Source organism: Nonomuraea sp. NPDC003754, from assembly GCF_053605785.1.
The window spans coordinates 1-55336 of sequence record NZ_JBSGJX010000056.1 but is presented as its reverse complement, the minus strand read 5'-3'; the positions used below and the strand labels follow the sequence as shown (position 1 = coordinate 55336).

Genomic DNA, 55336 nt, shown 5'->3' with positions numbered 1-55336 from the left:
ACGAACTGTCTTCTGGGGCGGTGCCTTGTGCTGACCTCTGGTCGCCTAAGCACACCCCCCCAAACCCCCGCCCCGCCCGCCACCCCCCCCGCCCCCCCCCCCGGCCCCTGGGCGTGCACGCGCCTGCCGTACAGCGCCGCATTATGGGATAATGGCCGCAGTCAGGTCGCTCCACCGTTTCCCCCTTGGTGTACAACGATGGAGAGGGACGGGTATGGAGATCAGGCCGCAGGCGGTCGTCATCCCGAAGGAGACCGACCACCTGGAGCAGGGGAAGTACGGTCCCGTCTACCCGCGGACCCCTGCGTGCTACGGGTTCACCATCATCGCGGACGTCAAGCCCGGCCGAGCTGAGGTCATCCGAGGCTACGGACACACGCTCGCCAAGGCGCTGGAGGACGACCCGGACCTGCTCGCTCCTCTGAAGCTGCACTACCTGCGCTGGGTGCTCTTCGACGACGACACCCGCTTCATGTACCAGGGAATCTTCGACACCGATTTCGACAAGTACACCGAAGACGCCATCGCACTGTTCGCCCGATCAGGGGTGAACACGGTTTTCGAGAACCTCGAGGGCTTCCCCGAGGACTGGAAGACCAACCCGGAGGCGTTCATCAGATTCGTTCGCGAGCACCACTGCCCGAGCTTCATCGAGTACGGCGAGTACCCGTACGTCACCGCCGACGAGATCAAGAAGGCTCTGCTGGTCAAGAGCGCCCTGTCGGAGATGCTCGACCAGATGCAGTGATGCCCGCCGGCGCCATGCGGAGACGAGATGAGCGAGTTGAGAACGGCGCGCACCTACAACCAGAACCACGTGCCGCGCCAGTACACCCCCGGCCGGCGGCGGTTGAGCATCTACGTCGCATGGAGCTATCCAGCCGAGGCCGGCAGGAACACCGCCGAACTGGACAACCGGTTCTCCACGATGACCGAAGTGCGGCGCGTGACGTGGCCTGCCTACGAGGACCCGAAATGGTCGGATCCGCTGCGGTTCCAGCAAGGCATCGCGGGCGGGCTGGAGCTGTTCTTCTGGGGATGGCTGCCCTTCCAGCAGTTCGTCGAGGAGACCAGCGGGCACGTCGTACCCGTGTACCAGCGCGTCGACCAGGCCGGATTCCACACTCCACTGGACGAGCGGGTCCTTGCGGACACCGACACCCTGTTCGTGTGGGGACTGGACCACATGATCACCGGCCAGGACGCCACACCCGCGGAGATCGAGGCGGTGCGTGACTTCCTCTCCCGCGAGGGAACCTGCCTGGCACTGGGACCGCATCACGACGTCGGCGCGTCGAACGACATGGTGGTGCGCGACATGGAGTACCACCACCATGGCGACGCGCTGGTGCCCCGCCAGCAACGCTTCGGCAGGTACACCCGCTCGCTGATGGCAGGGCTGGGGATACCCGTCGAGAACCGGTACGGGCTCCGTCCCGCAGTGACGGACGGGAACAGGAGCGCCCCGTTGTCCATCGTCAGGGACCTGGACACCAAGGGGTGGCTGGAAGGGGTCTCCAGCTTCAACTTCCACAAGCACCTGCCTCATTACGCCGTGACCACCGACGACCCGAGCGCCATCCACGTGCTGGGCAGGCAGCCGATCGACATGTCCAGGCCCCACCCGTTCACCGAGGCCGGGAACACCGAGTTCAACATGTTCCTGTGGATGCCACCCGGCGGTGACCGCGCCGGTGACGTGATCTTCGCCGACACCACGATCTTCAGCTCGCTGTTCGGCGTCGACGAGAGCCTGCGCGCCTTCTGGAACAACATCGTCTCGGCGAAGTAGCGCTACGAGGAGGCGGGTTCCGGTGAGCGAGGACACCCAGGTCAAGCTCGAGCTCGACGACATCCAGCGCGGGGTCCTCAGCCCCCGGCCGACGCCGTACGCGGCGACCTACATCCTGTTCCGCATCGAGGACCGCGACCATGGGCGGGAGCTGATGCGGCGCGTGAGCGCCGTGGTGACCTCGGCCGCCGACACGGTCAGCCCGTTGGGCGAGACCTGGGTCAGCGTCGCGCTCACCTACCACGGTCTCAAGGCGCTCGGTGTCCCTCAGAAGTGGCTGGACACCTTCGCCTGGGAGTTCCGGCAGGGGATGGCCGCACGGGCCACCGTGCTGGGCGACGTCGGCGAGAGCAGCCCCGACAACTGGGAGTCGCCGCTCGGCACACCCGACGTCCACGTGGTGCTGGTGGCGCTCGCGCCCGACAGCGCACGGCTGGAGGCCGCCATCGACCGTGCTCGCCCGGCCTACGAGGCCCTGCCCGGAGTGACGGCGATCTGGCGGCAGAACTGCCACGCGCTGCCCACCGAGACCGAACCTTTCGGCTACCGCGACGGCATCAGCCATCCCGCCGTCGAGGGCAGCGGCATCGCTGGCTCGAACCCGTTGGAAGCGCCGCTCAAGGCGGGGGAGTTCGTGCTCGGCTATCGCGACGAGCTCGGCGGCATCCAGACCCCGCAACCCGATGTCCTCGGACGCAACGGCACCTACGTGGTCTTCCGCAAGCTCCACCAGCGCGTGGCCCTGTTCCGGCGATACCTGAAGGACAACGCCACCGGGCCTGAAGACGAGGAACTGCTGGCCGCGAAGCTCATGGGACGCTGGCGCAGCGGCGCTCCGCTGGCGCTCAGCCCGCGACACGACGACCCCGGCCTCGGCGCCGACCGGACGCGCAACAACATCTTCCTGTTCGAGCAGGACGATCCGGCAGGTTTCACCACTCCCGGCGGCTGCCACATCCGCCGGGGCAATCCTCGTGACGCGAGGGTGGCCGGGGTGCCGAGGCTGCATCGCATGATCAGGCGCGGCACCGCGTACGGGCCGCCGCTGCCCGAGGGCGTCCTGGAGGACGACGGGGCCGACCGCGGGCTGATGTTCGCCTTCGTCGGAGCGCATCTCGGGCGGCAGTTCGAGTTCGTCCAGTCCGAATGGATGAACGACGGCGTCTTCTTCGGCGCGGGTGACGCGAAGGACCCTGTCATCGGCTCCACCGACGGCTCCGGCGACTTCACCATTCCCCGGCGTCCCGTACGGCGGCGGCTGCTCTCCACACCGCGGTTCGTGGTCACGCGAGGCGGCGAATACTGCTTCATGCCAGGGCTGACCGCACTGCGCTGGCTCGGCGACCTCACGGACTGAGCATGGTGACGCCGTTCTGGCCCGACGACCGGGGATCCATATGGACACGCTGCAGCTGCTGTTCAACGCCGTCACCGTCGTCTTCATCGCGGCCACCATGTTCGCCGCCGGTCTCGGGGCGACACTGTCGGCCCTGCGCGCCGTGTTCGCGAATGTCCTGCTGCTGGTGCTGGTCCTCCTGGCCAACCTGGTCGCCGTCCCGCTCCTCGGCTGGGGCCTCGCCGCCCTGTTCGGCCTGCCCACGGCGGCGTACATCGCGCTGCTCCTGATCGCGTCCTCACCGGGTGGGCCGCTCGGCGCGAAACTCGGCATGGTGCAGAAGGGCGACGTGGTCGCAGGTGCGGCGATGCAGGTCCTGCTGGCCGCCGTCGGCAGCATCACCTTCGGTCCCACGGCGAACGTGATGCTCAAGGCGGCCGGCGTGGGCGGTGGAGTCGCACTGGACGTCCCGGCACTGATGCTGACCGTGGCGGTCCTCCAGCTCGTGCCGTTCGCCGTCGGGTTGACGGTGCGCCACTACGCGTCGCCCACAGCCCTGTCATGGCATCCCGTGGCGGTCGGAGCGTCGAACGTGACCTTCCTCGTCGTGCTGGCCGGCATGCTCCTGGGCAACTGGCGGGACGTCGTCGCGCTGATCGGCTCACTCAGCCCGCTCGCGGGCTTCGTCTTCTCCGCCATCGCCTTCGGCCTCGGCACGGCCATGGCCACCGGGCCGCGGGCACTCCGTACCACCATGGGGGGAGTCACCGCGGTGCGCAACGTGGGGCCGGCGCTCGCCGCGGTCGGCCTCGCCTTCGGCGACGAACCGGCCGTCCTTGGAGCGCTCGCGGCCGTCCTGCTGAGCGGCCTGGCCGCCGCCATTCCCATCGCCGCGGTGCTGAGCCGTCGCCGGAGCGGCACCACCGCGGATCACCCGGCTCGACGTCCGCCGGCGTGACCGGTCTCCTCAGGGAGAATTGGCATGCCGCTTGACCTGGACGAATGACGTGGAACGGTCAGGAGTCGTGCGGCTTGGGCTCGTCGGCACCGCGTGCTGCCGCGATCACTCGCATCAACGACTGGTGCAGGTGCTGCAACTCTTCGATGTCCATGCCGAGACGTGCCACGATGGCGGGTGGGATCTTCTCCGCTTCGGCTCGTAGCTCCTTGCCGGCTGGAGTCAGGGTCAGCGCCAGGGCACGCTCATCCTTGCTGTTGCGCTCGCGATGGATGTAGCCGAGGGCCTGAAGCCGCTTGAGCAGCGGAGACAAGGTGCCCGGATCGAGCTGAAGCAGCTCTCCCAGCTCCTTGACCGACAGAGGCTCCTGCTGCCAGAGCGCGAGCATGGCCAGGTACTGCGGATGAGTCAGACCCAGCGGCTGCAGCAGTGGCCGATACAGCCCGATGACGCTGCGCGAGGCGATGCTCAAGGCGAAGCACACCTGCCGATCCAGCGCCAGCAGGTCTGTTACGCCTGTCACAGGCTCCATATGAGGTTTCCTCCTCCATTCCCTGGTAGGTTACTTTGTGTACAAACTAATAGCCCACCAATAACCTGCACGCAAACCTATCGGTCGGCTGACCCCTGGAGGACACCCGTGTTTTACCGCAAGCCTTTGGAGGAGCGCATCGCTGAGCGGCAGGCCAAGCTGCCTCCCCTGAAGGAGGGTAAGCACTTCGAGCACGGCCCGGCCAAGTTCGTGTTCATCTTCCTGATCACCTTCGTGGTGATCATCCACTTCGTGGGGCTCGCCGTCGTCATGCACTTCTACCCATCATGATGCCGCGGCCGAGCCGCTTGTCCTCCTGCACCACCAGGGCGCCCGCGACACGCACCCGGTTCGCCACGTTTCCAGGACGAAAGTAGTGGGTCCGCAGGAGGAGTATCCGCCCGGAACCCGGGGCGAGGGCCGGGGTTGCTCCCGATGCCGCACACACCTCACAAGAGGATCTTTGGCGGCATGCTCACCTTTGTTCGCCGCACGGCGGGCCTGCTGGCCGGCCTGATCGCCGCCCTCCTGGCCGTGGCCGCCGCCGCGTTCTCCTTTCTCGCGCTCGCCTCCGTCACCGCCGTCATCCCCATGCTGTGCGCGGCGGCAGTCCTGGTCTGCCTGCTGGTCGCCTTTCTGCTGGGCCGGCCGTCGATGCGACTGCTGACGCGCTCGGCCGGGCGCGCCGCCGTCTGGTTCGCGGTCACGGTCACCGCACTGGCCGCGGTGAGCGCCTGGCTGCTCGTCTTCCGGCCGTTACCGACGCCGCTCGCCCCGGCCGCTCCCGCGTACGTCAGGTACTGGGACCTGCCCACCGGCTCCCGCATCGCCTACACGCACCGGAAGGGCGGCGCCGAGCCGTACCCCGTGATCTTCCTGCACGGCGGACCGGGCACCGCGGGCGAGGGCCTGCCGGAAGGGGCGGAGGAACTGGCCGCGGACGGCTTCGACGTCTACGCCTACGACCAGGTCGGCGCGGGCCGCTCCAGCCGCCTCGCCGACGTCACCGGCTACACCGTCGCCCGCCAGGTGGCCGATCTCGAGGCGATCAGGCAGGTCATCGGCGCGCCCAAGATGATCCTCGTCGGCAGGTCGTGGGGGGCCACGCTGACCGCCCAGTATAGTATCTGGCCGCCCACCCGGGCCGGGTGGCCAAGGCGGTCTTCGTCTCCCCCGGCGCGCTCTGGGCACCCGGCGCCGGCGACATCGGGGAACCGTGGAACCGCCTCACACCCGACCAGGCCCGCCGCCGCGACGACCTCCTCGGGAGCCCGCGCATGATCGCTCTGTCCCTCCTGCTGGAGAACGGCCCGGCCGCCGCGCACGCTCTCGTCCCCGACCGCGAGGCCGACTGGCGGATGCGCGAACTGCTGCTCATCGGCAAGGACGCCACCACCTGCCCGGACGGCCCGCCCGCCCCGACGCACGGCAACCGCCCCGGCTTCTACGCCAACCAGTTCACCGTCGCCGACGCCATGCGCGTCCCCGACCCTCGCCCCCGACTGCGCCGGCTCCACGTACCCGCGCTCATCATGCGCGGCACCTGCGACTACATCAAACCCCACGTCGCCGCCGAGTACCGCGACACGATCGCCGGCGCCCGCCTCGCCGAGGTCGCGAACGCCGGCCACGGGATCGCCCACGAGCAAACCGCAACCTACCTTCGCCTCCTGCGCGGCTTCCTCCGCGAGCACTGACATGGTCAGGCGCGGCCGTCCCCGACGAGGTCTCCGTCCGCGCACCGACGGCAGCGGCCGATGTGACGGCCCGGGCGCGGGCCTGCCCTGAGAGGGACGATGGCCGCCCCTGCGCGCCCTACCTGCCCCCGGCCGCTGCGGCCCTCTTCCTCAAGGACAGCGGCCTGTCCTCCCGGCAGGTACGGCTGCCGCTCACCCACGCCCGGCTGAGCGCGCCCGTGCGCGGCAGGCGGCTGCCGGTGGTGGTGTTCTCACCCGGCAACGGCGCCAACCGGGCTGACTCCACGGTCGTGGTCGAGGAGCTGGCCAGCCGTGGTTACCGAGCGCGGCCTGGCCGTGCAGCGTGCCTGTCCCGCCGCCTTCTTCGACCGGCACCTGCGTGGGCTGGACAGCCGCCTGCTGCACGGGCCCGCGCCGCGCTTCCCCGAGGTGACCTACGTGCCCTGATCCTTCGCGAACAGGTCAGACAAGACCGTCTTATCGGACAACTTGCTCGGGGATGATTTTGTCTGACTTGGGGGGACACCGCATGCTGAGCAGGCGCAGCATGAGGGTGTGGACGAGGTCGAGCGCGACCGGATCCTCACCGAGATCGCCTACGACACCGCCGGGCTGCTGGCGACCATGCGCCGTGAGCGTGAGCGTCGCGTGCAGGCCGGCGAGGATGTCGTGTGGCTGGATCTGGCGCTCAAGGAGCTGGAGTCGCTGGCCGCGGGAACGGCCGATCTGGTGACCTTCCGGGCGATCCGTTCGTTTGTCGACCGCCACGGCGCCGGGCCGTACCCGGTGGAGGAACTGGCGGCCATCGCGGGCGTGGACGTGGAAGACGTTCGGCGGGTCCTGGCGCGGATGGCCGTCGAAGGGCTTGCCACCCCGGCGGACCGGCCGCCGCCGGACGCACCGCCGGCTGATCGCTGACCTGTAGCCGGTTCCGGGACCGCACAGGGACTCGGAGGGGGTGGAGGCGGTGGCTCTCGCCTATCCGCTGGTGTGGCTGCGGCTGCGCACCGGGAGCATCTGGCCGGTCCTGGTCCTGCACGCCACCCTCAACGCATCGATCTACTTCGTCGCCGGAGCCATGACCGCCGCCACGGAGCACTCCGGCTGGTTCATCGGGGAGGGCGGCGCGCTCACGTCGGGCTTCACGGCGCTCGTCGTGCTCGCCACCTGGCACCTGTGGAGGAGATAGCGGTTCCTCGATGTGGAGAGCGGGGCGATTCAGCCGCTGGTGCCAGATCGGCTTTCGTCCCGTGTGTCGCCCTACAAAACGACAAAACTCAAGCCATGTTTTGACTGTCCCCGGTGGCTCTGCTGTCCCCCTGAAGCCTGGCGCAAACAGGCAGGTCCCTTCGTGTTCAGTTAAGATCTCGGAAATCTGCGGGCAACAGGAAAAACCGTGCTCAGATTGAGGTCAAGTGCCTGGACACGCAGAAAAGCCGAATCCCATGCTGGAGGTAGTGCGTCGCCCCAGCCGGCATGCGATGTCGGAAAACATCGCCAATGGGCGGCGACGAAAATCAGGGGCCACAGCCAGATGTCCTCCGCTGAGAGGCTAAGGAAGCAGAAATTCCCAAGGAAGGTTCGCCTTCACGAGGATCGGCTCTCCCGAGCCATCCCGGCGCCATTTCCCCGGATGAAGTCGCGGTCTTCGAGATGGCTTCATCAGGAAGGAGACGAAGATGCGCGGAAAATGTCTGCTCATCGCCAGTCCGCTGATCCCCGCCCTCGTGTTCGGGACGGTCGCTGTCTCGCAAGCCTCGGTCGTTCCGACGTCCGTGAGCGCTGGCGACAGTCACATCACGGCGACCTTGAAGGTCGCGCCGCCCACGTGCACCCGCAACTTCAACGGCGAGCTCAGGACGTTGTGCTCGCGCGGCTTCAACGAGGGATACACCGAAGGGCAAGCCTCATGCAAGGGCCAACAGCCCCGACAGGGGCTGGCCCCTGAGCTGCAGGACGCGGCATACGATCACGGCTACAACGCCGGGTTCAAGCTGGGCAAGGCTTCGTGTTAGCCGCTGCCCATCGCAGCCGTACAGGGGTTCGTGATCCCGTAAGGGTTCCCGAGCCAGAACCGGGCGGACCTGTCCGAACGTCGGGCAGGCCCGCCTCGGTCAGGGCAAGAAACCGCGCATCGTCTCCCACACCGTGCGCTGGGCGGGTCGATAACCGCGAGAAGTCGTCCACCTTCAAGACCAAGGGCCTGGCCGAGAGCTTCCGGTCCGGGCTTCGTCAGGCCGCGCGCAACGGTGAAGCCTTCGAGCTGGAGTGCGGTCTGCCGGCCTCCATGGCCAGAGCCGAGAGCGCCCGCACGTGGTACTCCTTCGCGGTCGCCTACGTTCACGCCGGTGGCCCCACGCGGCGGCCAAGTCCCGCGAGGGCATGAGAGCGATGCGCCGGCCAACATCACCCCCGTCTTTACGGGCAATCTGAAAGGCCGGCCTGATAGCCAGATCATCAGGCGCGCATAGAGACACGACGTCGGCGGGCAACAACCCCGATTTTCAGCCCGGAACGGGCCGCCCGCCAGGGCGATCGGAGACCCACCCCGTCACCTTCGGGTCAGTCCGATGCGAGAGTGCACCGCCTCAAGCCAGTCAGCGGCCATGTCCGTTTCCGTTATGCGGCCGATCAACGCCAGGGTCGAGCTGATGCTCTCGTCCTCTTCCACGGGTTGTCGTGAATTCTGCATCCTGCGGTGTGGCCGGGCCAATAGAAGGATCCATCGGACCTGAACGCCGGACAACTGATGCGCACGCCGTCGCAGCGGGCGACGAAGGGAAAATCGCCCTTCGGCCGCGAGTCGCACCCGCAGCCGCGCGTTTTGCCGCGTGGTAGATGAGGAACTGAACAAGGCCCAGCGCTTCCCGGCAAGGCCAGTGATCCGGCAGAGGCGCGCGTCTTCGGACACCAAGCATGTGCTCATGGCTTTAGTCTCCAATCTCCCCTGGCGGTGGAGGCCGTTCGGGCCTGAAAATCGGGGTGGTTGTCCGCGGACGTCGTATCTCCTTGGTCGTTGAGGCCGTGCTTTAGTCGGACGCCGGGAGCCGCGCCTGTGGGCCTTTCACTGTTGCTGCGAGCACGCGGATCAGATTCGCTTACCGTCCCCTTGCGGCTCCCGCGGGCAACCACCCCTAGTCGGTTCGGCGGTAAGGAGGCCCGATGCTCGCCCCCACCCATGACACCGAGGAGATCGTCGAAAGGGTCGCCGCGCTGGATGTCGGTAAGGCCAGCCTGGTGTGCTGCGCCCGCGTCCCCGACGACAAGAAGGCCGGCAGGCGGCTGCAGGAGGTGCAGACCTACAACACGATGACGCGGTCGCTGCTGTCGATGGCCGATCGGCTGCGCTGCCTGGGCGTCACCCGCGTGGTGATGGAGGCAACCTCCGACTACTGGAAACCCGTGTTCTACCTGCTGGAAGCACAAGGCTTCGAGGTATGGCTGGTCAACGCCCGCGATGTCAAGCACCTGCCCGGCCGACCCAAGACAGACAAGCTGGACGCGGTCTGGCTGGCCAAGGTCGCCGAGCGCCAGATGCTGCGGGCCAGCTTCGTGCCGCCGCCGGCGGTCCGGCTACTGCGCGACCTGACCCGCTACCGGGTGGACCTGGTGGAGGCCCGCACCGCTGAGAAACAGCGGGTGGAAAAGCTGCTGGAGGACGCGCAGATCAAGCTGAGCGTGGTGGCCTCAGACATCTTCGGCGTCTCCGGACGGGCGATGATGGCCGCCCTCATCCGCGGGGAGCGCAGCCCCAAGACGCTGGCGCAGCTGGCGCGCTCCAGCCTGCGCGGCAAGATCCCCGCGTTGGAGGAGGCCTTCACCGGCCGCTTCTCCGACCATCACGCGTTCCTGCTGGCCACCATGCTGGCCCGGGTGGATGCCATCAACGCCGACATCGCCGCCCTCGATCAGAGGATCACCCAGCAGATCGACCCGTTCGCCGCGGCGGTCGAGCGCCTGGATGAGGTTCCGGGGATCGGCCTGACCGCCGCGCGCGCGATCATCGCCGAGATCGGCCTGGATATGAGCCGCTTTCCCACCGCCGCGCACCTTACCTCCTGGGCGAAGTTCGCGCCAGGAGTCAAGGAGTCGGCCGGCAAGCGCAAGGGGAAGAACGCCACCGGGCACGGCAACCGTTACCTGGCCCGCACTCTCGGAGAAGCCGCGGTCGTCGTCGGCCGCACCGACACCTTCCTCGGCGAGCGCTACCGGCGCATCGTCCGGCGCAAGGGCAAGAAGCGCGCCATCGTCGCGGTCGGCCGCTCCATCCTGGTCATCATCTGGCACCTGCTGTCCGACCCCGACGCGCACTTCATCGATCTTGGTGCCGACTTCTACACCCGGCGCACCAACCCCGACCGCAAGAAGCACGCCCACGTCCGCGAACTGGAAGCCCTCGGCTACCGCGTCACCCTCGAACCCGCCGGCTGACCGCTACCGTCTCCGCGAATCTGCTGCATGCCGCGACGTGAGGTTCGCTGCCGCATGTCCGGTGAATGTCCGATTTTCGGATCAGGAGTGGGTGCTGCCCTCACGGCGAGCATCGCGGCGCTGCTACGGCGAAGGTGATCATTGGCCACTACCCCGGATCGCCGTTGTACGCCGGTGAACGTTCGTGGTAACCGCGCTAGCCTTCCTGGAAGTGCCCGGGCGTGCTGATCTGCCTGGCCAGCGGTCGGAGCAGGTCGGCTGTGAGCTGGTTGACCCGCAGCAGCAGGTCGTCCACGCTCAGGAGTCCGATCACCGTGCCTGCCTCCACCACGGGCAGCCGGCGGAACGCGCTCCGTCGGAACATCTCGACCGCCACGTCCAGGTCGTCGTCAGGTCGCACGGTGGCCGGATCCCTGGTCATGACCTCCCGCACCTGCGCCTGGCCGTCCCCTCCCTGCCCGAGCACCCGCAGCACCAGGTCGCGGTCGGTCACGATGCCGATGACCTCCTGTCCGTCGCTGACGACGACGCTGCCGACTCCGGAATGGTCCATCTGCCGGGCGACATCACACACCGCCGTGTACGGCGGCACCACGACCACCGGCGTGGACATCACGTTCTTGATCTTCATGTCCTCCCCCTAGCCGGACCATCGCCAGGGCGGTGAGCGTCGCCCAGGTGACGCCCATGGCGGCCCCACCGAGCACACCCAGGAAGCCGCGGCCTCCAGCACGAACCGTCGAGACGCAGATCGGGCAGCGGCCTGGGACAGCGCCAACCCCCCTCGCCCCGGGCGCACACTCCCCGCCTCTCCACAGTGACGGTCAGCGGGGACCGTTCGAAGAGCAATTGGTCCCTCACATCCGAGTCGTTCGGCCCACGTCCCGGTGCCGCGGAGCGTCGCATGCTGCTCAGCCGACGCCACCGCGACGAAACCGGTCCTTCGACTACGGTCCCGCCGGGGTTCCGTCGCGGTCCTCCTGGGCACGGCCATGGTCCTGGCGCCGGTGTGACGTTCGCCCCTGGTGGGGAGTGCAGCCACGTTCTGGTACCAGGCAAGCTCCTCGGGACCCCGCGCGGGCCCGGCCCGTCCCGGCGGTCACCGCGATGCGTGTGGACGCCACGGATCCGGACGCCCTCGACCGGGCACGGGAAGGCGTCGACGCCGTGCTCAAGCGCGCCGGGATCGACAACGCCCACGTCGCCGGTGCCTACCTGGAACGCGGCATCGGCCCTGGCCCGGACCGGGTCGGCAGGAGGTGCTCCTCCTCTCCGCTTCGCCAACGCAGCCGATGACGCGGTGGAGAACCACACCGGCGGATGGTTTTACCCGCGCCTGATCGGCTGGAACGGCTACCCGGGTACTTCCAGCGGAGATGTCAGTTTCCGGAACGCGTTCGTGCACCACTCCGCCTTCGGCGACGCCCGCCTCGAGATCGGCGCAGCTTCCATGAAGGCCCAGCTCGAACGAGCCAAGCCCGGCGGCATCCCGTTCGACCCAAGGGCCCCTGGTCCTGGTAAAGATCGCCACCAAGGAGACAGCGATGAGCACCACAGATGTCGGCGTCGGCAGCTTCGACATGAAGATCGAGGTGATCGTCCTGCCCGTCTCTGACGTCGAGCGGGCGACGGAGTTCTACCGCAGGATCGGCTGGAGGCAGGACGTCACGCCGCCCGGGGTCGAGCAGTTCACGCCGCCAGGTTCGCCGGGCTCGGTGCACTTCGGGGAGAACATCACCTCGGCCGCGCCCGGCTCGGCCAGGGCGTACGTGATCGTCTCCGACATCGAGACCGCCAGGCGGGCGCTGGTCGCGGCCGGCGTCGACGTCGGCGAGATCTTCCACCGCACCCCGGACGGGCAGGCCGACGGCCTGGATCCGGAGCGCCGCACCTACAACTCCCTCGCCACCTTCAGCGACCCCGACGGCAACACCTGGGTCATGCAGGAGGTCACGACCCGCCTGCCCGGGCGCGTGGACCCGGCTCCCGCCTCCTACACCTCCGCGGGCGAACTGGCCGAGGCGCTACGGCGGGCCGAGGCCGCCCACGGTGAGCACGAGAAGCGCACCGGCGAACCGGACGCGGACTGGCCCAGCTGGTATGCCGCGTACATGATCGCCGAGCAGGCCGGGACGGAGTTGCCCACCTAGAAACCGTGTGGACATGCCGCCCTGTGCTCAGCCGAGCCGGCTCCGGCCGATCGGGCTCACACCTGCGCCAGGCCGCCGTCGACGAAGAGTTCGATGCCGGTGGGAAGGCTGGTTGGCCGGCCCGGCGGGCGCCTGCGTAGCTACGCCAGTTCAGTCGAGGATCGCGGTGGCTTCTATCTCGACCAGATGGTCGGGGATGTCCAGCGCCGCGACACCCACAAGAGTGGCCGGGGGAACGGGAGTGATCCCGAGCCTTCCGGCCGCCCGGGAGATCCCCTCCAGCAGAGCCGGCATCCTGTCAGGAGTCCAGTCGACGACGTACACGGTCAGTCTCGCCACATCGGCGAAGGAACCGCCGACCTCGGCCAGGGCAGTGCCGATGTTGAGGTAGCACTGCTCGACCTGCGCTGCGAGCTCCGGTTCCGCGTCCCAGGCGACCTGCCCGGCGATGAAGACCAGCTTCGTCCCGGACGCGATCGCCACCTGCCGGTAAACGTCGATCGTGGGCAATCCGTCGGGGTTCACCAGAGTGATGGCCATGACGCCTGCTTTCGTAGTCACTTGTGGTTACTCGGGAACCGTAAGAGAGTGTTCTCTGACATGGAAGAACGCACTTTTCAGTGACTGGGGAACCCGATGGTGACCAAGCAGTACGGAAGCTCACCCGAGGCCGCGGACCTCAGACGCGCGGACTCCCTGGCGCGGGAGATCTTCTCGGATGTCGCCAACAAGTGGGCGCTCCTCATCATCGAGGCCCTCGGCGAGCGCACCCTGCGCTTCGGCGAGCTGCGGCAGGAGATCGAGGGCATCAGCCACAAGATGCTCACCCAGAACCTTCGCATGCTGGAGCGCAACGGCCTGGTCGAGCGCGAGGTGCATCCCACCGTGCCGCCGCGGGTGGAGTACACCCTCACCGAGCCGGGCAGGGCTCTGCGATCGGTGGCTGACGGGATGTGCGGCTGGACCCAGCGGTACCTGGCGCACATCGAGGCTGCCCGCGGGCGCTTTGACGCCTGACGGCCGCCGCGGTCACGGGAGGCTGTGGCGGTACGCGCCCGGCGAACGCCCGACCCAGCGCGTGAAGGTGCGCTCGGCTCGGAGAACCCGAGCCGATGGGAGAGCTCGTCGATGGACTCGCCACCGCGGTCCACGGCGATGTCGCGCAGCAGTTCCTCACGGATCCTGTTGAAGGACGTGCCTGTCGCCAGCCGGCGCATGTGCTGGACGCTGATCGACAGCCGGACGGCCACGTCGTCGGCGTTGCAGGTGCCCAGGAACAGGGTGCTGGTGTGCCGGTCGGTGTAAGGGGTCGGGGCCAGCCGTTCGAAACCGCGGGGTGGTTTCTGGTATCCCTACGCCGCGGGCGCGCGTGGCGTCTGGTGTCGATCCGTAGTGCTCGACTGCGAGTCCCGTCGTCTCCCGCGCCGTGGCCGTCGGGAGACGCTTCTCCCGGCAGGTGTCCCTGCCCGGCCTGCTCCGGACGAAGCCTCGGGGAGAACCCCGCCCGGGGCAGACAGCCGCCGCCTGCCCGCCGCCGGACACCGCAAACATGCGACTCTTGGCTCGTCGTTCAAGCTCCGATCTTCGTCTTCGCGGCATGGTGGACATGTCGGTCTGTCGCTGTCTGCAGCCGGTCAGGGTCTGCGGCGCGGCTTGGTGCCTTGCGGTGGTGAGCTGGGCGCGTGGAGCGCTCGCCGGTGACCGGGAGAGTCCGACGCCGTGGCGGGGGAGCGCGGCGTCCACCGGTCGGCGGCGTGCGGGTCACGCAGGCCGATCAACACCGCCCCGGTCAGCCGGCGGGAGCCTCGGTCGGCACGGGCTTGCCGAACATCGCGCAGGCCACGGCCGTCTGGAGCGCCGGGGCGGCCTCGGCGATCTTCGGGTCGGCCCCGAACTCGGCCTGGACCTCCGTCGACATGAGGACGGTCGCCGAGCGGGTGCCGGTGCGGTCGGTGATACTGATGCTGAGGTAGCCGGGGATGCCGCCTTCGTGACCCCAGAACGTGCCGCACGGGCTCGTACCGGTCTGGATGCCGAGTCCGTAGCCGGGCCCGTCCGGCTGCTGCGGGTCCCTCGGCACAGTGGCGCGCAGCTGTGCCAGCTGGGCGGCGGGCAGCAGCTTGCCGGACATCAACGCGGTGTAGAACCGGGACCAGTCCCGTGTGGTGGACACCAGCGCCCCGGCCGCCCCGCTCCACCCGGGGTCATTGTCGGAGACGTCCACGTGACCGTGGTGGCGCGCCCCGGCGAAGTGCCGGAATTTGGCCGGCACGGTCTGCGGCATGTGGGCGGCATCCGGTTCGTAGCCGTGCGCATGGGAGCCGCGCCAGGTGGAGTCCGTGGCGAAGTAGGTGTGCTTGAGGTCGAGCGGTCGGGCGATCCGATCCCGGACCAGATCGGCCAGGCTCGCCCCGGTGACCCGCTCCAGGACGGCGCCGACCGCGGCGTAGTTGGTGTTGCTGTACGACCACTTCGTGCCCGGCGCGAACAGCGGATCGTGCTTCACCCCCACGGCGAGCAGCTTCGCCGAGGTCCACCGCCGCCGATCCTTGCCGAGGATCGACGGCAGGAGCGCGGCGTCATCGGTGTAGTCGAACAGGCCGCTGGTGTGGTTCAGCAGCATGCGCAACGTGATCGCCTTGCCGCCTGGCACCTTGCCAGGCAGCCACTTCTCCACCGGGTCGGTCAGAGCGAGCTTGCCCTCGGCGACCAGTCGCAGCACGAGCGTGGCCATCACGGTCTGGGTGTGGGACCCCATCCGGAACTCGTCTCCCACCTTGAGCAGGTGATCCCGTCTGGTCCAGGTGGCCTGCTCGGCGATCTCGATCGGCCGGCCGCGGCCGTCGTCGACCCGCACGACCACACCGGGCGCCCCGGCGTCCACCAGGTTCCGTGCCAACTGCTGTAGCTGAGCGCGCTGCGCCGTGGTGCCGCTCCAGTCCGCGTACGGCGTGGCCACGGCGGCAGCGGGGAACGCCGCGGCTACGGTCATACTCACGGCCAGCGCCGAAGCTGTGACCGTACGCAGCCGGCGTGGCCGCGCACGATCCGACGAAAAGACAGGTTGGGACATTGACCCGTTCCTCCGGGTGATAGGTGATAAGGGATAGGTGACGCGGACCGCCTCACCCTCCGACGCGCCCCTCACAAACCGCACGCTGTCGGCAGCGCGACCGGTATCGCCCTGCTTCGGGGCAAGATGTCGACGGGCTGGACCCGCGCAGCCGGCGGGGTGATGGACATCATCGTCTGGCGCACCGGCAAAGACGGCGTTCCCCTCGGGGAGATGCCCGCTGGTCATCGTGCGGGGTGCCCCACCTCGGGTCAGGTGGTCATGTGAAGCCCGATTTCGGAATGGGAGGTAGATCTGGATTTCCACTCCGGCTTTCGCGGTGCGTTCACCCCTGGTTCAGCCTGGCCGCATTTCGTCAGAGCAACGGAATTGGGGTGAGGCGAACCGCGCCCACACCCCAATCCGATGGAACGAGACCGTCTACCAGACGTTTGTGCAGGAGAGCACCGAACCGTCCGCGAACTCCGCCGTCGACCGCACGCACACGATGACATCGGAGAAGTCCGCCGCGGCGTGCGCACTGCTCGCACCCATGAACGTCGCGCCAGCCAGCGCGACTACCGCCAAGACCCTGCTGATCATCTTCTTCATTTCCGCTTCCCCCAGAAGGATTCATTCGCGCTGGATGTTTCGTTCAAGGATGGCGGGGGCGACGGGCAGTTTGAAGATCGACGGGTGGCAGGATGCTGCGGGATCGAAGGCAGCATCATGCAATGGAGGCCGGCCGAACCGGACTTGTCGCAGTGGGCGATGCGGCCGTCCCCGCCACCGGCAGCGTGTCGGTGAGTCACGAATCCTCGGTGGACGGCAGCCGGCTCAGGGCGTCCAGACCGTGCCGCAGATGAAAGAGCGCACCGCGACCTCGGCAAACACGCTCCGCTCGCGTTATCAGTTCCAAGCAGCCTGGCTCATCCCCGAACGCCCGGGCCGAAACTCATCGCAGAAGGACGGTCTTCCCCCGACACGTCACGGGAGTGTCAAAGCGTGCCGAGTGCCTTGCGCAGCACGTGGACAGCCTGGTCGATGGCCGCTGTGGTGGCCTGGGTGGAACGCACCGGGTTCAGCATCATGAAGTCGTGGATGATGCCGTTGTACCGGACGCACGCTGTGGGAACACCGGCCTGAGTGAGTTTGGCGGCGTATGCCTCGCCCTCGTCCCTGAGGACATCGTTCTGGTCGACGATGACCAGCGCCGGCGGGAGGCCCGCGAGTTCCTCCAGGGAGGCGCGCAACGGTGACGCGGTGATCTCTTTGCGCTGCGCTCCATCGCCCGGGATGTACGCGTCCCAGAACCAGGCCATCGCCCTCGCGGTGAGGAACGGCCCGTCGGCGAACTCGCGGTAGCTGTCGGTGTCCTGCGCCGCGTCGGTGACGGGGTAATAGAGCGACTGGTGCACGAACCGCACGTCACCGCGCTGCTTGGCCATGATCGCCACCGCGGCGGTCATGTTGCCGCCGACCGAGTCGCCGGCGACTGCCATGCGGCTGGCGTCGAGCCCTTCGCCGGCGCCGTTCTTGATGATCCACTGCGCGGTCGCGTACGCCTGCTCGATGGCGACGGGATAGCGCGCCTCCGGGGAGCGGTCGTACTCGACGAAGACCAGGGCCGCACGCGCGCCGTTGGCAAGTTCGCGGACAAGCCGGTCGTGCGTGGCCGAGTTGCCGAGGATCCACCCGCCGCCATGGATGTAGAGGATCACCGGCAGGAGGCCGGTCGTCCCTTCAGGCTTGATGATGCGCACCTGGACATCTCCGACCTCCGCCGGAACGGTGATCCACTTGTCGCCGGCGACGGGCTGCTTGTCGATCGGAGCGGACTGAATATCGTCGAGTACCTTGCGGGCACCCTCAGGTCCGAGTTCATAGAGGAAGGGCGGGTCCGCGGTGGCATCCGCGATCTCCTGCGCTTCCGGTTCGAGTACGTGCTTGCTCATGTCTCGAATCCTTTCGGCGATGTGGCGGATCCAACCACTCACGTGGTTAAAGCCCTCTCAAATCCGTTCGATCGCCGCGTTGGAGCCTGCTCCTCACGGGGCCGCGATGCCAGGGAGCGAACCTGGCTCTGCGGCTGCGCCGGGCCTCCACGCCTGCGCCAGGTCCGCGCCTCGCTAGATCGTCGGTTGGACGCCCGCGATCAGGGCCGTGGTCACCCTGTGCATGCGCCGGCGCAGGTCGGGAGTGTGGCTCAGCACGAGATGGTGCGCGGTCCCCACCAGGGCGAGTGCGAGCGAGTCCACGTCGGCTTCGGCCTGGACGCGGCCGTGTTCGCGTTCGGCGCGGAGGTAGGCGGCGAAGGCGCGCTCGCCGGAATCCATGTGCAAGGTGCCGTCGGCGAGTGCGTCGCCCAGCCGGGGAATGAGGGACGGCCTGGCCATGACGAGCCCGGCGAGGGCGAGCAGGTTGCTCGCGAACAACGTCTCGACGGCGTCCAGGAGGTTGTCCACCACGCGGCCCGTGCCCGCCAGCCCAGGCAGGCCGGCCAGGCTCTCGCCCGTCCGGGCCGCGCGATCGAGGAGCAGCGCGGCCAGGAAGCTGTCCAGGTCGGCGAAGTGGTTGTAGAGCAGGCCGGTGGCGCACCCGGCCTCCTTGGTGATGGCGCGTCCAGTCAGGCCGGCCGGGCCCTCGCGCAGCAGTACGCGCTCTGCCGCGTTGAAGAGCTGCTGTCGTACATCAGGGATCGCAACACCACGCGGGGACATGACCAGCCAATCTACCGGAACCGTCTTTACAAAGAATGAGCATGTGCTCATGCTATATGAGCACATGCTCATTCTTGCGAGGAGGCTGAGGAACATGGCAGGAAAGGCCGTCATCGTCGGAGCAGGAATCGCCGGGCTCGCCGCCGCGCTGCGGCTGCACCAGATCGGCTGGGAACCGCTGGTGGTCGAGCGGGCTCCGGCCCGCAGAACAGGCGGGTACGTGGTGGCGTTCTTCGGGCGCGGCTACGACGCCGCCGAGCGCATGGGCGTCCTGCCCGCGCTGCGCGAGCGCTGTTCTGGCGCGGTCGCCATGGCCTACCTCAAGCCTGATGGCCGGCACCGCTTCACCGTCCCGAACCATACGGTGCGGACCCTGCTCGGGGAGCGCGGCCTCACGCTGATGCGCGGCGACATCGAGGCGGCACTGTACGAGCAGGTCGAGGAGAACGTGCCGATCAGGTTCGGGACCACGCTCACCGCGGTGGAGCAGCACGCCGGCGGCGTCCGCGTCGAACTCGACGACGGCACCACGGTCGAGGCCGACCTGCTGGTGGGCGCCGACGGGCTGCACTCGAAGGTGCGCGAGCTGGTCTTCGGCCCGGAGAACCGGTTCCGCCGCGACCTCGGGCACGTCATCGCCGCCACGACGCTGGATCACCTTCCTGACGGCGCGCCCGAACGCGCTTTCACCACCGTCACCCGGATCGGCCACCTGTTCACGATCGCCAACCTCGGCCCCGGCAGGACCGCGGCCTTCTTCACCTACGGCACCCCCGACCCGGCCGCCGAACTGGCCAAGGATCCGCTGCGGGCCCTGGCGGAGGTCTTCCATGACATCCCATGGACCGCGCCGGACGTGATCCGGAAACTGACCGCCGACCGGCTCTACTTCGACAGCGTCAGCCAGATCGTCGCCGGCCGGTGGAGCGACGGGCGGGTGGTGCTTCTCGGGGACGCCGCCTGGTGTGTCACCCTCTTCGCGGGCTACGGCTCCTCGCTGGCTGTCGCGGGAGCCTACGAACTCGGGACGGCCCTCCAGCGGCAGCCCGGCGACCTGCCCACCGCCCTGCGCGACTGGGAGGCCCGGCTGCGTCCGGAGGTGGAGGAACGCCAGGCGATGGGCCGCCGCAACAGCGGAACCCACGCCCCCGCCAGCCGGCTCGACCTGCTGAAGCGAGACCTACCCCTGCGCCTGAGCACCCTGCCGCCGGTCACCCGCTGGCTGGGGAACCGGCTCCGCATTCACCACAAGTGAGAGGCCGGCCGACCCGGGGTTCTGCTGGGCGTCGAGGATCATGCGAACCCGGCCCGGACGAGTTCCCGGTCGTCGGCGATGACGACGCGCGAACTCCTCATGCCGCGACCCCGAGCGACCCCGAGCGACCCCGAGCGGCGCCGAGGCGGCGACCGCGTCGAACGTGGCCTCGGCCCGGTCGGGATCGCCGCGCACCACGACCGGCCCGGCTTCGGCCTGGACGACCATGAGGCTGACCGCGTGGGCGAGGACGTCGTGCATGTCCTTGGCGATGCGCGCCCGCTCGCGTTCCGCGGCCAGGTCGAGCCGGCGTGCCGGGACGGCACGCACCCGCTTGAGGAGGGACGCGATCCGGCCTTCTCCATTCATCACACAGAAGCCGGTACGGCAGGCTCGACCACGCGGTGCCGGGCCTCAGCCAGACGCGACGCGCGGGACACCCGGGCCAGCGCCAGGTAGGAGATCAACAGGAAGGCGGCGCCCAGCGGCATGAGGTCCTTCTCCACGAACGGCACCAGGACATCAACGATCACCAGGACGGGCGTCCAGGCCTTGACGCGGCGCTGGACCGCAAGCCGGAGTACCAGGCCGATCTGGGCGACGAAGAAGAACAGCGGCCCGAAGTCGTAGATCACCTGCTGGACCCCGGGAACCGCCTGCACCTGGTCGAACAGCACGCCCATCGCGGCGTGGTCGGCTGACCGGAACCCGATGACGATGTCGATGGCGAACTGGGCGATCAGCGTGGCGATACCGACATATCCGGCGAAGGCCAGCCCGCTGGCCAGCCGTCCACGACCGGCCAGCCTCCGCATCTCATGGAAGGTCATGGCGAAGAACACCAGAGCGCCGATGAAGGCCAGGTGCCCGGTTGTCCAGGCGAGCCCGGGACCACGGCTGCCGTCCAGGCCGTCCAGGATGCGGATCACGCCGTAGGTGAAGGTGAGGACGGGGGCGGCGACGAAGGCGATGCGGGGGTTCATCTCGTTGACTCCTTAGCTGCGATGACCTCCCCCATCCTGGTTTCGCGCGGCCTTACGGACATCGCCGAGGCGAGTGAACTGCCCCATCCCTCTCAAGAGGGATCCGCCGCGCCGGACGGGCTCCCGAGAGCGGCAAGCGATGAGGTAACTCAACGTACACGCGCTCACCCAGCGCGAGCCGTTTCACCCCTGCGCGACCACGGCGCACACTGGCTACTGCGCCGCACCCGCAGCCGGCTTGTCGCACCCGCTCCCGGAGGGCAGGCCATAGAGGCCACGTTCGGCCGGGTACGGCGTTCGCCCCGCCTTGGCGCACACCGCGGTCAACGCCTGCTTGAGGCTGAGCGGGTAGGTGTGAACACCGCCGGAGGCGTCGACACTGCGCAGCGCCCGGCCGCCGTCGCCGAACGCGACGGCCAGCACGTCGCCGTCATGCTGGAAAGCAGGCCCGATCGGAGTTCCGGTGCCGACGTCCCACAGCCGGACCGTGTTGTCGTAGCCGCCTGTGGCCAGGGTCTTACCGTCGGGGCTGAAGGCCGCCGTGGCGATCCAGGCCTCGGTGTGGCCCCGCATCACCGGCCCGGACGGTTGCCGTAGTGCAGGATCCCACAGCGTCACAGAACCGTCGGCCACCCGGAGCAGGGCGTGCCGGCCGTCGGGAGTGAATCCGAGGTTCTCCGTCGAATAGCCTGGCATGCGGAAGCCCAAGGCTTCCGTGCGCTGGCAGGTCGGTTCCGTCGCCAGGTCCATCACGCAGACCCCGTTGTCCGGGTGGCCGACGACGACGCTCGCGCCGTCCGGCGAGAAGGCCAGGGTCTCGGCGAACACCTGATCCACCTTCGCGCTCTGGCGGCCGGTGCGGGTGTCCCATACGCGAATGCTGAAGCCGTTGTCCGCCGAGTCTTCGTCGGCGACGACGACGGCCGCGGCCAGCGATGAGCCGTCCCGAGAGAAATCCAGAGCCAGGATCTCGCCGCTGCCGGAGGAGGAGATCGGACGTTCGTGGTCGAGCGTGTACTTGGCGCGCACCTTCCCGGCGGCTGTGTCGATCAGCACGACTTCGGCTCCGTCACCGTGGACCGCCAGCAGGCGTCCATTGGGGGAGAAGCGTAGCGGGGGCCGGTAAATGCCCTGGATGACGGCGGAGAAGTCCGGACTCACCCATGGCTCGCGGAACGCGTGGACAACGCGTCCGGTGTCCGCTTCCATGATCCGTAGCTTGGAGTCGTCCATGACGGCGAGCAGCCGTCCGTCGTTGCTGAGAGCGGCCGACTTGACCGAACCCACGCGTGAACCGGGGCGCGTGAGCGGGCGGGCGTCCACGATGCGCACCTCGCCGTCGCTCATCATGGTGAACAGGTCGCCGTCGGGGCTGAAGGCGATCGCGGAGCCGACCGGATGCTCGAACGTCTGCAGGACGTCCATCGGCCGCCAAGGGTCTTCGGGTCCCGCGACGGGCATCGTGGGAGACAGTTCGAGGCTGGTGGACCGTCCCCAGATGACGACCTGGCCGCACAGCTCACCTGCGAGCACTTTCGCCGAGGCGTCGAAGGCCAGCCGCTCCGGCCAGCACTCGTTCGCGCCGGAGTTCATCACCGGCGTCTCATGCAGCGGGAAGGCGGCCCTGCCCACATGCCGGCCGAGCACTCCCTTGCGCACCGTCCACACGTCGACGAAGTAGGTCCGGGGGTCCGCGTCGACGCTCATGGAGTCCCGCTGTACGGCCAGCAGCCGCCCGTCCGGGCTCAGCTGCGCGAAGCGGAAGCGGTCCTCGGATCCCCCGATCTTCTCAAGGGAGACGATCCGCCCGGTACCCGCGTCCGAGATGCCGATGGACGACCCCGCTGTACAACCGACCATCGTGCCCGGGTGGCGTGGCCCCGCGAACACGGCGGACTTGCCGCATGTGGCTTTGCGCAGCAGCCGGCCCCTGCCGTCGAATCTCAGGTCGTTGCGATCCAGCACGCCGTCGTCCCACGCGACGGGGCCGCCCACCTGTTCGCCGTCCGCGGTGCGCCGAATGGTCACCACGGGTCCGTAGTTGCAGTACGCGTCCTTGCATTCGGCTGTGGCCAGGTAGCGCCGGTCGGTGGACAGGAAGGCGACCCGCACCTTGACCTTGTGCTCGACCCCAGGGACCCGGGCGAGGATCCGCCCGGTGACGGCGTCGGAGATCACCGCGGCGCCGTCCTTGATCTCGACGAGCGACCTGCCGTCCTGGCCGAGTCCTATGGCCCGCGTGGTCCCACGGGTCAGGCTCGGCTGTGCCAGGGAGCCGAGCAGCGCCCTCCTCGTATCGGGAAGATCGGCAGTTGTGGCGGCAGCGGCGCTCAGCAGCAGCGCGGCCGCGGGGTCCGACTCCCGCAGGGTCTCCGCTCTGGCCGCCAGCTGCCTGGCCACAGCGTCATCGCGTTGACGCTGGACCTCGCGACGGCTGAGCTCCATCAGCCCGGCGAACGTCGCCGTGGCGACGAGCAGGACGGCCAGCGTCATCGAGATCACGCGGCGGCGCCGTAACCGTCGCTGGGTCAGTCCCGCGCTGCCGGAAAGGAACGCCCGCTCCACCGAGGCCAGCTGCAGGCGGCGGCGGCCGGCGGCGGCCCAGGCGGTCGCCTGGTCGAGCGCCACTCCCTGGTACAGGTCGCTCTCTCGGCGGCCGTGCCCGTTCCAGTTCCGCGCGGCCTCACGCAGCCGCTGGTAGACGGGTAGCCCAGGGCCCTCCTCGGCGATCAGTGTGCGTAGCCGGGGCCAGGCCTGGACGAGCGCGGGATGGGCCAGGCATATGTCGCCGTCGCGCACATGGACCACGCCACCGGCGGTCAGCGCGGACACGACCGGCTCGATCGTCGCTCGGCCCAGCTCATCGGGATCGACACTGCTCAGGGAGCCGTCTCCGTTGACCATGCGCAGCAGGAGCTGGTCGGCCACGCTCTGCTTGTCCGGGGACAGCCGCTCGAAGGCGTGCTGGGCCTGCTCGCCGAGGTGCGGGTCGGCCGTCCTCCCTCGAACCTCGGCCGCCGCCCGGCTGCCGGCCTGGAGCAGGCCACCGTTCTCGGCCGCCCCGACCAGGCCGAGCAGTAACTCGCGTGCGGTGGGCCGGGCTGCGGGGTCCTTGGCAAGGGTGGCGGACACCAGACTCTTCAACGGCTCGGCCACCGCGCTCAGGTCGACTTCCTTGCGGAGCACGCCGTTGATGGCCGCGGCGACATGCTGTCCGGAGAACGCCGCCGTGCCCGTGGCGGCATAGACGATGACCGCGCCCCAGGCGAACACGTCAGCGGCGGCGGTGGGCAGACCGCCCGAGAACAGTTCGGGAGCCATGTATCCGGGCGTGCCCATGATGCCGCGCGAGGCGGTCAGCGAGTTGTCGACGATGCGGGCGATACCGAAATCGATCACACGTGGCCCGTCCGGGCCCAGCAGCACATTGTCCGGCTTGAGATCGCAGTGGGCCACTCCCGCGTCATGGATGGCGGCCATCGCCGTGGCGATCCCGATCGCCAGGCGGCGCAGAGCATCGCCGGAATAGGGGCCGTCGCGGGTGACGGCCTCACGAAGGCTTGGACCGTCGACGTACTCGCTGACGATATACGGCCGCGCCCCTTCCAGATCGGCGTCGAGAACGCGGGCCGTGCAGAACGGCGCCACCCGGCGTGCGGCCGCGATCTCCTTGGCGGCGGGCCTGCCCAGGCCCGCCTCGGAGTGCAATACCTTGATCGCTACCCGCTCGCCGGTCGCACCGTACCCCTCGTACACCACGGCCTGTCCGCCACTGCCCAGGCGGCGCGCGATGACGTAGGGTCCGACGAGCTGAGGATCGTTCATGATCTTAGAGAGTCCATCAACGGACGTGTGGCCGCAACTCGCCTGACGCCAGTGGCAGGGGCGGGCCAGGATCGCCGTAGGCAAGGCCATCCGGCGAGTCCCGGCCCGCGTCGCCGAGGCCGATCCGGTCATCGCCGACGAACCGCACGACACAGTGCGGACAGGCCTGCGATTGACGGGGAGTACGGCCCGGCGCTCGGCTACCTGATGAACAGGTAGTCGGCCTGGTAGGGGACCTTGGCGATCGGCGTGGCCTTCGGGTCACAGGGACCGCTGGGCGCGACCCCGCCGACGGTGTTGAGCCGCATCACCTCGACGGCCTGCGCCAGTCGGCCCTGGTCGCCTCCGGTCTGGGTGGCACGCAGTTCGAGCTCCGGGATGTTGCCGGTCCCGTTGGGCGTCCTGAGCAGGAGAGTGCCGGTGACGGCGCTGCCGTCCGGCGCGACCCACTGCGGCGGCCCCGCCTTCGGCTCGACGAACGAGTGCTTGATGTCACCGTTGAGCAGGGCGGACACGTCGTGCTGCGTGAAGGCGAACGCGCCGTTGTCCTGGCTCGTGCACGCGTAGATCTGCTTGCCCCTGATCACGGGGGCGACGTCGACCTTCGGCCCGTCCTCGCCGACCGGCTGGCTCACCCTGTGCAGCTGACCTCGTACGGCCCCGCCGGGGAACCCGTTCGTGTGCAGGTCGGTGGAGAAGGAGGTCGGGTCGGCGGTCAGAGCGGCCAGCAGGTCACCGTCGTCGACCGTCACCGAGCCTCTCGCCACGTAGCCGAACTGGTCGGACGCGAAAAGCGGAACCTTGACGTCGCCGTTCGCACCCGCCACCCCCGCGTGGATGTGCGCCGCGGTCGGCACGTCGATGCCCTGCCACCGCACGGTGTAGGTGAGGGTCGAGCCCTTGATCGTGATGACCTCGACGGCCCGGCCGTCCAGGTCGCCGACGGCACCGTCGGCGCCCGGTATCTCGTTGCGGCCCAGCAGGCTCGCCACGAGGTGAACCGTCCCCTCGTCGGCCGTGGAGGACGCCGCGATGGCGGACGTGCCCGTGCTCGTGATCACGCCGGCCGCCAGTGCCAGCGCGGCACCTACCGCTGCCGGCCGTATCCGTTGAAGGACGTGCATCTCAAATCCTTTTCGATGTGGCGACGCACCTGACGCCGCCTTCGTGGACATCGGCGTTCCATCTCGTTCCAGGACAGATCCGCAGCACGCGGAAGCCGTGTTCCGTCTATGTGCCGGCGCGGGACACCCATGCCGGTCGGCGGTGCCGTCTCGCTCCGTTCGCAGGAACGGGACGGAACGCCTCAGGGAGTGAGGCAGGTGGGCGTGGAACGAGATCCACGCACAGGCGGAGAGGCGGCTGCGATGCGATGTGTCTTTTATGGGACCGGGGGTTTTCTGGGGCGGATCGACGGCGAGACACGTTGTGCTTTCTGGGCGGAGGAGCCAGTCGATCACGGCTTCGCCCCGAACCGGCTCATCGAGATCGATCTCGCCCGAACTCCCTCGGCCGCCGCCGCGAAACAGATCGCCTGGGATGACGTGCAGGTCGATGACTGCTTCACCGGGCCAAACGGCATGACGAGCGGCACGACACTCGGCCCGCGTTGGCCGGAGGTGCACATCGCCGGTGCGGTCTATCTCGAGCACGGTTTCGTGGAGTCACTTCCCCACGCCCTGCGTCCAGCGTGCCCTCCGGTGGGGGTGAGCGGGCACCGGCATGAGTACATGACCGCCGTCTACTGGCCGCACCTGGACGACCCGCGGGCCGGCAATCGCTACACCGGTCACCACGCCGAAATCCTTCAGGAGCAAGGCTCATTGGCGCGCGTGGCGGTTTACCCGCCGGGCACGTCGCAGCATCCGGGCGTCCGCCCGATCACGATGTGGCTGGATCTCCGCTCCGCGGAGCAGTGTGACGCCGGACCAGCCAGCCTGACCACGATCGGCGTCGACGACGCACCCAAACACGGCGCGCTGTTCTTGATCAGCGGCCGGCTACCCCACGATTGCCCGGACCCAGAGGATTCGCGATGAACAACGAACCCAACCCTTCCGCATCTCACACAACCGCCGATCGACCCCGCCGGTCGTGGTCCGGGGCGCTGCTGACCGCCGCCCTGCCGGTGACCGCCGCCGTCGCACTCAACGTCACCCCGCCGGCCACGGTCCTGCCCGGGCCCGAGCTTTCCGGCGCCCCGCGCCCCGCCGCCGTCGTGGCCGGTGAGGAGTGCGTTTCCACGCTGATGGCCGGCGCGCTCAACGCGGTGAAATGGCCGGACTGCGCCGGTGACTAGCGGGGTGACCAGACGGATACCGAGTCCCACAGGCACATGTCCCACGTGGTGATCGGCGCCCTGCCAAGGGTTCCCGGCCTGGCGCGTGATTCCGTACCTCGCACCGGCCCGCCACCCCCGTCCATCGCACCATCCCGACCACACGCCAAGGAGTAACCGTGCATCCCGACTCTGTCCCCTCGGCGCCACCGGTAGCCGATCCTCCGGCAGTCCCCGGCCTCGCGCACCGACCCCGCCGCCCGCACCTGGCCGCGCTGTTCGACAGCGGTGCGTTCGTGGTCACCACCGCGCTGCTCGTCGTGAGCGAACCCAAGCTCCCGCCTTTCGCGGGTGACTAGCGGCCATGCCCGCCCCGCCGGCCTCACTCAACATCGCTTCGCCGGACTGCGCCGAGGCCTTCTTCGCCGGACGGATCGCGCGCTGCGTGAACCTGCAGCACGCGGGCTCGCTCAGCGAACTGCGTGACGTCCTCGAACGCCGCCTCGACCAGGCCGTCTCGCCGGCGACACTCGACCTGATCGGCCACTCGACCCGTGGCCATCGCCTGCTCCGCCTGGGCGACACACCGATCGACATGCTCGATCCGGTCGTGGCACGCTTCTTCCGGACGCTGGCCCAGGACCGGCTGCTACCGCGGCTACAGATCGTCGCGGTGCGCCTGCTCGGCTGCGAAACCGCCGTCACCGACGCCGGCCGGCGCACGCTGCGCATGCTCGCCCACACCCTGGGGATACCGGTCTCCGGCACCGGCAAACCGCTACTCAAGAGCCACTCCACCGCTCGCGGCTTCGATCCGGCCTTCGCTCACATCCTCGTCGAGGCCTCGCCCTGGCACGGTCATCCGGGTCGGTAGGGGGCAGTGGAGGACCTTCACTCATCGGCGTCGGCTCCGTCCGCAGCCGTCAGGGTGTTGAGCAGTTCGGCGGGCGGCGTCGCGCGGCCGGCCGTGAGTGCGGAAGTGAAGGCCGCCTCGCCGAGCTCGGCGCGGAGCGTGAGCCGCAGGTGGCTGTCGCCCACACCGCCGTGGCCGGCGGGTGTCGCGGCGCCCAGCAACTGGGCGGATCGGGCGGCGAAGCCGGCGGCGTGTTCGGTCTCGGCGAGCAGCCGCAGGCCGGTGGCGATCAGATTGTGGTCGTTGATGGCGATCGCGGTGTCGACCCCTTTGCGGAGATGGCGTCGCGCGCGTCGGTGGTGGCCGTGCGAAGCGGCTGCGCGGCCGAGACCTAGCAGGCAGTAGGTCACGCAGCGGAGGTCTCCGATGCGGTGGAACTCCGGGAGGAGATCGGTGAAGAGCGCCGTCGCCGACTCTTGGTCGTTTCGGTGCTGGCTGAGGCGGGCTCGGTGGAGTTGGGCGTGGAGGCGTTCGTGGTCGCTTCCGGTGCGCAGGGCGAGGTCGAGCGCCTCGTTCAGGCAGGTCTCGGCCTCTGCCAGGCGAACCTCGTCGCGGATCAGCCGGCTCGCGATGTAGTTGAGACAGTTGGCGCGTTTCACGCGGTCGCCCAGCCGTCCGAACAGGGCCGCCGCGGCGCTGAGCCGATCCACCGCCGTCGCGGTGTCGGCCGCCACGTTCGCGAGCGTGGACAGCGCCAGCGCGTGATGCCAGTCATCACCCAGCCGCTCGAAGACCGCGGCCGCGCCGTCGAGTGCCCGGGCCGCTTCGGCGGGAGCGGGCCGGTGAACGGCCACGCAGCCGGTCGCCAGGACGGCCAACGCCTGCTCCTCCTCGGTCGCCGCGTGGTCCGCCGCCCAGCCGGCCAGCTCGAGTGCCTTGTCAGTGTCCTGGTAGCAGAGCAGAAGGCAGGAAGTGATCGCGGCGCGGACACCCAAGGAGCCTTCAGGGAGGGGCCGGTCGAGCAGCGCGTTCACCCAGGTGAACAGTTCGCCGCGGGCCCCGAGGGTCTCCCATCCGGTGCCGACGCCGGCGAGAAAGCCCCAAGCCGCGGCGGTGTCACCGGAGTCGAGGGCGCGTCGCACGGCCGTCCTCAGATCGGTCCAGCGGTCGGTGAACCAGCGCAGGGCTGCCGTCTGGTCCCCTCCTCTCAGCGCGGGAACGATCGACACGGCGTGCGTCAGATGGTGGCGGGCGTGCCGGTCGTGGATCTCCTCGTGCTCTTGCCGTTCGGCCAGCCTGTGGTGGGCGAACTGGCGGACGCTGTCGAGCAGGCGGTACCGCGTGTCCCCGCCCTGGCGGCGGGCGGAGATCATGGAGCGGTCCAGCAGGCGTGGGAAGACCCGGGTGAGGTCGGTGTCGGTGAGCGGTGGCGCGGCCAACACCTGCATCGCGGTGTCGTAGTCGAACTCGCCGGGGAACACCGAGCAGCGGTCCAGCAGGAGGCGCTCGTCGTCGTCCAGAAGGTCGTAGCTCCACTGCAGGGCCGCCTCAAGGGTGCGGTGGCGGTTGGGACGCGGCGCATCGGTCAACAGCGCGAACCGGTCGTCGAGCAGGCGCAGCAGCTCGGCGGGCGAGGCGAACCTGGTACGGGCGGCGGCCAGTTCGATGGCCAGCGGCAACCCGTCCAGGCGGCGGCAGATCGTCGCGAGCACAGCCGCGTCGGCCGGCGTGATGGTGAGGCCGGGCGCGACGGCGGTCGCGCGGTCGGTGAACAGCCGGACGGCGGCGCAGTCCAGGATCTCACCGGAATCGGCGGCCTCGTCGGGAATCGGCAGCGGCGGAAGCTGGTAGACGGCCTCGCCGCTCACACCCAGCGGCCCGTAGCTGGTCGCCAGCACGCGTAGACCGTCGGCCACCGCCAGCAGACCGGCCAGCAGGGCCGCGACGGCGTCGACGACGTGCTCGCAGTTGTCGACCAACAGCCAGCACGGGCGTGCTCGGATCGCGGCGATGATCTGCGGGCCGAGGTCCCTGCCGTCGCCGCCCACGCCGAGGGCGTCGGCGAACGCCCGGTCGACCGGTCCGCCGGGCGGGACCGAGGCCAGATCGACCAGGAGCGCGGGAGGCAGCCCGACGGCCTCGTGAGCCACGTACAGGGCGACGCGCGTCTTCCCGATGCCCGCGGGCCCCGTCACCGTGACCATGCGGTCATCGGTGACCAGCTCGGCGAGTTCGCGGAGCTCATGCTCCCTGCCGACGAACGACGACAGATGCCTGGGCAGGGCGTGAGCTCGCTTCCGGAGCCGCGCCGCGCCTTCGACCAGATCCCTCCTGGCCGCGTGGTCGAGCTTGCGCAGCAGGGACGACACATGGCTCTCCACGGTCCGCTCGGACAGCCCGAGCCGATCGGCGATCTCACGGTTCGCCAGCCGTTCACCGACCAGCCAGAAGACCTCCGCCTCCCGCCTGGTGACCCCGGCCTTCCGCAACGCCTCTGGTATCGCGGCGTCCTCCATGACGCGATCATCCCCCAGAAAAGTTCCGTACTGAGCACGGATGTGCCTGCTTCGAGAATGCCGTGTGATATCGGGAGCCTCCCGAAAGGACCACGTTATGGCAAGCTCCGTCACCGACATGATCACCCGCGCTCGCGCACAGGTTCGGAACCTGTCGGTCGCCGAGGTGGCCGAGGCCCTGGAGTCCGGCACGGTGACCCTGATCGATCTGCGTGAACCCAGCGAGGTCGCCCGCGACGGGGGCGTTCCGGGCTCTGTCCTCGCTCCGCGCGGCATGCTTGAGTTCTGGGCCGATCCGGCCAGCCCCTACCATCGGCCCGAGTTCGACCCCGCCGCCACGACCATCCTGTACTGCGCGTCAGGCGGCCGTTCCGCGCTCGCCGCCCTGGTGCTGCAGGAACTCGGCTACGCCGGCGTCGCCCACCTCGACGGAGGCCTCAAGGCGTGGAAGGAGCACGGCCGCCCCGTGACCCTCCAGGCAGAGGAGGAGCGTCGGTGACGGGACACGCGCTCGGCGAGAGGTTCGCGCAGGCTCTCGCCGCCAAGGACCGCGACACGCTGCGCACCCTGCTCGGCGACCCGCTCGACTTCAAGGCCCTCACCCCTGGAGCCCACTGGGACGCCGACAGCCCTGGTGAGGTCGTCGACCAGATCATTCTCGGTCACTGGTTCGAACCCGACGACGACATCGAACGTCTCCTGCACGTCGCCACCGGCCGCGTAGGCGACCGCGAACATCTCGCCTACCGCCTGCAGGTTCGTACCGGATCCACTCGCTACCTGGTCGAACAGCAGGTCTACTACGCCGTCGCCGGCGAACGAATCATGTGGCTGCGCATCCTGTGCTCTGGTTTCCAGCCCATCCCGGACCAGGAACCCGACCCGGCATGACCTCCAACGGTTTGAGGCGTCGTGCTCGACCGCTGTCGGCGTCGGCCGGTGATGCCGGGCCGGGCTCGGCGCGTACTACGGGAGTCGTCTGATGATGTTCATGCGCGCACTCGCTGACGAGGATTCAGGCGAGGTCGAGGGCCTGCTCGGCCTCGCCGTCCGAGCGCTGGACGGCGACGGGGACCTCGCGTCCGCACGGCAGCGGTTCGATTCCGCGTTCCAGGCCGCGGAGCGTTGCGCGAACGCGGAGGCGATGGCACAGGCAGCCCTGGGTATGGGTGGGATCTGGGTGCACGAACGGCGGACGCTCGCGGCATCGGCGACGCTGCGAGCTCGGCTGGAGCAGGTACTGCCGATGGTGGAGCGAGGTTCGGCGACGGGCCTGCGGGTGTGCGCCCGACTGGCCGCCGAGGCCGACTACCGAACCGGCGAGCACGCGAAGGTCCTCTCGTTCGTCGACCAGGTCAGGTCGGTGGCGGATCCGATCGCGGGGGCGGAGGTCCGAAGCCTGGCGCACCACTGCGTCCTGGGTCCGGATCATGGAGGACTACGCCGCGAACTGGCCGCTGACATGCTGGAGGCCGCTTCGCGCAGCCCGCGGCGCATCGACATGCTGATGGCGACCTTGTGGCAGACCGTGAACATGTTCCTGGACGGCGATCCCCATGCGCTGCGCAGGTTCGGCGAGCTACAGCAATCCTTGCGGGACCGGAACCACCTTGCTGTCGGCTTCGTCGCGAGCGCCATCGAGGTGATGCTCGCGATCCGGGCGGGGAAGCTCAGGGCAGCTGAAGATCTTGCCAGGGTGTGTGCGGCACGGGGAACGGCTGCCGGCGACATCGATGCCACCGGCTGGCTCGGTGGCCAGATGGTTGCGATCAGGTGGTACGAAGGCAGGCTCCCCGAGCTGTTGCCCATGCTCAACGAGCTGGTCCACTCACCGGCTCTGAGCGCGGTGGACAACTCCTGCTACGCCGCGCTCGCCGTGGCCTGCGCACAATCTGGCGATATGCGAACGGCGGCCAGCCTGGTCGCTTCTCTGCGTGGCCGTGACCTCGCCGACCTTCCTCGGTCCAGCAGCTGGCTGGTGACGATGAACGGGCTGGTCGAGGCCGCCTACCTGCTCAGCGACACCGAGACCGCGGCACGTGTGTACGAACTGCTCAAGCCGTTCGCGGCGCTGCCGATGCTGGGCGGCCTCGGGACGGTCTGCTTCGGGTCGACCGAACAAGCGCTCGGCGTCGCGTGCCTGACCACCGGCGATCTCGATGCTGCTGTCGCGCATCTGCGTGCCGCGGTTCAGCGGAACCTCGGCCTGGCTCACTGGCCGGCCGTCGTCAGCTCCAGGACGCGGTACGCGCAGGCATTGGCGCGCCGCGACGGTCCTGGTGACGCCGAGCTTGCCCGGTCCGAGCTCGCGCATGCGGCCGACGACGCGGCGGCGGTCGGTGTCCCGGTGCCTCCCGGTCACACCAGTCCGGCGGCGTCCGACACCCTGACCTGCCACCGCCAGGGCGGCAAATGGCGATTGAGCTATGGGACGCGCAGCATCGTGTTGGCTGGTGGTGTGGGCCTGCTGCACCTTGCCGTGTTGATCGCCAATCCCGGCCAGGAGATACATTCGGCCGACCTCGTCGCCGGCGTGTCCGGGCTGGGCCAGACGTTGCGATCCGATGATGCTCAGGCGCTGCGATCCGGCGGTGCTCAAGCGCTTCGATCCGGTGGTGCTCAGGCGCTGCTGGACCGGTCAGCGATCGAGCAGTACCGTGCGAGGCTCGCCCAGCTCGGCGACGTCATCGATGAGCTGAGCGCTTCCGGACGGCAAGATCGCGCCGCGGAAGCACGCGCCGAGCGCGAGTGGCTGATGGCGGAGCTGAGCAGCGCCACCGGCCTGGCCGGCCGCACCCGCACGTTCCAGGACGGCGCTGAGCGGGCCCGGATCGCCGTCGGCAAGGCGATCCGCCGGGCTCTGGAGCAGATCGCCGCGAAAGATCACGTGATTGAGGCACACCTGCGGGAAAGCGTGCACACGGGGATGCGGTGCGTGTACCGGCCGGGGGAGGTCGCTTCCAGGAAGCTCGCATCGACCGCCCATGGCGCCTCACCTATCAGGTGAGCCTGCTGCAGAAGCGCGCACCTGCCCCGACGACGAACACGCCACCCCGCTCCGCCGCCTCACACACACGCCGCAAGCCCTCCGCCTCCACGCCCTGACTTCCCGGCCGGCGCGCTGTCGATCATCGGCTACACGCTGGATCAGCATGCGCCGTTCGAGTCGAACGTGCCACCGTCGAAGATCCCGTTGTGCAGGGCGCGGATCTCCGCATCCGCCGCGGCAGGATGATCGGCCGTGCTCCTTCGCCGCGCTGCGGTGGCTGCCGGTGGGAGATCGAGACAAGGACGCCGGACACGACGAAGAGCCCGTCCCTCCCCGTGGAACTCCATGGAACGCCCTTGTTGAGAGGCACTTCAGAGAAAGGGACAGCACATGTCATTCAGGAGAATCATGATCGGGGCGGTCCTGGCCATCATGGCACTGGCCGGTGCCGCCGCCCCGGCCTCGGCCGCCGTCCGGTCCGTCGCCCTAGAGATCCAGGAGTTCCAGGGGGACGGGATCGGTCTCAGGCCGCCCGCAGCGGTCACGATGGCCCGGGCCGACGCCGACGCGCAGGCCGCCGCCGAGGGGTTCACCAGCACCCAGTGCCGGAAGGTCAGCTCGACCCTCTTCTTCGACGCGACCATCTACGTGGCCACGGTCACCATCTCGTGTAGCCGCTGATCACAACGCGAAGGCGCCCCCGCCCGACGACGGGGGCGCTCTTGCCGGGACCGGCAGATCCCAAGTCCACGCCACGCACGGGCGCGCGACGGCGGGCCGCTTGAACGAGTCTTTCGGCAGGCGCACAGTCACGACGACCCGGCAGCAGAACACGACAGAGAAATCGACACAGAATGAGCCCCAGCTCAGCCGCTTCGATCACATTGACAGGGGCCGCCCCTGAAATGCTTTGCCCGCAGGCGGCGCGCACTGGGATGCTCGATCGAGCCAGCACGGAGAGGAAGCCGCACATGGCCGTCACCGCATCCAGCAGCCCGTCCGAGTCCGAGCCGGAAGTCCGCACGGCGGCCGGCGTCCTCCGCGGCGGCCGGGAGGCGGGCCTGACGGTCTTCCGCGGCATCCCGTTCGCCGAGCCGCCGGTCGGCGCCCTCCGTTTCGCCGCGCCGCAGCCGGTGCGCAGCTGGGACGGTGTGCGCCCGGCGGTCGCGTACGGCCCGCCACCCCCGCAGTCCGGCGTACTCGGGGCGTCCCAGGACCCTGCCGGCGACGACTGGTTGACGCTCAACGTCTGGACACCGGAACTGGATCCGGCGGCGGGGCTCCCGGTGATGGTGTGGATCCCCGGCGGCGGTTACGCCATGGGCAACTCCAGCCTCCCGGAATACGACGCCGGGCACCTGGCCGGGAACGGAGCCGTGGTCGTGACCCTCAACTACCGTCTCGGTATCGAGGGTTTCGCGCGGATCGGCGGAGCCCCGGACAACCGGGGGCTGCTCGACCAGGTCGCGGCCTTGCAGTGGGTGCGGGACAACATCCGGACGTTCGGTGGCGACCCGGACCGGGTCACGGTCTTCGGGCAATCGGCGGGCGGCGGATCGGTCGCCGCACTGCTGGCCATGCCGCGCGCCGCCGGGCTCTTCCGACGGGCGGTCGCGCAGAGCGTGCCGGGGACGTTCTTCTCCCCTGAGCTGGCCGCCGACATCGCCGCCGCCTGCGCCGCCGAGCTGGGGGTACGGCCCACGGTGTCTGACCTGTCGGCGGTGGCCCCGGCCCGGCTGCCCGCCGTGGGCGACGCGATCTGCGCCAAGACGGTCCAGTGGCGGGAGCGCTGGGGGCAGATCACACACCGGCCGATCCCGTTCGCACCCGTTGTCGACGGTGACGTCCTGCCGGCAACCCCTTGGCAGGCGCTGGCTGACGGCGCCGCCCGGGACGTCGGACTTCTCGTCGGGCACACTCGTGACGAGCACCGGTTGTTCAGCCTGATCGACGGCGTGCTCGGCCAGGTCACGCACGAGCAGACCGAGACCGCCCTGCACATGCTCGCCCCCGGCCCTGACGGTGCCCGCCGGTACCGGGAGGCGTTCCCGGCCGCGGCCGATGAGGAGCTGTACGAACTGGTCAACGCGGACTGGCTGTTCCGCATGCCGAGCCTTCACCTTGCCGACGCGCAGATCGCCGGCGGCGGTCAGGTCCACCTGTACGAACTGACCTGGTCCGCCCCGGGATTGGGCGGTGCCCTCGGCGCCTGCCACGGCCTGGACGTGCCGCTCGTCTTCGGCAACCTGAGCAGCGGACAGCCCGCCATGCTGATCGGCGACCCGCCCTCCCCGGTGGCGGAGGAGCTGTCCGCGCAGATTCGCAGCGCGTGGACGGCGTTCGCCGCTCACGGCGACCCTGGCTGGCCTCCGTACGACGCCGACCAGCGCCTCGCACAGCTCTTCGACGCGCCGTCGAGGGTGACCGCCTACCCGGAAGAGACCTCGCGGCTGCTGTGGCGGGACCACACCTTCCCGGCGCTCCCGCTGCTCGCGCGGTGAACGCCGGCCATCGCCGATCTGTAGAGGCGTGACGGTTTCCTCGGTGGGGGCAACCGTCACGATGGGCGTCGATCCAGTGCTTGAAGCTGCCGCGCTGGTAGCCCTCGCGTGATGATCCACCGTGTGTCCGTTCCGCGTCCGAAGAGCGACCAGCGAGCAACCACGGGCGGTCTTCTCCTCGCCACAAGGTCAGGCAAACCCGAGAAACCCCAGGTCCGTATCAGTCGAGGGATAGCCCTGCGGCCGGAGTCACCCGGGCGGCCCGGCGTGCCGGGAGAACAGCGGCGAGGAGTCCGGCAAGGGCGGCGATGAGGACGCCGACGCCGAGTGACAGCCAGGGGACTTGCTGCTGCTGGCCGCCGGACAGCTCTGCGGGCCGGTGGCCTAGCGAAGCCGATGTGCTCGCGGCGGAAGATCGTGAGCGCGTCGTCGTCGAGTGATCCGAGGTCGGTGCCGGCCACGGTGACGGTGCCGCCGCTGGGTTGGTCGAGTCCGGCCAGGCAGTGCATCAGCGTGGACTTGCCCGACCCGCTCGGCGAGCCAACTACAGGTTCTCCCGGTAGTCCAGTCCCCTGGGCAGATCCCTTGCCTTCTGGCGTGACAGATCGTTCTCTGACCACGGATTGCCCGGCCCGCCTCGGACCCGCTGGCGGCTGGCCCAACGACGCTCATAAGCGCGGCAGGTCATCGCACGTCATCCCAGGCCATCGAGCTCATCCTCCAGCCGGCGGGCGTCCGTACGAACTGGGTGGTCTTGCGGCCGGAGCCCTCGAACCACTCTCCGTTGAGGAAACCGGACTTGCGGTACTCGCTGAAGCGGTGCGCGATCGACCCGAAGATCTCGGTCCGCTCGGCCACCTCCCATTCGGTGAACTCGGTCAACGTCCCGTCTGTCAGGATCTTCTCCCGTGGCTCGATGAACGCCTCGAGGTCGTAGATCACGGGCTCGGCCCCGACGTTCTTGATGATCGTTCCTTCTGGAATGAACACCTCACGGATGACGTCGAGGTTCGGCCGACGCCGGCCGGTGTTGGTGAACGCGCCGAGGAAGGCGCGCATCAGCTGGTCGAGCTCGGCCTTGACGTCGGCGCCCTTTGTGTCCGGTTGGACGGGTTGCGGCCATTCGGTGGCGAGCACGGACCAGACCTGCTTGTCGTGCCGGAGCCCGTCGGCGCCAGGGACGGATCGCCGCAACGTGCCGTCGAGGGTCATACCCAGTCTCTTGGCCACGTTGATGCTGCGCACGTTGCCGGACAGGGTGCGCCACTCGGCGCGGCTCAACCCGCGCACCCGGAAGGCCCAGTCGATCATCGTACGGACCACCTGGGTGATCAGCCCATGTCCCTCCGCGGCGGGCTCGAGCCAGCAGCCGATCTCGCATACCCCGAGGGCGGGGTCGAAGCCGACGAACATGGTGCCGCCGACGAGATCGCCGTCGAGCCAGATGCCGTACAGGCGCTGCCGGTCGGCGGCCTGGCCGTCGGCGTAGCGCTGGAGTACCACCCTCGCGGCGTCGAGATCGCCCGCGACGAAGCTCGCGCCCACCCAGGGGGCGATGTGCGCGCGGGCACGGTCCAGGTGGGCGAAGAACTCTTCGGCATGATGCGGCTCGAGCGCACGCAGCTCGGCATTGCCACGCAGCGGGGTGGCGAACATGGAACTCCCATTCACATAACAGATGCATGCCACTCGACCTGCTGGACTAAGTTTTCGGCAGGCGCAAAGCTCCTCGACGAGTGACGAGCTCGGACCGGTCAACGCCGCCAGTTCGGTCACGGTGCCTGGGGGAAGGTCAGGTCAGGACGCGCACCGCCTCCCGCCACTTTCATTTTATATCGGATCCGCGCGCCTCATGAGGCGCCGGAAAATGGTCCATACTTGCCGCCGTTGCCAACCAACTCGACGAACGAGGGAGCAACGGAATTGGGCTACGTGCTGAGTTTCGAGCAATTCGACTCGACGAATGTCGCAGACGTCGGCGGAAAGGGGGCGCACCTGGGCGAGCTCTCGCGAATCGATGGCATCCGTGTGCCGGACGGCTTCTGCGTCACGACGGACGCCTTCCAGCGGGTCGTGGCCGAGGCGCCGTCGATCGATGCTCAGCTTGACCTGCTGTCGCGCGTGAAAGCGGACGACCGCGCGGCGATCCGCACCCTGAGCGCCGATATACGCCGCGTCATCGAGGGCGTCGCGATGCCCGACGATCTTGTGGCGGCGATCAGCGGATCGCTCGCCCGGCTCGGGGATCAAGCCTCCTACGCGGTGCGTTCCAGCGCGACGGCCGAGGACCTGCCGACCGCATCCTTCGCCGGCCAGCAGGACTCGTACCTGAACATCGTCGGCCTGGCGGCGATCCTTCGGCACGTCCGGCGGTGCTGGGCCTCGCTGTTCACCGAGCGGGCAGTGACCTACCGGCGCCACAACGGCTTCGACCACCGGAAGGTACGGATGGCCGTGGTCGTCCAGCGGATGGTGTTCCCGGACGCGGCCGGGATCCTCTTCACCGCGGACCCCGTGACCTCGAACCGGAAGGTCGCCACTGTGGAAGCCGGTTGGGGGCTCGGCGAGGCGCTTGTCTCCGGTCTGGTCGCCGGGGACGCCTACACGGTGCGCGGCGACCGGGTCGTCACCGCATCGGTCGCCACCAAGCCGCGGTCCGTCCAGGCGTCGCCGGGAGGCGGTACCCAGGAGGCGCCGATCGAGCCGCAGCGGCAGACGCAGCCGGCCTTGACGGATGCGCAGGTCGTGCTTCTGGTGCGGCTGGGTCGGCGAATCGAAGCGCACTTCGGCCGGCCCCAGGACATCGAATGGTGCCTGGTCGGCGACGACTTCCACATCGTCCAGAGCCGGCCGATCACCACCCTGTTCCCCATCCCCACGACCGATGACCAGGAGAATCACGTCTACCTCTCCGTCGGTCACCAGCAGATGATGACCGATGCGATGAAGCCGCTGGGACTCTCCTTCTGGCAGCTGACGACGCCACGGCCGATGCACGAGGCGGGCGGACGGTTGTTCGTCGACGTAGCCGCCACCCTGGCGACGCCCGCGGGTCGCGCGAGCCTCCTCGAGATGGTGGGGAGGTCCGACCCGTTGATGCGGGACGCGCTACAGACCGTCCTCGACCGCGGCGACTTCCTCCGCTCGCTTCCGGACGAAGGTTCTGGCGCCGCGGCCGCCGGTGGCTCACCCGCCCCGATCGAGACCGATCCGGCCGTCGTCACCCAGCTGGTCCGACACAATCAGGCGTCCGTCGCCACCCTGCGGCGCACGATCCAGGGTCTGTCCGGGCCTGCGCTGCTCGACTTCATAGAGGCCGACATCGCAGAGCTGAGGCGCCTCCTGTTCGAACCGCGGAGCTTCCAGGTGATCATGGCGGGGATGGAGGGGACCTGGTGGCTCAATGACCACCTGGAGGCGTGGCTGGGCGAGAAGAACGCGGCCGACGCGCTCACGCGATCCGTCCCTCACAACGTCACGTCGGAGATGGGGCTGGCGCTCCTCGATGTCGCGGACACGATCCGGCCGCACGCGGACGTCGTGGCGTTCTTGCACCACGTCGTGGACGAAGGCCGGCAGGGCGACGGCTTCTTGAACGAGCTGGCCGGGCTGGCCGGCGGACGGGAAGCACATGACGCCATCCGGGGCTACCTCGACGAGTACGGCATGCGCTGCGCGGGCGAGATCGACATCACCAGGACGCGCTGGAGCGAGAATCCCGCCACGCTCGTGCCCACCATTCTCGGCAACATCAAGAACGCCGAACCGGGCGCCGGCAAACGACGCTTCGAACAAGGACGCCAGGAGTCACGACGGAAAGAACAGGAGCTGCTGACGCGATTGCGCGCCCTACCCGACGGGGAGCGGAAGGCCGAGGAGACCAAGCGGATGATCGACCGCGTCCGTACCTTCGCCGGATACCGGGAGTACCCCAAGTACGGCATGGTCAGCCGCTACTTCGCCTACAAGCAGGCGCTGCTGCGGGAAGCCGATCGCCTCGTCCGGTCCGGCATCCTGCGCGAGAAAGAAGACATCTTCTTCCTCCGGTTCCAGGAGTTGCAAGAAGTCGTGCGCACCAACGACGTGGACGCCGAACTCATTCTGGAAAGGCGGGAGGCGTTCCGGTCGTACGAGGCGCTCACCCCGCCCCGGGTCCTCACCTCGGACGGCGAGGTCATCACTGGCCAGTATCGGCGTGACGACGCCCTGCCCGGCGCGCTGGCCGGGCTCCCGGTCTCGGCCGGGACGGTCGAGGGCCGGGCCCGTGTCGTCATGGATATGGCGCGGGCCGACCTTGAGGCGGGCGACATTCTGGTCACCGCCTACACCGACCCCAGCTGGACCCCCCTGTTCGTCACCGTCGCCGGACTGGTGACGGAGGTAGGCGGCCTGATGACGCACGGGGCGGTGATCGCGCGGGAGTACGGCCTGCCGGCCGTCGTGGGCGTGGAGCAGGCCACCCGGTTGATCCGGGACGGGCAGCGTATCCGCGTTCACGGCACCGACGGGTACGTCGAGATCCTCGACTGAACCGTCGCATCGGACCCGGGACCGCCGGCCAGGGCGCGGAACGCGATCGGTGACGGATTGGTGCGATGACCTTGCGCTGGCATCGCGCTCGTGGCGCGGAAGTGGACCTTCACCGGCAGACGGCGTCCGGGTCGGCCTTGCACCCGCCGGCCGGTCAAGGCGCTGATTGTGCGGATGGCGCGGGAGAATCCGACCTGGGGGCATCGGCGGATCCTGGGCGAACGAAAGCCCGTCGTCGCGGGCATGATCAGCGAATGTCATCACGCCGCTTAACCGCAGCTCAGGCCAGGTAATTCGATATTCGAGCGGTGCACCGTCCCGGAGTCAGCTCCTCGGCACGCATGAAGGGCGTTGTATGCGTCGCCGGTCTCGGCCTGGCCGAGCGCGCGTATCTGGTGCTTGATTATCACCATATTTCACGACATGTACGCCTACCAAATGTTAACTATATTTTCGGAGACGAAGTCTGCAACAAATGTCGCAAAGGGCGCGCATTCGACATGGCCGAATATCGACGGGAAAACACCCTATTGACTCCTCTGGGCGGCGCCGACAATGCTGCAAGTGAAAGCCGCTCCCTGCTCGGCAAGGAGATCGACATGGAGCCCAGGCCCCCCAGGGTGCGAACAGTGTCCGACGCTATCAGGACGTTCGTCGCTTTCGAGTTCATCGCCTTCGAATTCAAAGCCATTCGGCAAACCCACGAGAAGGACAGAAGTGTGAATACGCGCACGGTGACCTCTGGTGGCGGGCAGAGCTTCCTTGAAGGTCTCGAATACCTGCTGGACGGCACATGGATCGACGGCCACATTACCCTCAGCCCTTCCGACGCGAGGAACGACAACTTCACCGTCGCCGGCGCGCATCTCACGTTCACCACCCAGAAGTGGAACGGTAACTGGTTTTTCGAGATCGACGACACCGGCGTGGAGCCGTCGGCGGCGCCCAAGAGATACGAGGGTAAGCATTCGAGAAACGGAGACATGCTTCCGCCACAGCTGAAGGAGGAGGTTGCCGAGCTGCTCATGAAGATCGCGCTATTCGGCTAAGGGTCGGCCGTCCCCGTCCTGTCGTCAGGGGGACCCGTGCGTGGTGGAGACCTAGGTCATCTCACGCGGGCGAGTTCGTGACAGACAGGTCGGCGGGGCGGCGGTCGGTGAACAGCGCCTGCATCGGCTGGCACGAAACTCCTGTGAAGATCAAGGGCGAGCAGCGTCTCGACGCCGACGCCGAGCGTGAGCCCGATCGTCGTGAGCTGCCGTCCTTACCTTGATCAGCGCGCCGAGATCGTCCCACGGTCGCCGACAGGTGCTGGGAGCAGGCTCCCAGAGCGAATCCTCCACGAGGCCGAAGAAAATCCGGAGCCCGGGAGACGAAGCTGTCGGCATGATCGTAAAAGCCTTGGGATTCGCACTGGCCGCGGCCCTGTTGCCCGGCACTCCGGCCTCTTCGACCGATCTGCATGACTGCGCGAATGCGGCCACGCGCTGCGACGGCAGCATCGATGTCCCCCTCGATTGGGAGAACCCCTCCGAGAACATTTCCGTGGCCTTCGCCTGGATTCCGGCCAAGGGCGCCAATGGGACCGTGGTAGCCAATCTCGGCGGGCCGGGGCGGACTCTGCCGACCATCCCCGAGATGCGGCGAGCTCTCGGACCTGTACTCGAAAGCAAGAACCTACTGGTCATGGATCCGCGCGGGATGGGGAAGTCCTCTCCGCTGCTCTGCCCGGGAGCCGGCCTCGACAAGCCCGAGACCATCGCCGCGTGCGCCAAGAGCGTGGGGCCGCAGGGCGCGTACTTCACAGCTGACCAGGCCTCGCACGATCTCGAAGCGATTCGGAGGGCGCTTGGCCTGGGCAAGGTCAGTTTCTACGGCAACTCTTACGGCACCCTGTACGCCCAGGCGTACGCCGCTCGGTATCCAGGCAGCCTGGACGCGATCTTCCTGGACAGCTCTGTGCTAGTGAACCGCGACGGATACGCGAGCTGGAAGAACTACTGGTCCGGCCTCCGCCAACTCGATCTCGTCTGCGAACGGTCGACGGCGTGCGACACGCTGCCGGGCAGCGCCTCCGACACCTGGACCCAGTTGGTGGACCAGCTGCGGGAACGGCCCGATCCGCAGGTGTCGGTGTTTCAGACCTCAGCTCTCAGCCGGGTGTCTGAGCCAGTGTTCGGCCGGGAGGTCACTGCGGCCGCGGACGCCTATCTGCGCGGCGACCCGGCTCCGCTTCACCGCCTGGCCCGGCTGATCCCCGCGACGCTTCCACCGGCCAGCGATCCGAATTTTGCCGGGTATCTGGGTTTTCGCTGCGGCGACGGTACCTTCCCCTTCGACCGGCTGGCGTCGGCGGCCGAACGCCAGGCCGCGGCCGAGCACTACTACGAGCGGGTACGTCCGCTGGCGCCGTACCAGATCGCCGACATCTTCCCTGGGATCGGCAGTGTGGAGCCGTGCATCAACTGGCCGACTCCGCGCCACAGCCCGCCGCGCCCAACTGGACAGGTACTGCCCGCCGTGCCCGTCCTGGTGATGGCGGGGGAACTCGACATGAACAGCCCCACCGAAGTGGCCCGATCGCTGGGGGCCTTTCCGAACGCGACCGTCGTGCGGGTCCCGTTCGGGCCGCATGCGCTGACCTCTCCAGCATCGCCGATGGGTGATTGCGTGCGCGGCATGCTGCGCACTTTCCTGACCACCAAGCAGGTGATCGACCAGCAGTGCACCGGCGAGAACTATCGCGCCCTCGGAGCTTTCCCCCAGACCGTCGGGGACGTGCCGCCGTCTCCGGCCCGCAGGCTCGGCATCGCCCAGCGGCGGGTGCTCGCGGCCACCTTCGCCACCGCCGCGGATGCCACCGCCCGCCGCAATCCCAACGGCAACGTCTATCCAAGTCTTCAGAACGAGCCAGGGCTGCGCGGCGGCCACGTCACCTTCGGCCAGGACATCACACTCGACGAGGTTCGGTTCGTGCGCGACCTGCGGGTCAGCGGCCCGATCAAGCTCACGCCTGACGGTCGTGCCACTGCCACGCTCCGCGCTGAGACCGGCGGGCGCACCCACGAGGTAACGCTGGCCTGGAAAGCATTCTCCACCCGTCCGTCCCTGTCAGGCACTTTCGACGGTATCCCGTTCGACTAGTGCGGTGACCACATAGGTTCACCGGCTCGAGGAACCGGGCTGTACTGCTTGCGCTGGCCGTCCTGGTTGCCCTCCACTGTCGTATCGACACCCGAAGCGATCGATGGAGGAGGAGCACCATGGCCGAGCCTGTGCGGGCACGGCGGCTGTCCGACCATGAAGGACAGACGCTGCAGCGGCTGGTGCGGCGGGGAAGGCACGACTCGGTCCGCGTCCGCCGCGCGTTGATGGTCATGGCATCGGCCGGCGGGACACCGGTGACGGCGATCGCCCAGCTGGTCGCGGCCGATGCCCGGGAGACCTTGGGCCGCAGCCGCTGTCCGGCCAGCCGCTCCACCGGCGGCAACACGCCGATCACCACCTTCGCGGCGCCGGAGAAGCGGCTCACCACCGAGTCACGGGCTCCAGCAGGCCAGTACTGCCGATCTTCCTCCAGTCGACTACGACAGAGTGAAAACGCTCGAAGACTGCGCCAAGGCTCAAGCGAATCCGCAGCTGTGGGCGATGGACGCCGCAGGCCCGATCAGATCAAGGTGTCCAGCCGACCGGCAGCGACGGCACCCGTGCAAGCTCGTCGAAGGCAAGTCGCGCAGAGAGACGATCCGCAGATGGAAGGCCAACGGCTACAACGAGTGGCTCGTGAAAGCGCATGACTACGTTCTCGGGCCGTAGGTGTTCAGGAACAGCACCGGGCCGTCCAGGTCGGCCGCCAGCGCTGCCGCGAACGCCTTGGCGGTGTAGACGGGTTCCAGTCGCAGTCCGGCGGACGCGGCAACCCGTGCCGCGGCGGCGGCTTCGGGCGTGGGGTGGCCGTAACCGCGGCCCAGGTATTCGCGGGTGGTCGTGAGCCGTAGCGGCGGCACATCGAATTCCGCTCCGCGTTTCCGCAGGACGGTCGCGGTCCGGTCGGCGAGCCGGACGAGATCGCGCACACCGAGCGGCAGCGTGTCGTTGACCACCACTCCTAGCACCTGCGATTGCAGTCCGGCCAGCGCGCAACCCAGCGCGAGTCCCGCTACGGTCCCGCCGGAGCCGACGGCCGTGACGATGTGCCGGGGCTGCGGCAGTTCACCCGCCGCCACCTGTGCGGCGAGCTCCAGTCCCGTCTCGACGTAGCCGAGCACACCGATCGGCGCTGAGCCGCCCGCGGGCAGGTAGTACGGCACCTTCGATCCACGCGTGTGACGCAGCAGCAACCACGGTGCGGCCGCGATCGTCAGCGGTTTGCTGTGGGTGAAGTGCATTGTCGCGCCGGATTGCCGCAATCTGCGCTGCTGCTCGCGGACATGGTCGTCCTCGGGCTGATCGATCAGTGCCAGGACGGTGTCGATGCCGAGGCCGCGCGCATACACCGCCACCGCCAGGCCCCAGTTTGTTCCGGTCGCGCCGACGGTGAAGATCGTGCCCGCCCCGCGCCGGCGCACCTCGGGCAGCAGCCATTCCAGCTTGCGTACCTTGTTGCCACCCCAGCCGCCGTTGCCGTATCCGCTTTCGTCCTTGCACCACAGGTTGTTCCGCGTGAGCCCAGTGAGCTCTCGCACCGGTGTCGGGCCGTCGCCGAGCCGGGCGAACGGCAGCGTTCGCTCGAGCGCGGGAAATCGCGTGTGCAACAGCGCAGTGCTCATACCGTGCCCAGAACCCGATTGACATAGGAGTTGGCGAACCGCCGGTCGGGGTCGAGCCGGTTGCGCACGATCGCAAAGCTGTCCCATTCGGGGTAGCGCGGACGCAGCGTTTCCGGGGTCTGGAAGTGTTGCTTGCCCCAATGCGGCCGGCCGCCGAAGGAGTCGAAGATCGCTTCGGCTGCCCGGAAGTACAGCTCGGATGCGAGCTTGTGGTACTGGTGCAGCGCGATATAGCACGTGTCGCGCCCGGCGGCCGGTGACAGATAGGCGTCATCGGCGGCGACCCACCGAACCTCGATCGGGAAGGTCACATTGAATTCGGGACGCCGCGCCAGTTCACGGACCGCGCGGACCGCTTCGGCGGTGTGCTCGCGCGGGATGGCGTATTCCATCTCGACGAACCGCACTCGCAACGGCGTCGCGAAGATCCTGTCGGAGCGGTCGATTCGGTGCGAGTAACCCGCGAGATGGGAGCCCAGGCGCTGCAGCGGCGAATTCACCCGCGGAACGACACTGGCGAGCTCGCACGCCGCGTGCAACAGGTGGTTCTGCACGAGCTCGTCCTCCACCCACTCGCGGGCACGCGAGATCGGCTGTGGCGCGAGGTCGACCCGATTGCGCGCGGATGTCATCGCCAGCGGGCTGTGCGCGAAGGTGAACAGCTGGAAGTGCTCATGGGCCGCGAGCAGTTCGTCGAGATCGACGAGCACGTCCTCGACCGCCATCGGGCGATCGACTGCTTCGAGCGTGAACGCGGGTACCGCCTGGATCGTGACCGCGGTGACGATACCGAGGGCGCCGATGCTTACCCGCGCGGCACGCCAGATGTCGGGATCCTGTTCGGCGTTCACCTCGATCGTCGCGCCGTTCGCCGTGACGAGTTCCATCGACACCAGGCAGGCCGAGAGGTTCTGCAGGCGTGCGCCGGTCCCGTGTGTACCTGTGGCGGTAGCGCCCGCGATCGACTGCGCGTCGATATCGCCGAGATTCGGGAAGGCCAAACCGTTCTCGGCCATCACCCGATTCAGTTCACGCAGAGTCATACCGGCCTCGACACGGATCCGGTGTGTGGCGTGGTCGATGTCCAGCACACGGTTGCAATGCCGCAGCGAGAGCAGCATGCCGTCGGTGGCGACCGCATCGGTGAACGAATGCGATGCTCCCGCGACACGGACCACGTGATTCGCCGCCGCCGCCCGCTCGACAGCCTGCGCCACTTCGGTTCTCGTCGAAGGGCTGGCCATGACCGCTGGTCGGCACGTCTGGTTGCCTGCCCAGTTACGCCACACCGTGCGAGGCTCCGGTCCGGTCAGTCGCGATCGGGTAGGCGGACATGGTGTGGACGATCATTTTGCGCATGGGCCAACTGTAAAAACCCGGGCACTGCTGGCGGAAACACTCAATCTGCGCGGGATTCACCGACTTGCGTTGTGAATCACGCCGGACATCGGCGGCATCATCCGGTCGCTCATGTCCGGATGCTCCAGCGCGTACACGGCCTCGGGGTTCGCGTCGCGGACAGAGCGGGCGACAGCGGCGAACGAGCTGACCAGATCGGTTTCTTGATCGGCGCGCCAGCCGACCGCGAGCTCGCTTCCGCGAGCGCCGGCCAGCGGCACCAGCGTCACACCCACCGACGGCACAAGTCGTGCTGACGCGACGGTGACGACACACCCCATGCCTGCTCCGACGCACTGCAATTCCTCAAGCACCGACGATGCCCTGCCCACGAAGTTGGCGGGCTTTCCGTCTCGATGCTCGGCCAGCGACCAGAAGTCGATCCATGCCCGGTCGTCGCAGAAGTGTCCCACGATCGGCTCGTCGACCAGCTCGGCCGCCGCTATCACGCTGCACGCAGCGAGCCGGTGCGAGGTCGGCAACATCACCACGCGCGGCTCGACGAACAGCGTTTCGCTGCGGAGCCAGTCACCACCGTCAATCGGCAACCGCAGGTAGGCGACATCGACCGAACCATCAGCAAGCCCGGTGGACGGGTCGGCGTAGCTGTACACCTTGACATCGACCCGCACACCCGGATGACGCGCCCGGAACTCGGAGAGAATCGCCTCTGTGAGAGTCAGCGCCCCGCCCTCGCCGGTGCCGATCGTCAGCAGACCCGATTCGTTGGCCTCGATCCGCCGCGCGGCGCGGACGGAACGGTCGAGGGCGACCGGCACCGAACGAGCCTCACTGAGGAACGCCGCGCCAGCGGCAGTGAGCTCGACCGTCCGAGTCGTCCGCCGAAACAGCGTCACGCCGACAGCTTTCTCCAACTGCCTGATCTGAGCGCTCAGCGCCTGCTGCGCGATGTGCAGCCGCGCAGCGGCGCGAGTGAAGTTCAGCTCCTCGGCGACAGCGACGAAGTACCGCAATTGCCTGGTGTTCACATCCACCCATGCGATCGTAGCTTTCTACCACCCGCGTCGGTCGATCGACGGATATCCGGCACATCCCGCCGGTCAGGGAACGACGCACTACGGGAAGTCCGTGCCGACCACCATCATCCGCGCCCGCATCCGGTCGGTCGGCTCCCACCGATCGGTGAGGCGCTGCCGGCCGTCCCGCCGGCCTGCGGACAGGAAGGTCACGTCCCCCCTCGGAAAGCGGTGGGGGACGCTCCCGTCCAGCTCGGGGTTGATCGCACGGGTCTGGGGTGCTCAGCCTTGTCGTCTGCTGAGCCGGCTCGGCCTCTTGCGGATCATGTCGGCCATGGTGGGGCTGGGCTCGCCCTGGTGGGTGCGGGCGGCTGTTTCGATGGCGACGATGACGGTGTTGCGGAAGTTGCCGGCTTCGGACGGGTCCTGCTGGTTGAGCAGGTTCATGGACGCGGTCAGGGCCGGCAGCACCTGGTCGGCGAGTTCGGCCACGCTCCTGCCGTACAGGTCGATGTCCTTGCTCTTCGCGGCGAGGACGTGCCCGACCAGGCCGGTCGCGGAGGACAGAGCGATGGAGCCCTGAGTGGCGGTCTTGTGCGGCGAGCCGGCGGCGTCGGCGGCGGACATCAGCGAGACGGCGCCGTAGGCGGCGGTGCGCAGGGTGGCCTTGTCCTGGTCGGTCAGGGTGAGGGACATGGTGGTGTGCTCCTTCGGGAGTCTGTGTCGGGGGTGTCGGTGTTGCTTGTGGTCAGAGCATTGCCAACCGCCCTGATACGGGGTCGTCGCCGGGCTGACATGGCCGCTGACACGACCTCGCCGGGGTCGACGGCGGGGCCCTCTAGACGGTGACGAGGGTCCGGGGCTCGCCGGCGGCGTGGGCGCCGGTCTTGCGTCCGCGCAGCAGGAGCAGAGCCAGGACGGCGGCGCCGAGCACCCCGGGGGCGAGTTCGTGGTGCATGACGGCCAGGAAGCCATCGCCTGAGCGCGGCGAGGTGACAGATGGCCGGCACGCGGTCTTGGCTTGGGCTCAGGCCTTGGCCGGCCGCGAGGCCGATCCCGGCCACACCGGCATTTCGCCCCAGCGACCGCCCATCACGAAGAACCCCTGGTTGGACAATTCAGCTGCTCTGGGGCCACACTGTCCGCTCGCGACACGGCGGTCATCGTGGGCCGGCTGCTTGTGCTTGTTCGCCTGCTGCTCGATCCTGTCTGCTCTCCGGCGTGCGAGGCGGCTGGGCAGCAGGCGGAGGTGGCGCGGGCAGTGCTGTAGCAGGATTGTGCTGCGCCGCCAGGGCCAGGCTCATGGCCTGCAGGTGCAGGCGGTGCGTGGTGACGGTGCGTCGGCGACAGCGAGGACGGCGCGTTTTCAACCGCGTTCCTGCGCTCTGAAGGCCCGCGGCCCGGGTGGCGTCCAGCTGGTCATCTCCGACGCGCACGCCAGCCTGGTCGCAGCCTTGCGGGCTGTCTTCATCGGGCGCAGCCTGGCAGAGGTGTCGCGTTCACTTCGTGCGCAACGTCTTGGCCCGCGTACCTAAGGGGCCGACCGTCACGATGCCCGAACCATCCTGGACGCGACGGCCGGACGCTGGATCAGGACGGTCACTCATACTCGGAAATCTCACTGCTCACGCCCTCTGGACTCCGAACGGATGGAACTCGGGCCGGTGGAGACGAGGAGCTGGGTGGCGGCGAGCTTCCGGTAAAGATCGTCACCGGCGAGCAGCTCGCCATGGGTGCCGGTGGCCCTGACTCGGCCCCCCTCCATCACAACGATCCGGTCCGCGCCGGTCACCGTGGAGAGCCGGTGAGCGATCACCAGCACGGTCGTCTCCCTCGCCACCTCGGCTATCACCTCGCGCAGCCGCAGCTCATTGACCGCGTCGAGCTGGGAGGTGGCCTCGTCGAGCAAGAGCAGCCGAGGGCGGCGTAGCAACGCCCTAGCGATGGCGACACGCTGGCGTTCGCCCCCGGAGAGCATGACGCCGCGGTGGCCCACCATGGTGTCCAGCCCCTGGGGGAGACGGGTGACCAGGTCCTCCAGCCGGGTCAGCGCGAGCACCCGACGGATCTCGGCCTCCGCCGCGTCCGGAGCGGCGAGAACGAGATTCTGCCGGAGCGTGCCGTCAAGCACGGGCGCGTCCTGCTCGACGTAACCGAGGGCGGCGCGCAGCGCGGTCAGCGACCAGCTGCGGATGTCGCGCCCGTCGAGCGCGATGGTCCCGGCCTGTGGCTCGTAGAACCGTTCGATCAGGGCGAAGATCGTGGACTTGCCCGCTCCCGAGGGCCCGACCAGTGCGGTCAGCCCGCCCGCCGGGACCTCGAAGGACACGCCGTGGTGGACCACTGGCCGGTGGTCGCCGTAGCGGAAGGACACATCCGCGAACACCACCCCGGCGGGCGCCTCGCGCGTACGGCCCGGCCAGTAGGGAAAGCCGGACGACGGCGGGATCCTCACCTCTACCGGCAGCTCCTCTACCGGCAGCTCCTCGACCTGGCGGATCCGCTGGACCGCCGCCAGGCCGCTCTGGATCTGGGCGGTGCCCTGCACGAGCTGGCCGATCGGCGCGACCAGGTAGAACAGGTAGAGCAGGAAGGCGATCAACGACGACACGTCCATGGCGCCGGAGGCGACCCGCGTCCCGCCGACGCTGAACACGGCCACGAAGGTGAGCTGTGCCGCGAGCCAGGAGGATGTGCTCGCGATCGAGGTCCACCAGGCGACCGCGACACCGCGATCGCGGGCCCTGCGGGCGGCCTCGCCCACCGCGGACATCTGGCGCTCCTCGGCACCGCTGGCCTTGACCGTGCGAAAGGCCTGCAGTACCCGGTCGAGCACCGCGCTCATCTCCCCGACGGCGGTCTGCGCGTCGACCGACGCCCGCTGGATGCGCGGCATGACCAGTGCCACCAGCCCGCCGACCACGACCACCACGCCCAACGTGGTGAGCAGCAGGACCGTGTCCGTCATCGCCATCATCACCAGAGCGCCGACCAGCATGAGCGCCGCGCCGATCGACTCCACGATCCCGGTGGTGAACGTCGCGCGCAGCAGGGTCGTGTCGGAGGTGACCCGGGAGAGCAGGTCGCCGGGCTTGAGCCGGTCCACCTCGGAGACGCGCAGCCGGAGCATTCGCTCCACCAGACCCTGCCGGGCGGACAGAACGACGCCTTCACCCATGCGCTCCAGGGTGTATCTGCCGAAGGCCGCGGCGACGGCGGTCAGGAATACGGCCGCGGTCAGGCTGAGCACCGGCCCCGTCAGGGGGCGTTGTTCGCTGAACGCGTCGATCACCGTCTTGGTCAGCAACGGCATCGTCAGCCCGGCCAGCGAGCCGGCGAGGCTGAGCAGGCCGCCGAGCGCGAGCAGCCGCCGGTACGGCCGGACGTATCCCAGCAGCAGCCGCCACGCCCCGGACCCGGCTTTTCTCCTCCCCTCCGAATCCGTACGGCCGGCCCCCGGCCGCCCTTCTCGCCGTCCACTGTGCATGATCTCCTCCGTGGGCCCTTCGCCCCTGTACCGCATCAAGACCGCCGACGCGTTGAGTGGGTCTCCCGCCCGTCCACGCCGGTCAGGAGAGCACCGCGGCCGGATAGGACGGACGACGGTCGATGCGACGTCGGACCTCGTCGGAGCCGAAGTGGTAGTCGATACGCCGGGTCGCTTCGGCCCAGTCCCGGAATGAGCGCACAGAGGACAGGGCCTCGACCACGAAGGGGTCGCTCCACCGCGCGACCGCACGTTCCCACAAGACGGCGGGCTCCTCCGTCAGGAGGCTTCCCACGGTTCCTTCGTAGATCGGCATCGCGCGCACCTCCCCATCGGGTTCCACCTGCATCAGGGGGAAGCCGAACCGCTTGATCGTGTCCGGGTGCATCTGCAGGAGGGAGTTGTCCGTCGTCGTCACCCGCACCGACTGCGGCACCAAGGAGTTCAGTCGATCGACACGCTCGGTGCCGACCAGCGTGCGGAGTTCCTCATCCGTCAGGAGCTCGTGGTCGGCGAACCCCGCCCGGCTCGCCAGCCCGGACGGCACCGCGGCGCCGAAGAAGAGGAACCGCAGGTGCGGGAACCGGGGAACGACGGCGGTACAGACCTCCTCCATCTGGTGGAGGTTGCCGCGCATGACCACGTAGTCGATACCGAACTCCACGGGGTCGCCGCCGGCCGCAGTCCGGCGCGCGGAGATGTCGTCGAGTAGGGCCAGCGCCTTCATCGCCCGCTCGAACGAGCCTGCCCGTCCGCGGATCCGATCGTGGATGTCGGCGTCCGCGCCGTCGACGCTCACTGTGATCCGGGAGAAAACCCGGGCCACGTCCTGAGCCATCTCGGCGGTGAGCGTCCACCCGCCGGTATAGACGGAGACCTCGATGCCGGCCCGCCTGATGCGCTCGGCCACGCCGAAGATCCCCTTGATCAGCAGCGGTTCACCCCCGGTGAGGTCCACCGACTGGGGGCGCAGGGCGATGATCGCGTCGGCGACACGGAGCATCTCATCATGGCTTAACTGCCGTGCGGGCCGCCTGCCCGACTCCGAGTAGCAGTGCGTACACCGCAGGGGGCAGGCGTAGGTGACGTCCCAGATGACGTTACTGGGCCCTTTGAGGCCGCTGCTCATGACATTCCCTTCGAAACCCCGGTGATCGTGATCTTCACCCTGTTTCGCGGAACTTGTGGCGTACTTGTAAGTGACTGCGGCGGTCATACGCGGCGAGTTCGGCCGCACCCGCTCCATCTCGAATGAGGGGGAGGCCCCCGCCAGGCACCAGACCCGATCCAGTCGCCGGCCGGTATCGCGGGCTTCCCACGAGGCGGGCGCCCAGGGCGGCCGCGACACGCTTGGGCCCGGTTCGGGGCCTCGCCGCCGACCCCACGGCCCCTGTCAATAGCCGTCGCGCGCATACGCCGGATCGTTCGCCGATCGTCGCCGAATCCACGGGAAGCGGCTGTGACCTCGTGAATCATCACATCGATCCCGCGGGCGAACCCGCCACTCCCGGCCGGCGAACGTCCCTTGCAGCCACTTTCAAGTCCGCCACAAGTGCCGGGACACACTCTAAAGATCACGATCTCGGGGGCGATCATGACGATGGCCCGCTCATTCCGGGCCACCACGGAACCCGGATGGGTCCGCTACGAATCACCGCCACTCATCAGGCGAATGCGGCCGCGTTCATATATCCGTTCCGATCACGGGGAGATGGAACCATGCGTAGGAACCGCGGGCCCGCGGTGTCGCGGGGGGTGGCGCCCAAGGAGCATTCCTGCCACGTGCCCGGTCCGGCGTCGACGGCTCCAGGGTGCGAGCTCACATCCGCCGGCCTGGTCATCCGTACCGGAGTGCGGCGCCTCTCAGGGCTCGGGGGCTGACGGTAGTGGTGCCTGAGCGGATGAAGTTGATCCCTCTGCCGCTTGATCAGGTCCCCGAGGTCGCGAAGCTCCTCACAGAACTCGGTCTGGGAGTCCTGCGGCAGGACGAGGTCACCGCGTTCTTCGGCCGAAACGACAGTTGGGCGGGCGTGACGGACGCCGGGATCCCGGTCTTCGTCAAGCGAACCCTCGGGGAGCCGGACATGGTCCGCCAAAGGGTGGAGCGGACCCGGGCGATGGGCATGTTGCTCAACGCCCACACGGTGATCAACGCTCCCCGTTTCCTGGGCGGTGAGGAAGAGTCCGGCCTGGTCGCCTTCACTCTGCTGGAGGACGCGCACAGCGGAGCGGACCTCGCCTCCGGGGACGGCTTCACCTGGGATCTCGCCCGTTCGGCCGGAATCCAGACGGGAACCCTCCACACCCTCTCGGCTCCGCGGCCGGTGGCCGACGACACCTCGGAGCCGCCGCTTCCGCCGCTCGACCGCCTGTCGGCTCTCCCGTTGCGGGCCTACGCGGCCGCGAGCGGGGCTGAGCTGGAAGCGTGGGCGATCCTGCACAACGATCCCGTGGTCACCGAGGCGGTCAGGGACCTGTCCCGGTGGGAGAAGCGCAGCCCCCACGTCCTGGTGCACGGGGATCTCCGGCTCGACCAGTTCCTGCACCACGACGGAAGGTTGTACCTGACCGACTGGGAGGAGACCAGACTCGCGGACGCCGCGCGGGACGTGGGCGCCTTCGCCGGCGAGTGGCTCTACCGCGGCGTGCTCGGCATGGTCGGCGGCGAGGACTCGATGAGCGATCGCGAGGTCATCGCCGGCGGCGCCCGGCGGTTCGAAGCCCTCCGGCCGTACATCGAGGCGTTCTGGTCGGGCTATCTCGACGCCAGACCGGCGGCCCGCGCCGACCGCGAGCTGGCGGCCAGGGCGGCGGCCTTCGCCGGCTGGCACATGATGGACCGGCTCATCGTCGCGGGATTCCAGCGCGGGCGGTTGAGCCCCCTGGAACGCGCCGCCGCGGGCGTCGGGCGCAAGATTCTCCTCAATCCCGCCGACTTCACGGTCACGTTGGGCCTCGGAGGCGAAAGGTGAAACAGTCACTCGACCGTGTGCGGATCGGCGCGGACCTGACGTCCGCCACGGTGGACGGTCACGAGATCACCGCGGACAACCCCAAGGCGCTCCGCAAGGCGCTGGGGGACGCGCTGTACAAGGTCTTCCACACCGGCCAGGACCTCGGGGAGGAGCCGCGAAGACTACGGCGCGACCCCGAGTTCGAGCAGGCCCTGCAGGAGGTGGTCCCGCACCGCCATTCCCGTTCCCTGGTCCCGGTGGAACCCGGATCGCCCGATGTGGTCCGCCTGAACGGCGTGCGCGTGCGGATCCCCGAGTCGGAACTCGGCGCCGCGGTCGAGACGCCCGGCGGGCCGTCGCGATGGGTCAGCCTGCCGGCCGTCATGCCGGCGCTGTCGCCCGGATTCCTGCTCGTCAACAGCTCCACGGGTCACGGTCTCGGGGACGCGTGCGTACGGGTGTACCTCGGAACCGACACGGCCGACGCGGCCCCCGGGCTCTGGGGCGCGACACTCGGACGGCTGGAAGAGCTCCGGATCGCCTACCGGGCCAAGGTGCTCTCCGCCCGCGACCACTATCCGCGCCGCGACACCATCGTCGTCTACCTGGGACAGCGGTCGTGGCATGTCGTACCGGAGATCGCCCGAGCGGCCGCCGCCGGCGGCGGGCTCCGACAGGACGTGTCCCTCTACGTCGCCCAGCTCGATCGCGGCATCGGCTGGGCCTGGGAGCCGCAGGACCCCAGGCCCGGGATGCGCGGCCTGAGCTTCGGCGAGCACCGCTCCCAGGCGATCGCCGCCGGGCTGCTGTCCCATGCCGAGCACGGCGGTGACCAGGACCAGGCGGTCGCCGAGGCGCTGCGGGCCGCCGGGGTGGTCCCCGACGCGGTGCACCGCAATCTCGACTCGCCGCCGCTCCCCTTCGAGACCTCCGGCCCCGAACCCGGGCCCGGATCCTACGAGAGCCGAGAAAGGAGGTGAACACATGTCCGCCGAGTTCTTGATGGAAGGCGCCGACGCCTACACCTCGCTCGCCGAGGTCGCGGCGGTCTCGTCCGGCGACGGCCTCGAGGCCTTCCCCCAGACGAGCTACCTCACCAGCCCGCTCTGCAGCATCGCCTACACGATCCAGTCCGGCTGCTGACCTGAGCGGACGGCGGCGTCGCGGATCGCGGCCCGCAACGGCCCGTGATGCCGCCGCACATGAGAACAGCGCAGTGAGAACAACGAAAGGAAGTGACGTATGTCCGCCGAGTTCCTGATGGAAGGCGCCGACGCCTACACCTCGCTCGCCGAGGTCGCGGCGGTCTCGTCCGGCGACGGCCTCGAGGCCTTCCCCCAGACGAGCTACCTC

General features: G+C 68.8%; 52 protein-coding genes and 1 pseudogene. 33 read left to right on the top strand and 20 right to left on the bottom strand.

Annotated features, from left to right (window positions below; translation table 11 throughout):
• Positions 1 to 214 precede the first annotated feature (214 nt).
• From ACWEVS_RS41370 to ACWEVS_RS41355, 4 genes are read left to right on the top strand one after another with little or no spacing between them, the layout of a single operon-like run.
• Complete coding sequence (locus tag ACWEVS_RS41370) at positions 215 to 748, top strand: hypothetical protein (protein ID WP_449919129.1); 534 nt, start codon at positions 215 to 217, stop codon at positions 746 to 748.
• Positions 749 to 775: 27 nt separating this feature from the next.
• Positions 776 to 1792 (top strand): hypothetical protein, encoded by a 1017-nt coding sequence (locus ACWEVS_RS41365; protein WP_452556318.1) that lies wholly within the window; start codon positions 776 to 778, stop codon positions 1790 to 1792.
• A 22-nt stretch (positions 1793 to 1814) separates the two neighbouring features.
• On the top strand, positions 1815 to 3149 hold the full coding sequence (locus ACWEVS_RS41360) for a Dyp-type peroxidase (protein WP_452556316.1): 1335 nt from the start codon (positions 1815 to 1817) through the stop codon (positions 3147 to 3149).
• 40 nt (positions 3150 to 3189) lie between these two features.
• On the top strand, positions 3190 to 4086 hold the full coding sequence (locus ACWEVS_RS41355; protein WP_449919134.1) for a bile acid:sodium symporter family protein: 897 nt from the start codon (positions 3190 to 3192) through the stop codon (positions 4084 to 4086).
• Positions 4087 to 4144: 58 nt separating this feature from the next.
• Here the strand turns inward: ACWEVS_RS41355 and ACWEVS_RS41350 are convergent, their stop codons facing one another.
• Positions 4145 to 4618: a MarR family winged helix-turn-helix transcriptional regulator gene (locus tag ACWEVS_RS41350; RefSeq protein ID WP_449919136.1), complete on the bottom strand. Its 474-nt coding sequence runs from the start codon at positions 4616 to 4618 to the stop codon at positions 4145 to 4147.
• A gap of 108 nt (positions 4619 to 4726) precedes the next feature.
• Between ACWEVS_RS41350 and ACWEVS_RS41345 the strand changes: the two genes are divergently transcribed.
• The 8 genes from ACWEVS_RS41345 (at position 4727) to ACWEVS_RS41310 (ending at position 10746) form a co-directional block, all read left to right on the top strand.
• Positions 4727 to 4909 (top strand): hypothetical protein, encoded by a 183-nt coding sequence (locus tag ACWEVS_RS41345; RefSeq protein ID WP_354908293.1) that lies wholly within the window; start codon positions 4727 to 4729, stop codon positions 4907 to 4909.
• A 180-nt stretch (positions 4910 to 5089) separates the two neighbouring features.
• The gene (locus ACWEVS_RS41340; protein ID WP_452556314.1) at positions 5090 to 5899 is read left to right on the top strand and encodes an alpha/beta fold hydrolase; all 810 of its coding nucleotides are present in this window, start codon (positions 5090 to 5092) and stop codon (positions 5897 to 5899) included.
• A complete protein-coding gene (locus ACWEVS_RS41335; RefSeq protein ID WP_452556312.1) occupies positions 5896 to 6315 on the top strand; it encodes an alpha/beta fold hydrolase in 420 nt (139 codons plus the stop codon). Before ACWEVS_RS41340 ends, ACWEVS_RS41335 begins: the two co-directional genes overlap by 4 nt.
• Before the next feature lie 312 nt (positions 6316 to 6627).
• Positions 6628 to 6762 carry a hypothetical protein gene (locus tag ACWEVS_RS41330; protein ID WP_449919141.1) on the top strand — a complete coding sequence of 45 codons (135 nt, stop codon included), beginning with the start codon at positions 6628 to 6630 and terminating at the stop codon, positions 6760 to 6762.
• 108 nt (positions 6763 to 6870) lie between these two features.
• Positions 6871 to 7233, top strand: a complete 363-nt coding sequence (locus ACWEVS_RS41325; RefSeq protein ID WP_452556310.1) for a hypothetical protein — start codon at positions 6871 to 6873, stop codon at positions 7231 to 7233.
• Positions 7234 to 7282: 49 nt separating this feature from the next.
• The gene (locus ACWEVS_RS41320) at positions 7283 to 7504 is read left to right on the top strand and encodes a hypothetical protein (protein ID WP_452556308.1); all 222 of its coding nucleotides are present in this window, start codon (positions 7283 to 7285) and stop codon (positions 7502 to 7504) included.
• A gap of 490 nt (positions 7505 to 7994) precedes the next feature.
• On the top strand, positions 7995 to 8330 hold the full coding sequence (locus ACWEVS_RS41315) for a hypothetical protein (RefSeq protein ID WP_449919147.1): 336 nt from the start codon (positions 7995 to 7997) through the stop codon (positions 8328 to 8330).
• A gap of 1147 nt (positions 8331 to 9477) precedes the next feature.
• Positions 9478 to 10746 (top strand): IS110 family transposase, encoded by a 1269-nt coding sequence (locus ACWEVS_RS41310; protein ID WP_452556306.1) that lies wholly within the window; start codon positions 9478 to 9480, stop codon positions 10744 to 10746.
• 196 nt (positions 10747 to 10942) lie between these two features.
• Here ACWEVS_RS41310 and ACWEVS_RS41305 read toward each other — a convergent pair whose 3' ends face one another.
• Positions 10943 to 11377, bottom strand: a complete 435-nt coding sequence (locus ACWEVS_RS41305) for a CBS domain-containing protein (RefSeq protein WP_449919154.1) — start codon at positions 11375 to 11377, stop codon at positions 10943 to 10945.
• Positions 11378 to 11853: 476 nt separating this feature from the next.
• Here ACWEVS_RS41305 and ACWEVS_RS41300 point away from each other — a divergent pair, with 476 nt between their 5' ends.
• Positions 11854 to 12042 (top strand): hypothetical protein, encoded by a 189-nt coding sequence (locus tag ACWEVS_RS41300; RefSeq protein ID WP_452556304.1) that lies wholly within the window; start codon positions 11854 to 11856, stop codon positions 12040 to 12042.
• A 248-nt stretch (positions 12043 to 12290) separates the two neighbouring features.
• The gene (locus ACWEVS_RS41295) at positions 12291 to 12896 is read left to right on the top strand and encodes a VOC family protein (protein ID WP_452414760.1); all 606 of its coding nucleotides are present in this window, start codon (positions 12291 to 12293) and stop codon (positions 12894 to 12896) included.
• A 150-nt stretch (positions 12897 to 13046) separates the two neighbouring features.
• Here ACWEVS_RS41295 and ACWEVS_RS41290 read toward each other — a convergent pair whose 3' ends face one another.
• Positions 13047 to 13436: a RidA family protein gene (locus ACWEVS_RS41290; protein ID WP_452556302.1), complete on the bottom strand. Its 390-nt coding sequence runs from the start codon at positions 13434 to 13436 to the stop codon at positions 13047 to 13049.
• Between the two features lie 96 nt (positions 13437 to 13532).
• Here ACWEVS_RS41290 and ACWEVS_RS41285 point away from each other — a divergent pair, with 96 nt between their 5' ends.
• On the top strand, positions 13533 to 13913 hold the full coding sequence (locus ACWEVS_RS41285) for a winged helix-turn-helix transcriptional regulator (RefSeq protein WP_452556300.1): 381 nt from the start codon (positions 13533 to 13535) through the stop codon (positions 13911 to 13913).
• A 772-nt stretch (positions 13914 to 14685) separates the two neighbouring features.
• Here the strand turns inward: ACWEVS_RS41285 and ACWEVS_RS41280 are convergent.
• From ACWEVS_RS41280 to ACWEVS_RS41265, 4 genes are all read right to left on the bottom strand, one after another.
• Entirely contained in the window at positions 14686 to 15888 is a 1203-nt protein-coding gene (locus ACWEVS_RS41280) for a serine hydrolase domain-containing protein (RefSeq protein WP_452556322.1), read from the bottom strand.
• A gap of 501 nt (positions 15889 to 16389) precedes the next feature.
• A complete protein-coding gene (locus ACWEVS_RS41275; RefSeq protein ID WP_449919168.1) occupies positions 16390 to 16560 on the bottom strand; it encodes a hypothetical protein in 171 nt (56 codons plus the stop codon).
• A gap of 386 nt (positions 16561 to 16946) precedes the next feature.
• Positions 16947 to 17903 (bottom strand): alpha/beta hydrolase, encoded by a 957-nt coding sequence (locus ACWEVS_RS41270; protein WP_452556298.1) that lies wholly within the window; start codon positions 17901 to 17903, stop codon positions 16947 to 16949.
• Positions 17904 to 18077: 174 nt separating this feature from the next.
• On the bottom strand, positions 18078 to 18668 hold the full coding sequence (locus ACWEVS_RS41265; RefSeq protein WP_452556296.1) for a TetR family transcriptional regulator: 591 nt from the start codon (positions 18666 to 18668) through the stop codon (positions 18078 to 18080).
• 94 nt (positions 18669 to 18762) lie between these two features.
• Here ACWEVS_RS41265 and ACWEVS_RS41260 point away from each other — a divergent pair, with 94 nt between their 5' ends.
• The gene (locus ACWEVS_RS41260) at positions 18763 to 19923 is read left to right on the top strand and encodes an FAD-dependent monooxygenase (protein WP_452556294.1); all 1161 of its coding nucleotides are present in this window, start codon (positions 18763 to 18765) and stop codon (positions 19921 to 19923) included.
• Here ACWEVS_RS41260 and ACWEVS_RS41255 read toward each other — a convergent pair.
• The 4 genes from ACWEVS_RS41255 to ACWEVS_RS41240 all read right to left on the bottom strand — a co-directional run bounded on the left by ACWEVS_RS41255 (position 19849) and on the right by ACWEVS_RS41240 (position 25855).
• A complete protein-coding gene (locus ACWEVS_RS41255; protein WP_452556320.1) occupies positions 19849 to 20292 on the bottom strand; it encodes a histidine kinase in 444 nt (147 codons plus the stop codon). The genes ACWEVS_RS41260 and ACWEVS_RS41255 overlap by 75 nt on opposite strands.
• A complete protein-coding gene (locus tag ACWEVS_RS41250) occupies positions 20292 to 20906 on the bottom strand; it encodes a hypothetical protein (protein ID WP_452556292.1) in 615 nt (204 codons plus the stop codon). Before ACWEVS_RS41250 ends, ACWEVS_RS41255 begins: the two co-directional genes overlap by 1 nt.
• 213 nt (positions 20907 to 21119) lie before the next feature.
• The gene (locus ACWEVS_RS41245) at positions 21120 to 24731 is read right to left on the bottom strand and encodes a WD40 repeat domain-containing serine/threonine protein kinase (RefSeq protein ID WP_452556290.1); all 3612 of its coding nucleotides are present in this window, start codon (positions 24729 to 24731) and stop codon (positions 21120 to 21122) included.
• A gap of 200 nt (positions 24732 to 24931) precedes the next feature.
• Positions 24932 to 25855 carry a CHRD domain-containing protein gene (locus tag ACWEVS_RS41240; RefSeq protein WP_452556288.1) on the bottom strand — a complete coding sequence of 308 codons (924 nt, stop codon included), beginning with the start codon at positions 25853 to 25855 and terminating at the stop codon, positions 24932 to 24934.
• Positions 25856 to 26053: 198 nt separating this feature from the next.
• Here ACWEVS_RS41240 and ACWEVS_RS41235 point away from each other — a divergent pair, with 198 nt between their 5' ends.
• From ACWEVS_RS41235 to ACWEVS_RS41220, 4 genes are all read left to right on the top strand, one after another.
• A complete protein-coding gene (locus tag ACWEVS_RS41235) occupies positions 26054 to 26770 on the top strand; it encodes a hypothetical protein (RefSeq protein WP_452556286.1) in 717 nt (238 codons plus the stop codon).
• The gene (locus ACWEVS_RS41230) at positions 26767 to 27030 is read left to right on the top strand and encodes a hypothetical protein (RefSeq protein ID WP_452414746.1); all 264 of its coding nucleotides are present in this window, start codon (positions 26767 to 26769) and stop codon (positions 27028 to 27030) included. The genes ACWEVS_RS41235 and ACWEVS_RS41230 overlap by 4 nt, the downstream gene beginning before the upstream one ends.
• A gap of 158 nt (positions 27031 to 27188) precedes the next feature.
• The gene (locus ACWEVS_RS41225) at positions 27189 to 27368 is read left to right on the top strand and encodes a hypothetical protein (protein WP_449919193.1); all 180 of its coding nucleotides are present in this window, start codon (positions 27189 to 27191) and stop codon (positions 27366 to 27368) included.
• 5 nt (positions 27369 to 27373) lie between these two features.
• Entirely contained in the window at positions 27374 to 27883 is a 510-nt protein-coding gene (locus ACWEVS_RS41220) for a hypothetical protein (RefSeq protein ID WP_449919196.1), read from the top strand.
• Between the two features lie 17 nt (positions 27884 to 27900).
• Here the strand turns inward: ACWEVS_RS41220 and ACWEVS_RS41215 are convergent, their stop codons facing one another.
• Positions 27901 to 30378, bottom strand: coding sequence for an ATP-binding protein (locus tag ACWEVS_RS41215; RefSeq protein WP_452556284.1), 2478 nt, complete (start codon positions 30376 to 30378; stop codon positions 27901 to 27903).
• 97 nt (positions 30379 to 30475) lie between these two features.
• Between ACWEVS_RS41215 and ACWEVS_RS41210 the strand changes: the two genes are divergently transcribed.
• From ACWEVS_RS41210 to ACWEVS_RS41190, 5 genes are all read left to right on the top strand, one after another.
• Complete coding sequence (locus ACWEVS_RS41210) at positions 30476 to 30877, top strand: rhodanese-like domain-containing protein (protein WP_452414741.1); 402 nt, start codon at positions 30476 to 30478, stop codon at positions 30875 to 30877.
• The gene (locus ACWEVS_RS41205) at positions 30874 to 31269 is read left to right on the top strand and encodes a hypothetical protein (RefSeq protein WP_452414740.1); all 396 of its coding nucleotides are present in this window, start codon (positions 30874 to 30876) and stop codon (positions 31267 to 31269) included. Before ACWEVS_RS41210 ends, ACWEVS_RS41205 begins: the two co-directional genes overlap by 4 nt.
• 91 nt (positions 31270 to 31360) lie before the next feature.
• Positions 31361 to 33385 (top strand): hypothetical protein, encoded by a 2025-nt coding sequence (locus ACWEVS_RS41200; protein ID WP_452556282.1) that lies wholly within the window; start codon positions 31361 to 31363, stop codon positions 33383 to 33385.
• A gap of 372 nt (positions 33386 to 33757) precedes the next feature.
• A complete protein-coding gene (locus ACWEVS_RS41195; protein ID WP_452556280.1) occupies positions 33758 to 34048 on the top strand; it encodes a hypothetical protein in 291 nt (96 codons plus the stop codon).
• Between the two features lie 290 nt (positions 34049 to 34338).
• Positions 34339 to 35868 (top strand): carboxylesterase/lipase family protein, encoded by a 1530-nt coding sequence (locus tag ACWEVS_RS41190; protein WP_452556279.1) that lies wholly within the window; start codon positions 34339 to 34341, stop codon positions 35866 to 35868.
• Between the two features lie 56 nt (positions 35869 to 35924).
• Here ACWEVS_RS41190 and ACWEVS_RS41185 read toward each other — a convergent pair whose 3' ends face one another.
• Together ACWEVS_RS41185 and ACWEVS_RS41180 are read right to left on the bottom strand one after the other, a co-directional pair.
• Positions 35925 to 36488, bottom strand: a complete 564-nt coding sequence (locus ACWEVS_RS41185; protein ID WP_452556277.1) for an ATP-binding cassette domain-containing protein — start codon at positions 36486 to 36488, stop codon at positions 35925 to 35927.
• Between the two features lie 64 nt (positions 36489 to 36552).
• Positions 36553 to 37524 (bottom strand): GNAT family N-acetyltransferase, encoded by a 972-nt coding sequence (locus ACWEVS_RS41180; RefSeq protein ID WP_452556275.1) that lies wholly within the window; start codon positions 37522 to 37524, stop codon positions 36553 to 36555.
• A 276-nt stretch (positions 37525 to 37800) separates the two neighbouring features.
• Here ACWEVS_RS41180 and rph point away from each other — a divergent pair, with 276 nt between their 5' ends.
• The 4 genes from rph (at position 37801) to ACWEVS_RS41160 (ending at position 44195) form a co-directional block, all read left to right on the top strand.
• Positions 37801 to 40398 carry a rifamycin-inactivating phosphotransferase gene (gene rph / locus ACWEVS_RS41175; protein WP_452556273.1) on the top strand — a complete coding sequence of 866 codons (2598 nt, stop codon included), beginning with the start codon at positions 37801 to 37803 and terminating at the stop codon, positions 40396 to 40398.
• Positions 40399 to 40739: 341 nt separating this feature from the next.
• Positions 40740 to 41447 carry a hypothetical protein gene (locus ACWEVS_RS41170; RefSeq protein WP_452556271.1) on the top strand — a complete coding sequence of 236 codons (708 nt, stop codon included), beginning with the start codon at positions 40740 to 40742 and terminating at the stop codon, positions 41445 to 41447.
• Between the two features lie 337 nt (positions 41448 to 41784).
• Complete coding sequence (locus ACWEVS_RS41165) at positions 41785 to 43542, top strand: alpha/beta fold hydrolase (RefSeq protein ID WP_452556269.1); 1758 nt, start codon at positions 41785 to 41787, stop codon at positions 43540 to 43542.
• Positions 43543 to 43661: 119 nt separating this feature from the next.
• Entirely contained in the window at positions 43662 to 44195 is a 534-nt protein-coding gene (locus ACWEVS_RS41160; RefSeq protein ID WP_452556267.1) for a hypothetical protein, read from the top strand.
• On the opposite strand, the gene ACWEVS_RS41155 is transcribed toward ACWEVS_RS41160, so the two are convergent.
• From ACWEVS_RS41155 to ACWEVS_RS41140, 4 genes are all read right to left on the bottom strand, one after another.
• Positions 44196 to 45167, bottom strand: a complete 972-nt coding sequence (locus tag ACWEVS_RS41155) for a 1-aminocyclopropane-1-carboxylate deaminase/D-cysteine desulfhydrase (protein ID WP_452556265.1) — start codon at positions 45165 to 45167, stop codon at positions 44196 to 44198.
• Positions 45164 to 46456 carry a D-arabinono-1,4-lactone oxidase gene (locus ACWEVS_RS41150; protein ID WP_452556263.1) on the bottom strand — a complete coding sequence of 431 codons (1293 nt, stop codon included), beginning with the start codon at positions 46454 to 46456 and terminating at the stop codon, positions 45164 to 45166. The genes ACWEVS_RS41155 and ACWEVS_RS41150 overlap by 4 nt, the downstream gene beginning before the upstream one ends.
• A 126-nt stretch (positions 46457 to 46582) precedes the next feature.
• Entirely contained in the window at positions 46583 to 47560 is a 978-nt protein-coding gene (locus ACWEVS_RS41145; RefSeq protein WP_452556261.1) for a LysR substrate-binding domain-containing protein, read from the bottom strand.
• Positions 47561 to 47824: 264 nt separating this feature from the next.
• Positions 47825 to 48238 carry a hypothetical protein gene (locus tag ACWEVS_RS41140; RefSeq protein ID WP_452556259.1) on the bottom strand — a complete coding sequence of 138 codons (414 nt, stop codon included), beginning with the start codon at positions 48236 to 48238 and terminating at the stop codon, positions 47825 to 47827.
• 643 nt (positions 48239 to 48881) lie between these two features.
• Here ACWEVS_RS41140 and ACWEVS_RS41135 point away from each other — a divergent pair.
• A pseudogene (locus tag ACWEVS_RS41135) lies at positions 48882 to 49078 on the top strand (transposase); the annotation flags it as partial.
• An 82-nt stretch (positions 49079 to 49160) separates the two neighbouring features.
• On the opposite strand, the gene ACWEVS_RS41130 reads toward ACWEVS_RS41135, so the two are convergent.
• Together ACWEVS_RS41130 and ACWEVS_RS41125 are read right to left on the bottom strand one after the other, a co-directional pair.
• Positions 49161 to 51029, bottom strand: a complete 1869-nt coding sequence (locus ACWEVS_RS41130; protein ID WP_452556257.1) for an ABC transporter ATP-binding protein — start codon at positions 51027 to 51029, stop codon at positions 49161 to 49163.
• Between the two features lie 82 nt (positions 51030 to 51111).
• Complete coding sequence (locus tag ACWEVS_RS41125; RefSeq protein ID WP_449919237.1) at positions 51112 to 52245, bottom strand: radical SAM protein; 1134 nt, start codon at positions 52243 to 52245, stop codon at positions 51112 to 51114.
• Between the two features lie 685 nt (positions 52246 to 52930).
• Between ACWEVS_RS41125 and lxmK the strand changes: the two genes are divergently transcribed.
• Genes lxmK through ACWEVS_RS41110 form a run of 3 tightly spaced genes read left to right on the top strand, consistent with a single transcriptional unit; the run spans position 52931 to position 55126 of the window.
• Positions 52931 to 54001: a class V lanthionine synthetase subunit LxmK gene (gene lxmK, locus ACWEVS_RS41120; protein WP_449919240.1), complete on the top strand. Its 1071-nt coding sequence runs from the start codon at positions 52931 to 52933 to the stop codon at positions 53999 to 54001.
• Positions 53998 to 54963 carry a T3SS effector HopA1 family protein gene (locus ACWEVS_RS41115; RefSeq protein ID WP_452556255.1) on the top strand — a complete coding sequence of 322 codons (966 nt, stop codon included), beginning with the start codon at positions 53998 to 54000 and terminating at the stop codon, positions 54961 to 54963. Before lxmK ends, ACWEVS_RS41115 begins: the two co-directional genes overlap by 4 nt.
• A 4-nt stretch (positions 54964 to 54967) precedes the next feature.
• Entirely contained in the window at positions 54968 to 55126 is a 159-nt protein-coding gene (locus ACWEVS_RS41110; RefSeq protein ID WP_449919244.1) for a hypothetical protein, read from the top strand.
• Positions 55127 to 55336 lie beyond the last annotated feature (210 nt).

What these genes read in the sequence shown, in the direction of transcription:
- ACWEVS_RS41370 (WP_449919129.1), top strand. Translation starts at nt 215, where the DNA reads ATGGAGATCAGGCCGCAGGCGGTCGTCATCCCGAAGGAGACCGACCAC.
- ACWEVS_RS41365 (WP_452556318.1), top strand. Translation starts at nt 776, where the DNA reads ATGAGCGAGTTGAGAACGGCGCGCACCTACAACCAGAACCACGTGCCG.
- ACWEVS_RS41355 (WP_449919134.1), top strand. Translation starts at nt 3,190, where the DNA reads ATGGACACGCTGCAGCTGCTGTTCAACGCCGTCACCGTCGTCTTCATC.
- ACWEVS_RS41350 (WP_449919136.1), bottom strand. Translation starts at nt 4,618, where the DNA reads ATGGAGCCTGTGACAGGCGTAACAGACCTGCTGGCGCTGGATCGGCAG.
- ACWEVS_RS41340 (WP_452556314.1), top strand. Translation starts at nt 5,090, where the DNA reads ATGCTCACCTTTGTTCGCCGCACGGCGGGCCTGCTGGCCGGCCTGATC.
- ACWEVS_RS41335 (WP_452556312.1), top strand. Translation starts at nt 5,896, where the DNA reads ATGATCGCTCTGTCCCTCCTGCTGGAGAACGGCCCGGCCGCCGCGCAC.
- ACWEVS_RS41315 (WP_449919147.1), top strand. Translation starts at nt 7,995, where the DNA reads ATGCGCGGAAAATGTCTGCTCATCGCCAGTCCGCTGATCCCCGCCCTC.
- ACWEVS_RS41310 (WP_452556306.1), top strand. Translation starts at nt 9,478, where the DNA reads ATGCTCGCCCCCACCCATGACACCGAGGAGATCGTCGAAAGGGTCGCC.
- ACWEVS_RS41305 (WP_449919154.1), bottom strand. Translation starts at nt 11,377, where the DNA reads ATGAAGATCAAGAACGTGATGTCCACGCCGGTGGTCGTGGTGCCGCCG.
- ACWEVS_RS41300 (WP_452556304.1), top strand. Translation starts at nt 11,854, where the DNA reads ATGCGTGTGGACGCCACGGATCCGGACGCCCTCGACCGGGCACGGGAA.
- ACWEVS_RS41295 (WP_452414760.1), top strand. Translation starts at nt 12,291, where the DNA reads ATGAGCACCACAGATGTCGGCGTCGGCAGCTTCGACATGAAGATCGAG.
- ACWEVS_RS41290 (WP_452556302.1), bottom strand. Translation starts at nt 13,436, where the DNA reads ATGGCCATCACTCTGGTGAACCCCGACGGATTGCCCACGATCGACGTT.
- ACWEVS_RS41285 (WP_452556300.1), top strand. Translation starts at nt 13,533, where the DNA reads ATGGTGACCAAGCAGTACGGAAGCTCACCCGAGGCCGCGGACCTCAGA.
- ACWEVS_RS41280 (WP_452556322.1), bottom strand. Translation starts at nt 15,888, where the DNA reads ATGACCGTAGCCGCGGCGTTCCCCGCTGCCGCCGTGGCCACGCCGTAC.
- ACWEVS_RS41275 (WP_449919168.1), bottom strand. Translation starts at nt 16,560, where the DNA reads ATGAAGAAGATGATCAGCAGGGTCTTGGCGGTAGTCGCGCTGGCTGGC.
- ACWEVS_RS41270 (WP_452556298.1), bottom strand. Translation starts at nt 17,903, where the DNA reads ATGAGCAAGCACGTACTCGAACCGGAAGCGCAGGAGATCGCGGATGCC.
- ACWEVS_RS41265 (WP_452556296.1), bottom strand. Translation starts at nt 18,668, where the DNA reads ATGTCCCCGCGTGGTGTTGCGATCCCTGATGTACGACAGCAGCTCTTC.
- ACWEVS_RS41260 (WP_452556294.1), top strand. Translation starts at nt 18,763, where the DNA reads ATGGCAGGAAAGGCCGTCATCGTCGGAGCAGGAATCGCCGGGCTCGCC.
- ACWEVS_RS41255 (WP_452556320.1), bottom strand. Translation starts at nt 20,292, where the DNA reads ATGAATGGAGAAGGCCGGATCGCGTCCCTCCTCAAGCGGGTGCGTGCC.
- ACWEVS_RS41250 (WP_452556292.1), bottom strand. Translation starts at nt 20,906, where the DNA reads ATGAACCCCCGCATCGCCTTCGTCGCCGCCCCCGTCCTCACCTTCACC.
- ACWEVS_RS41245 (WP_452556290.1), bottom strand. Translation starts at nt 24,731, where the DNA reads ATGAACGATCCTCAGCTCGTCGGACCCTACGTCATCGCGCGCCGCCTG.
- ACWEVS_RS41240 (WP_452556288.1), bottom strand. Translation starts at nt 25,855, where the DNA reads ATGCACGTCCTTCAACGGATACGGCCGGCAGCGGTAGGTGCCGCGCTG.
- ACWEVS_RS41230 (WP_452414746.1), top strand. Translation starts at nt 26,767, where the DNA reads ATGAACAACGAACCCAACCCTTCCGCATCTCACACAACCGCCGATCGA.
- ACWEVS_RS41220 (WP_449919196.1), top strand. Translation starts at nt 27,374, where the DNA reads ATGCCCGCCCCGCCGGCCTCACTCAACATCGCTTCGCCGGACTGCGCC.
- ACWEVS_RS41215 (WP_452556284.1), bottom strand. Translation starts at nt 30,378, where the DNA reads ATGGAGGACGCCGCGATACCAGAGGCGTTGCGGAAGGCCGGGGTCACC.
- ACWEVS_RS41210 (WP_452414741.1), top strand. Translation starts at nt 30,476, where the DNA reads ATGGCAAGCTCCGTCACCGACATGATCACCCGCGCTCGCGCACAGGTT.
- ACWEVS_RS41200 (WP_452556282.1), top strand. Translation starts at nt 31,361, where the DNA reads ATGATGTTCATGCGCGCACTCGCTGACGAGGATTCAGGCGAGGTCGAG.
- ACWEVS_RS41195 (WP_452556280.1), top strand. Translation starts at nt 33,758, where the DNA reads ATGTCATTCAGGAGAATCATGATCGGGGCGGTCCTGGCCATCATGGCA.
- ACWEVS_RS41190 (WP_452556279.1), top strand. Translation starts at nt 34,339, where the DNA reads ATGGCCGTCACCGCATCCAGCAGCCCGTCCGAGTCCGAGCCGGAAGTC.
- ACWEVS_RS41180 (WP_452556275.1), bottom strand. Translation starts at nt 37,524, where the DNA reads ATGTTCGCCACCCCGCTGCGTGGCAATGCCGAGCTGCGTGCGCTCGAG.
- ACWEVS_RS41170 (WP_452556271.1), top strand. Translation starts at nt 40,740, where the DNA reads ATGAAGGGCGTTGTATGCGTCGCCGGTCTCGGCCTGGCCGAGCGCGCG.
- ACWEVS_RS41165 (WP_452556269.1), top strand. Translation starts at nt 41,785, where the DNA reads ATGATCGTAAAAGCCTTGGGATTCGCACTGGCCGCGGCCCTGTTGCCC.
- ACWEVS_RS41160 (WP_452556267.1), top strand. Translation starts at nt 43,662, where the DNA reads ATGGCCGAGCCTGTGCGGGCACGGCGGCTGTCCGACCATGAAGGACAG.
- ACWEVS_RS41155 (WP_452556265.1), bottom strand. Translation starts at nt 45,167, where the DNA reads ATGAGCACTGCGCTGTTGCACACGCGATTTCCCGCGCTCGAGCGAACG.
- ACWEVS_RS41140 (WP_452556259.1), bottom strand. Translation starts at nt 48,238, where the DNA reads ATGTCCCTCACCCTGACCGACCAGGACAAGGCCACCCTGCGCACCGCC.
- ACWEVS_RS41130 (WP_452556257.1), bottom strand. Translation starts at nt 51,029, where the DNA reads ATGCACAGTGGACGGCGAGAAGGGCGGCCGGGGGCCGGCCGTACGGAT.
- ACWEVS_RS41125 (WP_449919237.1), bottom strand. Translation starts at nt 52,245, where the DNA reads ATGACCGCCGCAGTCACTTACAAGTACGCCACAAGTTCCGCGAAACAG.
- lxmK (WP_449919240.1), top strand. Translation starts at nt 52,931, where the DNA reads ATGAAGTTGATCCCTCTGCCGCTTGATCAGGTCCCCGAGGTCGCGAAG.
- ACWEVS_RS41110 (WP_449919244.1), top strand. Translation starts at nt 54,968, where the DNA reads ATGTCCGCCGAGTTCTTGATGGAAGGCGCCGACGCCTACACCTCGCTC.